The following is a 57671-nucleotide window of genomic DNA, read 5'->3' as shown; positions in this document are numbered from 1 at the left end:
GATGGCGGCAGGTTGGCGATGGCCTCCTCCATGCCTTGGCGATCACGCACGTCCACCACCAGGCCATGCACTTCGGTCTGACGGGAGAGCTCTTCGACCAGCGCGTTCAAGCGCTCGGCACGCCGGCCGGTGAGCACCAGTTTCCAGCCGGCCTCGGCAAAACGGCGGGCGCAGGCTTCACCGAAACCTGAAGTGGCGCCAGTAATAAACAGCGTGTCGGACATGGTGTTCTCCTTGCGGGCAACGAAAAAAGTTGCCAGCAGAATGCCCTTACGCCGCCGTTGCGGCAACCGCTATACGCACACCTTCATGCCGGCCTGATCATTTTTTAACCACACCTGGCAGCGCTATATGAATCGCGGCCTGCAGCCATGTACGCGCAGGTTATCCACAACTGCGCCCACAGTCTTTGGGGGCAAGTGCACAGCGCCTCGGGCCACGGTATACAAGGCTTGCAGGTGTTTGCGGAAAGTTTTTTGCTTGACCAGGACGCAGGGCATATGCAGGCAATTTCACTCGATGGGATACGAACGATGGCTACAGGCCAGTCATTCCGGCCTCTGCGGCGGTCTTTCCAGAGTTTAATCACAGACTTATCCACAGGCTGAACTGACTTGTTTCGGTCATATACCTGTGTCTTTAAACAGGTTGACAAAACCCTCGGATGGCCGTGAAAAAGCCCCTGATCAAAAAACAAACACAAGCCTGCAGGCCACGTATTCAAAGGCTTGCAGCCAGGTACTCCCACGTTACCCACAGCCGGTTCCACAGTGGATGGGGACAAGTCAAAACTGTGACAAAACAGGGATTTGCGGCGGCTATATGTCGCGCTTTGGAGGAGGGCTGGAATTGTTTTCCACAATTTCAAAAGCCACTCGAAATCAAATGTGGGAGGGGGCTTGCCCCCGATGGCGGTGGGTCAGTGTCAGATGTGCTGACTGACGAATCGCTATCGGGGGCAAGCCCCCTCCCACAGGGTATTGCGCAGTCAGTGACCGCCGAGGTAGGCGTTGCGCACTTCCTCGTTCACCAGCAATTCCTTGCCGGTCCCCGTCAGGCGAATTTCACCGTTGACCATCACGTACGCCCGGTCCGACAAGCGCAGGGCGTGGTTGGCGTTCTGCTCCACCAGGAAGATGGTCATCCCGGTGGATGCCAGCTCGCGCAGGGTGGAAAAGATCTGCTTCACCACAATCGGTGCCAGGCCCAGGCTCGGTTCATCGAGCAGCAACAGCTTGGGCCGACTCATCAGCGCGCGGGCGATGGCGAGCATTTGTTGCTCGCCGCCGGACATGGTCATCGCCCGCTGGTTGCGCCGCTCCTTGAGCCGTGGGAACAGCTCGAACATGCGCTGCATATCCTCACCGGCGAACTTGTCGCCAATGGGGATGGTGCCCATCAGCAGGTTTTCCTCGACGGTCATGTCGGGGAATACCCGTCGCCCTTCCGGCGACTGCGCGATGCCGTTGGAGGCAATGTAGTGGGACGACTTGTGGGTGATGTCCACGCCGTTATAGAGAATCTGCCCCGACTCGGCCCGTGGCTGTCCGAAGATCGACATCAGCAGCGTGGATTTGCCCGCGCCGTTGGAGCCGATCAGGCTGACGGTTTCGCCCTCGTTGATATGCAACGAGACTTTTTTCAGGGCCTGGATCGGGCCGTAGAACACGTCCAGGTCCTTCATTTCGAGGATAGGCCCGCTCATACCAGCTCCTCTTCGTCCGCGCCCAGGTAGGCGGCAATCACTTTCGGGTCGTTGCGGATCGCGTCCGGCCCGCCTTCGGCGATCACGTTGCCGTGGTCCAGCACCACGATGTGGTCGGAAATACTCATCACCATGCCCATGTCGTGTTCGATCAGCACTACCGTGAGGTCGTGCTCGTCGCGCAGCAGGCGAATCATCGCACTGAGGGCTTCGGTTTCCTGGGGGTTGAGGCCCGCTGCCGGTTCGTCCAGGCAGATGATCTGCGGTCGCGTGCACATGGCACGGGCGATTTCCAGGCGGCGCTGCTGGCCGTAGGAAAGCTCGCCAGCAAGACGGTTGGCGCAGTCCACCAGGTCGACCACTTCCAGCCAGTAAAAGGCGTGGTCGAGCGCATCGCTTTCAGCCTTGCGGTAGCCCTTGGTATTGAGGATGCCCGCGAGCATATTGCGGTTGACCCACATGTGCTGGGCCACCAGCAGGTTTTCCAGCACCGACATTTCCTTGAACAGGCGAATGTTCTGGAAGGTCCGCGCCAGGCCCGCGCGGTTCACCAAATGAGTACCACCGAACATCTTGTAGTACACGCGGCTGAGGAAGCTTTTCGGCGACACGAAGTCGGTGGCCTTGAAGCGCTCGCCCAGCAGTTGAATCACATTGGTCTGCTTGCCGCGCACGTTGAGTTCGATCTTGCCGCCGCTGGCCTTGTAGAAGCCGGTGAGGCAGTTGAACACGGTGGTCTTGCCAGCCCCATTGGGGCCGATCAGGGCGAAGATCGAGTTGCGTTTGACCTTGAGGCTTACATCACTCAGGGCCTTGATGCCACCGAAGTGCATCATCAGGTGTTCCACGGAAAGGACGACTTCCTTGCTCATGGCGCTACCCCCTTGCGTGGCGTCACACCGGTTCGGCTGATCCGAATCAGGCCGCGTGGCCGCCAGATCATCATCACCACCATCAACACGCCAAACAACAGCACGCGGTATTCAGAGAAGCTGCGCAGCAGTTCCGGCGCAACGGTCAGCACGAACGCCGCGATGACCACACCGACCGTCGAGCCCATGCCGCCCAATACCACGATGGCCAGGATCAACGCCGACTCGAAGAAGGTAAACGACGATGGGTTGACGAAACCCTGGTAGCTGGCGAAAAACACCCCGGCCAAACCTGCGGTGGAGGCACCGATGGTGAATGCCGAGAGCTTGACCAGCACGTGGTTCAGGCCCATGGAGCGGCAGGCGATCTCATCTTCGCGCAAGGCTTCCCAGGCGCGACCGACGGGCATGCGCGTCAGGCGATGCTTGATGTACAGCACGGCCAGCACGACGAGAAACAGCACAATGTAGATGAACATGAACTTGATGTTGGGGTTGTAATCGATGCCGAAGAACTCGTGGAACGGAATCCCGCCATCCTTCGCGCGCTTGCCGAACTCCAGGCCCAGGAACGTCGGCGAAGGCACCGGCATACCGTTCGGCCCGCCGGTAAACGACAGCCAGTTGTTCAGCACCAGGCGGATGATTTCACCAAAGCCCAGGGTCACGATGGCGAGGTAGTCCCCGTGCATTCGCAGCACCGGGAATCCGAGTATGCACCCCGCCAAAGCCGCCGCGATCGCCGCCAGTGGCAGCACGCTCCAGAAGCCCAGGCCGAGGTATTGATAACCCAGCGCCAGGCCGTAGGCACCGATGGCGTAGAACGCCACGTAACCCAGGTCGAGCAGACCGGCCAGGCCCACCACGATGTTCAGCCCCAGGCCGAGCAACACGTAGATCAACCCGAGGATCACCACGGTCAGCAGGTACTTGTTGGCGAAAATCGGGAACACAATGGCGATCACGATCAGTGCCGGAATGATCCAGCGCAGCCGCGACTTGTAGTCCGGCGGCAGCACATGCACGCCCGAGCCGCTGCTTTCGAAGCCCTGCAGGATCTTCACGCCCCTGGGGGTTTGCAGAAACAGGCTCAAGGCAAAGCGCCCGGCCATTACAATGGCGACCAACGTGGCAACCCGCGCAGGCTCCAGGTTGAAGCTGTAGCCGTCGAGCACCACGCCTACGATCGGGCCGAACACGATCAGCGAAATCAGCCCGGCGAGGACCGTATCGACCACGCTTTTCTTGATATCAATGGATTTGGCAGCAGACATGTTTACACCTTCGCCACAAGTGGGCGACCAAGCAGGCCCTGGGGACGGAAAATCAGAATCACCACCAGCAGGGAGAAACTGAACACGTCTTTGTAGTCAGAGTTGATCAACCCCGCGAACAACGACTCGGAGATACCGAGGATGATCCCGCCCAGCATCGCCCCAGGCAGGGAGCCGATGCCGCCGAGCACCGCTGCGGTAAACGCCTTGATGCCGATGATGAAGCCGGCATAGAAGTCGAAGGTGCCGTAATTGAGGGTGATCAGCACGCCGGCCAGGGCAGCCATGGCGGCGCCGATGACAAATACGTAGGAGATTACGCGGTCGGTGTTGATGCCCAGGATCGAGGCCATCTTGCGGTCTTGCTGGGTGGCCCGGCACATGCGACCCAGCTTGGTGTATTTGATGATGTAGGTGAGCAACGCCATGCCGGCGAATGCCGCCACGAGGATGAACACTTTGGTGTAGGTCAGTTGCACGAAACCGGTGCCGATATCGACACGCCACGCGCCGGCCAGCAGCGTCGGGATGCCTTGTTGCTTGGCGCCCTGAGCGATCTGTGCGTAGTTCTGCAGGATCAGGGAGATGCCGATGGCGCTGATCAGCGGTGCCAGTCGCGTGGAGTTGCGCAACGGTTTATAGGCGACACGCTCGATGACCCAACCGTACACGCCGGTGACGACCACGGTGAAGATCAGGGTGCCGAGAATGAGCAGCGGGAAGGATTCGATGCCGAAGTATGCCAGCAGTGCCAGACTGATCGCCGCGAGGTAAGCGGAAATCATATAAACCTCGCCGTGGGCGAAGTTGATCATGCCAATGATGCCATAGACCATTGTGTAGCCGATGGCGATCAGGCCATAGACCGACCCGAGGGTCAGGCCGTTGACCAGTTGCTGCAGGAAAATACCATCCATAACGCAATCTCACGCGGTGAGCACCTGCACACCACAGGGGTGTGCGGCGCTTCTGGAGGAAAAAACAGCTACCCATAACCACACTGTTCCAATGTGGGAGGGGGCTTGCCCCCGATGCGGTGTATCAGTCAACAAATGTGCAGCTGACCCACCGCCATCGGGGGCAAGCCCCCTCCCCCAGGGATTACTTCTGTTTTTCCAGCTGGTGGTATTTGCCGTCTTTATCCCACTGGTAAACCACGTAGTCGGAGATTTTCAGATCGCCCTTGGCATCCCAGGCTTTTTCGCCCATGACGGTTTTAACCGGGTTGGCCTTGAGCCACTTGGCAGCATCCTCGCCCTTGTTGGACTTGGCACCGTTGAAACCGGCGGCCAGGGCCTGGATCGAGGCGTAGGCATACAGGGTGTAGCCTTCCGGCTCGTACCCGCTTTTACGGAAGGCATCCACCACCGCCTTGCTGTCTGGCAACAGACGCGGGTCAGCACCGAAGGTCATGTAGACGCCATCCACGTACTGGTTGCCACCGGCGGTTTTCGCCAGCTCATCGGTCACTACGCCGTCATCGGACATGAACGCGGCCTTGAGGCCCGCCTCACGAATCTGGCGAACCAAAGGACCTGCTTCGGGATGCAGACCACCGAAGTACACAACATCGGCGTCGATGGAACGGATCTTGGTCACCAGCGCGCTGAAGTCTTTCTCGCCACGGGTCAGGCCCTCTTCCAGCACCGGCTTGACGCCGCGCTTGGTCAACTGCGCAGCGGTGGCGTCAGCCAGGCCTTTGCCGTAGGTGTCCTTGTCGTTGATCACTGCGACTTTCTTGCCCTTGAGCACGTCGACAATGTAGTCGCCGGCGACGATGCCCTGCTGGTCGTCACGCCCGCACATGCGGAACATGGCGCCCAGGCCGCGTTCGGTGACCTGTGGGTTGGTGGAGCCTGGGGTGATGGCGATGATGCCCGCTTCGTCGTAGACCTCGGATGCCGGGATGGTATTGGACGAGCAGAAGTGCCCGACCACGCCGATCACTTTATCCTGGTCCGCCAGGCGGTTGGCCACGGCCACGGCTTGTTTTGGCTCGCAGGCGTCATCGCCGGCCACCAGCTTGATCTGCTCGCCGTTAATGCCACCGGCCTTGTTGATAACGTCAGCTGCCGCCTGGGCACCCTTCATGTACTGCTCACCGAAAGCGGCGTTGGCGCCCGTCATCGGGCCTGCCACACCAATTTTCACATCAGCTTGAACAAACGTAGAAACACCCAGCGCCGCTGCAACGGCGAGGGCCAGAAAACCTTTCTTGTAAAACGTCTGGGACATGAGTGGTGCTCCGATATTTTTGATTTTTGGCACGACAACTTGCATTCAAACCTTTCACTGAAAGCTCAGAGCAAGCCGCGTGCCATTACTTTTTTATTCTTCAAAAAGACACGGTGTCATTGTTATTGCACGCGTTTCGCGTCCCCCCGCCAGGACGTGCAACCGTCTAGCCTCGACAGGTGCAACCAGCAAGCCAAAAAAGTGCAACCTTGAACGGTGGCACCTGCAACCGAAGGGATAAACGACAGCTCCAGGCGCTGTAACCCCGTGCGTAACGGAACTGCACATTTACAGTGCGTGATTGCTACGACTTGCACCAATACAGATGGGTAGCCGGCTAAGAAAATACCGGCTAACGAGCGCTGTTACGCGGGTCAGACCACGATCCGCAGGCATTGCCCCGCGTGGTACAGCGAGAACCCCGCTTCATAGAGGCAACTGCGCAGGCCCGCGCCCGCAAGGGGTTGCATCGGTGCGAAGGGAATCGGCAGCGACTGGGGATTGTGGTGACACAAATAGTCGGCAAACGCCTTGCCGACCACGCTGCCGGTGGTCACGCCGCGCCCGTTGTAGCCGGTGACCGCCACCAGCCCGGGCGCCGGCTCGAACAAACGCATCAGGTGATCGGGGGTAAACGCGATGCAGCCGGTCCAGGTGTATTCCCACTGCACCGATTTGAGATAGGGGAAGTAATGCTGCTGCACCCGATCGGCCCACGCCTTGAGGAACCAGGCCGGTTTCTGGTTACCGTTGCCCAGGCTACCGAGCAACAGACGACCATCGGCGTCGCGGCGAATGCTGCTCAGCACCTGGCGCGTGTCCCATGAACCCTGGCCGCCAGGCAGGATGCGCCCGGCGGCGTCATCGGTGAGCGGCGCCGACGCCACCTGATAGTAGTAACCGGGGAAGAAATTACGCCGCAGTTCGGTCCATTCACCTTCGGTATAGGCATTGGAGGCGATCACCACCTGGGCGGCCTGCACCGCGCCCTGGACGGTCTGCACAGACCAGACTGCACCCTGGCGCTCAAGCCGGGTGACGGGGGAATGATCGAACAACTGCCCGCCCAACCCGACGGCCGCATTCGCCAGACCGCTGGTGTAGGCCATCGGGTTCAAGGTGCCGGCGCGGCGGTCCAGCAACGCGGCGGCGATTTTCGTGGTGCCGGTGGCCTGCTCGCAGGCCTGCCCGGTGAGCAACTCGACCGGCGCGCCACGGCGCTTCCATTGTTCTTCACGACTGCGCAGATCCGCCTCGCCACGGGCGTTATGCGCCATGTGCAGGGTGCCCTCGCGACGCAACTGGCAATCGATGTTGTACTTGTCGATCAGGCCGAACACCAGCGCCGGTGCTGCGCCCAGCATGCGGTTGAGCTGGCTGCCTAACGCTGTGCCGAACCCGGCTTCGATCTCGTCCGGCGGGATCCACATACCGGCGTTCACCAGCCCGACGTTGCGCCCCGAACCGCCGTGGCCGGTGCGATGGGCCTCCAGCACCGCAACGCTTTTACCCTGTTCCAGCAAATGAATGGCGGCTGACAAACCGGTGATGCCGGCGCCGATCACGCACACATCCACCTTGACCTCGCCGTTGAGCGCGGCGCGATCCGGCCGGTTGGGGGTGAGGTGTTCCCACAAGCATGTATCGCGTAAAGGCATTGCCAGACTCCGTAGAGGACCTAACAAACAGCTATTTTCAGTTGTGAACCCAATCAACTGTGGGAGGGGGCTTGCCCCCGATAGCAGTGTGTCAGTCAACATATATGCAACTGACCCACCGCAATCGGGGGCAAGCCCCCTCCCACATGGACTCAGTCGAACGTAATGCCCTGCGCCAACGGCAACTCCAGCGAATAGTTCACGGTGTTAGTCTGCCGACGCATATACCCGCGCCACGCATCCGAGCCCGACTCACGCCCACCACCGGTCTCCTTCTCACCGCCAAAGGCGCCACCGATTTCCGCACCGCTCGGGCCGATATTGACGTTGGCAATGCCGCAGTCACTGCCCACCGCCGACATGAACTGCTCGGCTTCGCGCACATCGGTGGTGAAGATGCACGACGACAAGCCTTGTGGCACCGCGTTGTTCAGGCGCAGGGCCTCGGCGAAGTCGGTGTAGCCAATCACGTACAGAATCGGCGCAAAGGTTTCGGTGCACACCACGTCGCTCTGCTCGGGCATTTCCACAATCGCCGGCGCCACGTAGTAAGCGTTGGGGAACTGGTCCTGCAACTGGCGCTTGCCGCCGAACACCTTGCCGCCCTCGCTCAAGGCCTGCTCCAGGGCATCTTGCATGTTGTCGAAGCCATGCTTGTCGATCAGCGGGCCGATCAGGTTGCCTTCCAGCGGGTGGCCGATGCGCACCTTGGCGTAGGCAGCCTTGAGGCGGGTAACGATTTCTGCCTTGACCGACTCATGGGCGATCAGCCGGCGCAGGGTGGTGCAACGTTGGCCGGCGGTGCCGACGGCGCTGAACAGGATCGCACGCACGGCCATGTCCAGATCGGCGCTTGGGCCGAGGATCATCGCGTTGTTGCCGCCCAGTTCCAGAATGCTGCGGGCAAACCGTGCGGCGACTTTCGGCGCCACTTCGCGGCCCATGCGGGTACTGCCGGTGGCGCTGATCAGCGCCACACGCGGGTCATCCACCAGCGCTGCACCGGCATCGCGGCCGCCGATGATCACTTGGCTGAGGTACTGCGGCGCATCCTTGAAATTCTTCAACACACGCTCGAACAGCGCCTGGCAGGCCAGCGCGGTGAGCGGGGTTTTTTCCGACGGTTTCCAGATCACCGCATTGCCGCACACCAGCGCCAGGGTGGTATTCCACGCCCACACCGCGACCGGGAAATTGAACGCGCTGATCACGCCGACCACGCCCAGCGGGTGCCAGGTTTCACGCATATGGTGACCGGGACGCTCGGAGGCGATGGTCAAACCGTACAACTGGCGAGACAAACCGACGGCGAAGTCGCAGATGTCGATCATCTCCTGGACTTCCCCCAGGCCTTCCTGGGTGATCTTGCCGGCTTCCCAGGAGACCAGCTCGCCCAGGTCGGCCTTGTACTCGCGCAACACGTCGCCGAACTGGCGCACCAGCTCGCCGCGACGCGGGGCCGGTACTTTGCGCCAGGCGTCGAATGCATGCTCGGCGCGACTGACCTGCTGCTCCACCTCGGCGGCCCCTTCCCAGTTCACGGCGCCGATGCGGCTGCCATCGATCGGCGAATGCACAGGCTGTGTACCCGCCTGGTACAGCGCCGGGTTTACGCCTAGACGGTCAAGCAATGCAGCAACCATGGGTCACTCCTTCTAATCTGCAAACACAAAATTGCGCCGCCGCAGACGCGGCGATCCAGGCCTCATTTGTAGCTGGCCCAAGACTTGCCAACAAACGACGATTAGGCGAGATATCATTCCGTTTATTCATGCGAAGAATAAAAAGAGGCATGCCGTGCTGAACAAAAGACATTTGCCCTCGATCACCGCCCTGCAGTGTTTCGAAGCCGCCACGCGCCACCTGAGCTTTACCCGCGCCGCCGAGGAACTGAACCTCACGCAAAGCGCGGTGAGCAAACAGGTGGCGCAGTTGGAAGAGCTGCTGCAACACCTGCTGTTTCGCCGCGTGCGGCGCCGCTTGCAGATGACGCCGGCAGGCGACCTGTACCTGGTGGAAGTACGCAAGATCCTCTCCCTGGTGGAGATGTCCACCCACTACCTGCGCTCCTACGGCGGCGAAACCGAGGTGCTGCGCGTCTCCACGCCCTACACCTTCGGCGCGCGCTGGCTGGTGCCGCGCCTCAAGGGCTGGCGCCTGCGCCACCCACAGATTCATCTGGACCTGTGCAACGAACAGGAACCGGATGAACTGCTGCAGGGCAAGGCCGACATGGCGTTCTATTTCGGCCAGGGTTCGCGCCCCGGCACCGACAGCGTGAAGTTGTTCAGCGAAGAGCTTGTACCTGTGTGTTCACCCGAGAGCCTGCCTGCAGAGCCGTTCACCGACCTGACCCAGCTGAGCGAACTGGTGCTGTTGCAAAACGCCTCGCGGCCCCAGGGCTGGCATGATTGGTTCGCCAGCCAGGGTTTGCACACCGAGCACAGTTATCACGGGCCGCGCTTCGACACCTTTTATATGTGCATTCGCGCGGCGCAGGTGGGCTGCGGCGTGGCGCTGTTGCCGAGGTTTCTGGTGGAAGAGGAATTGGCCGAGGGTAAGTTGGTGATTGCCTGGCAGCATGGGATGCCGAGCCAGGATGCTTACTACCTCGCCTATCCAGAGCATGCGGCGGAGGTGCCTAAAGTGAGGGAGTTTGTGAAGTGGATGCTGGAGCAGGTTATTTAGTGCCTGAAATATAGCCATCGGGGGCAAGCCCCCTCCCACACTTGGAATGCATTCCAACCTGTGGGAGGGGGCTTGCCCCCGATGAGGCCAGTAGCCACACCCAAAAAAATCACTGGCAATACCCCACAGGTCTATGCGCCACTAGCCCCCTTCCTCAATTGTGCGTAAAGGCCGGCGCCCAGCGTCGACCCGTCTGGAGATTCCCGTTATGAGCGAGAGTGTGTTTGCCGATCGCATCGTGCAGAACCTGCTCGACACCGACTTCTACAAGCTGACCATGATGCAGGCGGTGCTGCACAACTACCCGAACGTGGAAGTTGAATGGGAGTTCCGTTGCCGCAACAGCGAAGACCTGCGCCCGTACCTGGCGGAGATCCGCTACCAGATCGAGCGTCTCGCCGAGTTGAGCCTGAGCCCGGACCAATTGGGCTTCCTGGAACGTATCAGCTTCATGAAGCCGGACTTTTTGCGCTTCCTCGGGCTGTTCCGCTTCAACCTGCGCTATGTGCAGACCGGCATCGAGAACGGCGAGCTGTTTATCCGCCTGCGCGGGCCGTGGCTGCATGTGATCCTGTTTGAAGTGCCAATGCTGGCCATTGTCAGCGAAGTGCGTAACCGCTACCGCTACCAGACCGTGATCCTGGAACAGGCCCGCGAGCAGCTGTACCGCAAGTTCGACTGGCTGACGGCGAATGCCGCCAGCGATGAACTGTCGGAGCTGCAAGTGGCCGACTTCGGCACGCGTCGGCGCTTTTCGTACCGGGTGCAGGAAGAAGTGGTCAGCGTACTCAAGCACGACTTCCCCGGGCGTTTTGTCGGCACGAGCAATGTGCACCTGGCCCGTGAGTTCGACATGAAACCGCTGGGTACCATGGCCCATGAATGGATCATGGCGCACCAGCAACTGGGCCCGCGCCTGATCGACAGCCAGATCGCCGCCCTTGACTGCTGGGTACGCGAGTACCGTGGCCTGCTGGGTATCGCCCTGACCGACTGCATCACCACTGATGCTTTTCTCGGCGACTTCGATCTGTACTTCGCCAAGCTGTTCGACGGCCTGCGCCACGACTCCGGCGACCCGGTGCAGTGGGCGGAAAAAGCCATCGCCCACTACCATAAGCTGGGTATCGAGCCGATGAGCAAGACCCTGGTGTTCTCCGACAGCCTGACGTTGCCCAAGGCCCTGGAGATTTTCCGCGCCCTGCGTGGTCGCATCAATGTGAGCTTTGGCATCGGCACCAACCTGACCTGCGACATTCCAGGGGTGGAACCGATGAGCATCGTGCTTAAAATGACCGCGTGCAATGGCCAGCCCGTCGCCAAGATTTCCGATGAAGCGGGCAAGACCCACTGCACCGACCCGAATTTTGTCGCCTATTTGCGTCACGTTTTCAAAGTACCTGCCCTATCCAGCAAGGAGTGAAGCATGCAAGCCGTACAGCGTGAGATTGCGCAGCAGCTCAAGGTGCAAGCGCCGTTCAAAGACCAGGCCGCCCTTGAGGCAGAAATCGCCAGGCGCGTGGCTTTTATCCAGGACTGCCTGCGCAATTCCGGGCTCAAGTCGCTGGTACTGGGCATCAGTGGGGGTGTCGATTCCCTGACCGCAGGCCTCCTGGCCCAACGTGCCGTGCAGGATCTGCGCGCCAGCAGCGGCGACGCGGCCTATCGTTTCATCGCCGTGCGCCTGCCCTACGAAACCCAATTCGACGAACTCGATGCCCAGGCTTCGGTGGACTTCATCGAGCCGGACGAGCGCCACACCGTCAACATCGGCCCGGCGGTCAAAGCCCTGGCCAAGGAAGTCGCGGCGTTCGATGACAAACCGGCGGCCTCCCGCGATTTCGTGCTGGGCAACACCAAGGCGCGCATGCGCATGGTCGCGCAGTACACCATCGCAGGCGCGGCCGGTGGGCTGGTGATCGGTACCGACCATGCGGCGGAAGCGGTGATGGGCTTTTTCACCAAGTTCGGGGATGGCGCCTGCGACCTCGCGCCGCTGAGCGGGCTGGTGAAGAACCAGGTGCGCGCGATTGCGCGGCACTTCGGCGCGCCGGAGTCGTTGGTGGAAAAAGTCCCGACCGCCGACCTGGAGGACCTGTCGCCGGGCAAGCCTGACGAAGCGTCACATGGCGTGACCTATGCCGAAATCGATGCATTCCTGCACGGTGAACCGGTGCGTGAAGAGGCGTTCAGGATTATTTGCGAGACGTACCGCAAGACGGAGCACAAGCGGGTGATGCCGTTTGCGCCTTGAGGTGAGGCAGGTAGTTTTGCATTGATTGCCAGAATGCCATCGGGGGCAAGCCCCCTCCCACATTGACTGTATTCACAAATCAAGTGTGGGAGGGGGCTTGCCCCCGATGAACGATAACGCAGTCTTACTTGACGGTCACAGTGCCTTTCATCATCGAGATATGGCCTGGGAACGAGCAGAAGAACATGTAATCGGTGCCCGCCGTCAGCTTGGACACGTCGAACGTCACCGAATCTTTTTCGCCGGCGCCAATGAGCTTGGTGTGGGCGATGATGCGGTCGTCGCCTTCCTTGAGGTAGTTTTTGTCAACACCGGCGGCCATGCCGTCGCTGGCAACCGGCTGCATGTTGGCGGCGCTGGTCAACACCCAGTTATGCCCCATGACGTTTTTTGGCAGGTTGCCCGAGTGCGTCAGCTCGACGGTGAACTGCTTGCAGCTCTTGTCGATGGTGATTTCTTTGGTGTTGAACGACATCTGGTCGGTGGAGTCGACAGTGACCTTGCACTCTGCAGCAAGCAACTGGCCGCTAGCCAGAGTCAGCAGGGAAACAGCAACGAGTTTGGCGAACATGTGAATCTCCAGGGCAGGGTTGGAAAACGCGTATTGCGACAAAGGGTGCCTCAAGCAGGCTTAAGTTCTTATGATCTGCATCAACAGATTGTATACAACTTTAGGCTATCAGGCTGATCAACACAATCTAACATCCGCCTCTACGGCAACCGGATATGATCGGCCCATCCCCCACTGGAGCCCGCGCCATGCCCCTCAATCAACTGTTCAACGGCCTGTTTGCCGCTTACGCCAGCGGTAAGTGAAGGCCAAGCGCGCTGCGAAGCTGCTACCATAGCGACCCAAGGCAGCCGCGCGCCGCCCACCCTCACCTTCGACCCTAGAGGATCGCCCATGGCCAAACCTAATTACTCCTTCGCCAAACGTCAGAGAGACTTGGCCAAGGAACAGAAGAAAGAGGAAAAGCTGCAACGCAAGAAAGCCGCTGCTGATGAAGAAGCGGGCGCACTGAACCCGGACGTCGATGCTGAAGCAACCGGCGACGACACTGAAACACCAAAAGATCCGACTGAATAATTGATCGTTCCCACGCCCTGCGTGGGAATGCAGCTTGGGACGCTCCGCGTCCCGGCGCACCTGAAGCACGATCATTCCAGCGGCATCACCGTCACCCGCACCTCCGGGTCATGGTTCCCTCCCCCCAATATCACCCCGCGCAACGGCGACACATCGGAAAAGTCCCGGCCCCAGGCCAGGGTGATGTGCTCCAGTGCCGGCCGCACGTTATTCGTCGGATCGAAATCCACCCAACCCGACACCGGACAATACACCGACACCCAGGCATGAGACGCATCGGCGCCGATCAGCCGTGGCTGGCCGGGCGGCGGCTGGGTGAGCAGGTAGCCGCTGATATAGCGCGCCGCCAGGCCCCGCGAGCGCAGGCAGGCGAGCATCAGGTGGGCGAAGTCCTGGCATACGCCGCGACGGCGCTCCAGCACTTCCACCAGCGGCGTGGCGACCTGAGTGGCTTCGGCATCGAAGGTGAATTCGCTGAAGATTTTCTGCATCAGCGCCTGCACGCCTATCAACAGGGGTGCGCCGGGCGGGAAGCAGCTTTCGGAGAACTCGACGAAGGTTCTTTTCAAATGCACGTAAGGCGATTCGAAACGATAACGGCAGGCTTCGATGATTTGCGGCGACAGCGGCTGGCTGCTGTAGGTAAAGCTGTCACGGGTGCGGTCCCAGGCCGGCGACTGGCGCAAATCCAACGGCGGCCGCGCCAGCACTTCCACGGTCAGGCCGGCATTGATCAGCAATTCGTCATGGGGCCGTTCGAACGCCAGGCGGGTGATCGGGTTGCCGAACACGTCCAGCTCATCGCGGCGTGAAGAGGGCTGCGGGCTGATATCCAGGGTCTGCCAGGTGCACCGTTGCCACGCACAGGGGCGCGGCCATAAATGCGCCAGCTGCTGGGCCAGGGACACCGGGCTGTCGTAGTGATAATGGGTGTCATGGAAAATCTGATAGCGCGCACTCATCACACCGACACCGTTTGCTGGCTGACATCATCCACATGGGCAAAGTGGCGCAGGGCCAGGCGGTCCGACACTTGCCCGCTTTCATCGGCGACCGCTTGCAGCAGGTCGGCCAGGCCGTCCAACGCGGCGCGCACGCCGGATTCGCCGAACAGCGGGTTCTCCAGGCATCCCAGATCGAAACGCGCCAACTGTTCCACCAACGCTCCCAGGCCGGTTTCCCGTGGCACGCCGAAATCATCGTTCAAGCGACGCAAGGTGCGGCTCACCAGCTTGAGCTGGAACAGCACCGCATGGGGGTTCTGCTCGTCAAGCAACAACAGGTCGAGCACCGGAATCAGTTGCGGCACCGCCAGGTAGCGCGAGCGGTAGGTGATGTTGCTGTTGCCCAGTTCCAGCAACCATTCCAGCCCGGCCTGCTCGAATACCGCCACCCCGCGCAGGAACGCGGCAAGGCTGCTGCTCAGGAACTGCAGGCGCTCGACACGCCGGCCCATCATCAAGAAGCGCCAGCCCTCGTCGCGGGTCATATCGTCCAGGGCAAACCCAGACAGTGCCGCCAAGGACATCACCAGACGGTTGAGGAAGTCCAGCAACTCGCCGAAGTCCGGGGTTTCACGCTCCAATTCCATGGCTTCGCGTTGCAGCTCCACCAGGGCCTGCCAGTTTTCCCGGGACAACTTGCCGCGTACCTGGGACGCCGCCCACTGCAAGCGCTGCAAATTGGCGCGCAGGCTCGAGGGCCAGTCATCGCCGAGCAAGGCGGCCAGCAAGCGTTCGGGCAACTCGCCCTCTTCCGGCAACAGCCGCAGGCTCTCGCCCAGCTCGACCGCCGCCTGCAAGGCCAGCGGGTCGTCGCCGTCGACATAGCGCGCCAGCACGATACGCAGCCAGCGCGCGCTATCATCGCAACGCTCGCAATAACGGCCAAACCAGAACAGGTTCTCCACCACCCGCGACGGCAGATACGGATCGCGGCGCACCAGGTCGTGCGCGCCAATCACGCGCTGGGCGCGCCATTGCTCGCCACCGGGCGCACGTTCGCCGAGTACCCAGGTGTCCTTGCTCGCTCCACCGCGTTGCATCGACACCACTTCGGCATCGGCTTCGGCGGCTACGCGGGTCAGGCCGCCGGGCAGCACACGGTAGCCGTCGTCACTGGCCACGGCGTACACGCGCATGCCGATGGCGCGGTGTTGCAAATGGTCTTCCACGGTGTGCCACACCGGCGCCTGAGACAGCTGCGCCAGCTCCTGGGCAACATAGGCGTAGGGCCTGGCGCGCATGCGGTCGGCCAGGGCCTGGCGTTGTTCGGCGTTCAGGTCGCGACCGAACACCGGGGCGAAACTCTGCGAAGGGAACGCCGGTTTGATCAACAACTGCGGCAGCTTCTCCAACGCCTCGGCCAGCACCGGCGCCTCGCCGCACCACCAGGTGGCGATGGACGGCAGGATCAGCGCTTCGCCAAATAAAAACTCATTGATCTTCGGCAGGAAGCCAAGCAGGCCCGGGGACTCCAGCACGCCGCTGCCCAAGGCATTGGCCACCAGCACATTGCCCTGGCGCACGGCATCGAGCAGGCCGGGGACGCCGAGGGCCGAATCGGTGCGCAGCTCCAGGGGGTCGCAGAAGTCGTCATCCAGGCGCCGCATGATTGCGTGAACGCGGCGCAGGCCACTGAGGGTCTTGAGAAACACGGTGCTGTCGCGCACGGTGAGGTCGCCGCCTTCCACCAGGGGGTAGCCGAGCTGACGCGCGAGGTAGAGGTGTTCGAAATAGCTTTCGTTGAAGCGCCCCGGCGTCAGCAGCACGATCAGCGGTGGCTGGTTATCGCCGGGCGCCTGGCGGGCCAGGGTTTCCTGGAGTGTGCGAAAGAATCCGGTGAGGTGTTGCACCTGCAAGTCACGGTAAAGATCCGGGAAGGCGCGGGACACGATGGTGCGGTTTTCCAGGGCATAGCCGGCGCCCGACGGGGCCTGGGTTCGATCGGCCGTCACCCACCAGCGTCCATCCGGCGTGCGGGCCAGGTCCACGGCGTACAGGTGCAGGAAAGCTCCGTCCGGTGGCTGGATACCCTGGCACGGCCACAGGAAGTTGTTGTGACCGAATACCAGCTCGGCGGGCAGCAGGCCTTCCTTGATCAGGCGCTGCGGGCCATAGAGGTCGGCGAGCACGGCATTGAGCAGGCGCGCCCGCTGGGCAATGCCGGCCGACAGGTGCTGCCACTCGTCAGCGGCCAGCACGTGGGGCAACAGGTCCAGTTCCCATGGGCGATCGGCGCCTTTGGGGTCGGCGTAGACGTTGTAGGTCACGCCGTTTTCCTGGATCTGCCGGGTCAGCAATGCCTGGCGCTGGGCCAGTTGGGCTGGCGTGCTGCGTTGCAGGTGGTCGAGCAGGCGCTGCCAATGGGCACGCACTGCGCCGCTGTCATCCAGCAGTTCGTGATAGGTGCCCGGAGTCAGCGGGTAACGGTCGAGCAAATCGGACATGGAACGCTCGGCAGAGGCAAGGGGGGCTCAGGTTAACTCAACAAACACTGCAAATCCCCTGTGGGAGGGGGCTTGCTCCCGATAGCGGTCTGTCAGTCAGAAATTCTGTTACTGATACACCGCCATCGGGGGCAAGCCCCCTCCCACATTTGGATTGTGATTCAGTCATTTTTATTGGGGAAACGCCGCAGGTCGAGGGTCATTGGTAACTCATCGTTAACGACGACAGGCGCCACGTCCAGCTTGCCCGGACTATGTCCCAAGCGGAAAAACCGCGCCATCCGCCGGCTCTCGGCTTCATTGGCATTCACCGGCAAGCTGTCGTAATTGCGCCCGCCCGGATGGGCGACATGGTACTGGCAACCGCCCAGCGAGCGCTGCATCCAGGTGTCCACCAGGTCAAATACCAGTGGCGCATGCACCGCGATGGTCGGCTGCAGGCAGTTGGCCGGTTGCCAGGCGCGGTAACGCACGCCGGCGACAAACTCGCCGACGCGGCCGGTCGGCTGCAGCGGCACCGGGATGCCATTGCAGGTCAGTACATAACGTTGCGGTGCCAAGCCGCTCAACTTCACTTGCAGACGTTCCAAGGATGAGTCCACATAGCGCACCGTACCGCCGACCGCGCCCTCCTCGCCCAGCACATGCCAGGGTTCCAGGGCCTGGCGCAGTTCCAGCTCGATACCGCTGACGGCATAGTCACCGACCTTGGGAAAACGAAACTCCAGGTGCGCAGCAAACCACTCGGCGCGCAGCGGATAACCGGCGGCATTGAGCTCGACGATCACATCGGCGAAGTCCTGCTCGATAAAGTGCGGCAACAGGAAGCGATCATGCAGTTCGGTGCCCCAGCGCGCCAACTTCGGTGGCGCGTAAGGTTCACGCCAGAACCGCGCGACCAGCGCCCGCAACAGCAACTGCTGGGTCAGACTCATGCGCGCATGGGGCGGCATTTCAAAGGCGCGCAGTTCCAGCAGGCCCAGGCGGCCGGTGGCGCCATCGGGGGAATAGAGTTTGTCGATGCAGAACTCGGCGCGATGGGTATTGCCCGTGACGTCGATCAGCAGGTTACGCAGCAAACGGTCGACCAACCAGGGCGGGCATTCTTCGCCCGGCTCGGGCATTTGCGCAAAGGCAATTTCCAGCTCATACAGCGCGTCGTTGCGCGCCTCATCCACTCTCGGCGCCTGGGACGTGGGGCCGATAAACAGGCCGGAAAACAGATAGGACAGCGAGGGGTGGTTGTGCCAATAACTGATCAAGCTGCGCAGCAGGTCGGGCCGGCGCAGAAACGGTGAATCCTTGGGCGTGGCGCCGCCCAGCACAAAATGGTTGCCGCCGCCGGTGCCGGTATGACGACCGTCGATCATGAACTTTTCCGTGGTCAGGCGGGTTTGCCGCGCCTCTTCGTAGAGGAATTCGGTGCGCTCCACCAACTCGTCCCAGGTGGCGGACGGCTGCACGTTGACTTCGATCACGCCGGGGTCCGGCGTCACTCGGAAATTGCTCAGGCGTGTATCCGAAGGCGGCTCGTAGCCTTCCAGCAGCACCGGGCAATGCAGTTCTTCGGCGGTCGCCTCGATGGCGGTCACCAGTTCCAGGTAATCCTCGACACGCTCCAGCGGCGGCATAAACAGGTACAGGCGCCCTTCCCGCGCTTCGGCGCACAGCGCAGTGCGGGTCAGCCAGTCGGCGGATTCATCGACCTGCGGCACGCGCTCATCACTCGGGGCCGGTTCGTCATGACTATGCAGTTGGGCGGTGGTCGGCAGCGGCGGTTGCTCCTGATTCGGGTCGGTCGGATGCACAAACGGATATTGCGCCGCTGTCACCCACGGCTGTGAGGCCAACGGCAGTCGATAACCCAACGGCGAGTCGCCCGGCACCAGGCGGCAATGGTTGTCGCGCAGGTACCAGCGCCCGCTCTGCCAGCGATCATTGGCGGCGGTGCGCGCCAGCGGCAGCACTTGGCCAATGACTTTATCCAGGCCCTGGTTGAAGACTTTGCGCAGGCGCTCGCGCTCCAGGTCATCGCTCAGGCGCGGGTCCTGGGCGGTGACGTTCTGCGGTAGCGCGCCCTCGCGCCACAGATAGTAAAAATTGTCTTCAAACGCCGGGAACACGAAACGGGCCGGCAGCTTGAGACGCTCGGCGACACTGGCCAGGAAGCGCCCGGCCAGTACGCCATCCGCACCGTAGTCGGCTTGCTCATCGGCGATCAACGCGCTGTTGTGCCAGATCGGCACGCCGTCGCGACGCCAGTAGCAATTGAGCGACCAGCGCGGCAACTGCTCGCCGGGGTACCACTTGCCCTGGCCGAAATGCACCAGGCCGTGCGGCGCGTAGTGCCTGCGCAGGCGCTGGAACAGCTCGGCGGACAGCCGGCGCTTGTCCGGGCCCAGGGCGGCGGTATTCCATTCGGCGCCGTCGGGGTCATCGATAGAGACGAACGTCGGTTCGCCACCCATGGTCAGGCGCACATCGTCCCTGTGCAGGTCAGCATCAATCTGCCGGCCCAGGGCCTGGATCGCCAGCCATTGCTCTTCGGTGTAGGGCTTGGTCACCCGTGGCGCTTCCCAGAGGCGCTCCACCGACATCTCGTGGCTGAACTCGCACTCGCACGGTTCAACCAAGCCACTGATCGGTGCCGCAGAAGACGGATCGGGGCTGCAGGCCAACGGGATATGGCCTTCACCGGCGAACAAGCCCGAGGTGGCGTCCAGGCCGATCCAGCCGGCGCCGGGCAGATACACCTCGCACCAGGCGTGCAGGTCGGTGAAATCCACGTCGGTGCCGGAGGGGCCATCCAGGGCTTTGACATCGGCGGTAAGCTGGATCAGATAGCCGGAGACAAACCGCGCCGCCAGCCCCAGGTTGCGCAGCAGCTGCACCAGCAGCCAGGCCGAATCGCGGCATGAGCCCGAGGCATTTTCCAGGGTGAACTCCGGGTTTTGCACCCCCGGCTCCATGCGGATCAGGTAGCCGATATCGGCGGCCAGGCGCTGGTTGAGTCCGACCAGAAAATCCACGGCCGGCAGCGGCGTGCGGTCGATACCGGCCAGGTAGGCGGCAAACTTCGGCGTCAGCGGCAACGTTTCCAGGTAGGGCGCCAGTTCGCGCTGCTCATCGGCGGCATAGCTGAAAGGGATGTTTTCGGCGTAGGGCTCGAGGAAAAAATCGAATGGATTGAATACCGCCATCTCGGCGACCAGATCGACCTCTACGCGCAGCTCGTCAGTCTTTTCCGGGAATACCAGGCGCGCCAGGTAATTACCCTGGGGGTCCTGCTGCCAGTTGATAAAGTGCTGCTCGGGCAGCACCTTCAGCGCATAGGACAGTATCCGCGTGCGGCTATGGGCGGCCGGGCGCAATCGCACAATTTGCGGGCCGAGTTCGACAGCACGGTCGTAGCGGTAATGCGTAACGTGGTGCAACGCGACATGAATCGACACGGCGGCCTCCTGCGAGCCAGGGCATGGGCACAACGCGCGCAAGACTTATGCCAGAGCGGCGGTCATTGCGCTTTATCGTAAGACCCGGTGCAGTACAGCACCAAAACGACGCCAACGGTGGGATCATGGTGCAGGCGCTGCACATATTTGTGGCGCGAGTGGGTGCAGCGGTAGCGATTGGGTGTGCGATGAGGTGGGGAATCACCTCGGTTTTTTTATTCTGATGATGGCGTGCTCGTGTTGGCGGCGCTTGTTGATGGCGGCTTGGACTTTTGCGCGCAGGTGGCGGAGTTCTACGGCTTTTGCACGAAATTCTTGGTGGCGTTTGCTGCAAAGCAGCAGTAGGCCGACCAGCGGCCAAACGATACTTTCTGCGAAAATGAATGGATGCGGTGAAAAACGCAAAGCCGGCAAAGCAACCAACAGACAGGCAATGAAAAAGCCATACATACCCCAAACCCACTTGGGACGCCCATAGCCGATCATGACATTGCAGAGGGTGGTAAAAAGGGCCAAGACTACACAGGCTTCCTCCGCAGAAGACGCCGATAAAGCCCACGGGGCTGTACGCGGATAATAATGTTCCAGCAGCGCCACAACGGCGGTCCCCCCCAAAATGCTCATAAAAATCGCACCGATGAAGACGGGAAAGTAACGCAAAAGAAATGGGCGTACCGGCATGAGATATGTCCGTCTGAAAAATCTCATTCTGAAATTTCCTCATACAACCCAACTGCGATGATCCGGATGTTCCCGGCCCGTACACTGCCGGCAACGGCCGATACGGCACCAAGAGCATCCAGCATCTGCAAGACGGTTCCATGCTTTACTTCTGCCGAGGTATAGCGCTTGGGTATCTCTCCAGCCATTTGTTTCAGCTTGATCATTTTCCGGGTCATGTCCGGATGGTTGATACTCAGTAGCTCCTTGGTGAGCTTGACCCGCTCCTGCCGATTTAACCCCTTGAGTACCTGATGCGTATTTTTCCCCGTTGCCTTTTTAAGCGTACTGACCATTCGAATCGTAGACATTGCTGTGTTGCCAGCACCTAATAACGAAGCGGCGTCTAGCCCAATCGTTATGGCTTGGTACCATTCATTGCGGTCCAGTTCGTCATTCAGCGCTGGGTCTACAAATTCATTTCGCGTTCGTCGAATACCCAGGGCGCATTGAAACGTGCTGGCTGACGCGCCTACAACGCTTATCGCAGCCGCGACCCCAGAGCCCCCAAAAGTAAAAGGACTCAATGCTAATCCTCCGGCGATCACCAACCAGCTGATCAGCGCAGGAGTACACGCCAACGCTGTATTCACCGCCTCAAACGCCACCTGCGACTCACGCGGCTCATTCGCCAAGCGCCGAGCAAACTCCACCCGCCCGACATAGCCCGGCGCCTCACGCAAAAGCACCTTCTTCGGCGCCACACTGCAAATCGGCTGAAACTCGCGCAGCACAATCGCCCGCATCTGCGCATCCAGATACACCACCCCCGCACCGACGATGGCGGGATCGGCATCAATCGCCGCAAACAATTTTCGTAGATCAATGCTGCTTTCAATCCACTCCCGCGTCGCGAGGTGCGCACTGGGAAACCCGTCTTTCAACACGCTGGAAGTCATCCCTTTACTCCGGTTTTTCACAAGAGCGCAGAGGTTAAAGAGTGGCTATCTACAAAAAATGTCAGAAGCTTCGCTTTATCAAGACAGGCACTTCCTGATCATGATGCAGCGTCTTGTAGGCCATATCCCGAATAGGAAAAAGTACGCCCCGCGCCACTACCGGCGAACACTCAAACAGGGAGCGACCATGGCAACTGATATGTTTTTAAAGCTCGCAGACATCAAGGGTGAGTCCAAAGACCAGGGGCATCGCGATGAAATCGAAATCAGCAAATGGGGTTGGGGCATGTCCCAGACAGGCTCCATGCACACCGGCAGCGGCGGCGGTGCCGGCAAGGTCAATATTGAAAATCTGTCTATCTCCAAGGTCATGGACAAGTCTTCACCCAACCTGATGATGGCCTGCTCCACCGGCAAGCATTACCCCGAGGCCAGGCTGGTGGTGCGCAAGGCCGGCGGCAGCAGCGCCGTGGAGTATCTGGTAATCACGATGAAGGAGGTCATGGTCACCTCCTACCAAACCGACGCAGTAACGACGAGCGACGTACTGACTGAAGTAATCGGCCTGAATTTCGCCACCATCGAAGTCAGCTATCAGCCGCAGAAGGCCGACGGAGGCAAAGACGGTGGCGCGGTCAAATACGGCTGGAACATTCGCCAAAACGTCAAAATCTGACACCGCAAGCCGGAACTGCCCTCCAGCCTCGGCCGGCTCACGTTTGTGCCAAGGAAGGTTGGAGCGCAAGCCAGGTGACGACTCTACTCAGTCAACGAGCTTTTCGCTGCGCGATAACGACTTGCCGCAGGTGGCGAATTTTCACCAATTTGGCTCGCATCTCTCGCTGCCCCTTGCTGTTGAGTATCAGCAGCCCGAACAGTGGAAAAACCAGCGCCAACCCATAAAGAACAGGATGAGGGGCGTATTGGAACATCGGCAACACAAACAGCAGGCAGGCCACGTAGATACCGACCATCAACCATGTCCAGGAGGGTTTGCCGCGCAAAATCATAAAGTTGCTGTGCACCGTCAGCAGCGTGAACACGGCCCCGGCCAGCATGATCTTGCGCCCGACTTGCGCAAGGGGCGCATCGTCAAAATAGGTGACGAACGCCAGCGCCATGGCCAACGCCAATGAAAAATACGCCGCAAATACGCCGCCCAGAAATGTCAGAAAGTAATGCCTGAAAAAGTCCCGGAGCGTCATCAGTTCGCCCATTCTTTTACTTCCTCGTACAACCCGATCGCGATGGTATTGACGTTTCCGGAGTAGGCACTGCCGCCGAACCCTACGACTGCGCTCAGGGCATCCTTGATCTGAGTCGTTGTGCCGTGCTTGAGCTGCGTAGGGGTGAAACGCTTGGTGAGTTCGCCCGACGCCTGCTTCAACTTGAGCATCTTCGCGGTCAGGCTGGGATGGTTGATGCTCAGCAGCTCTTTGGTCAGCCTGGCTCTTTCCTGGCGATTCAAACCGCGAAGCACATCACGCAGGCTCTTGCCCGTCGAGGCTTTGGCGGCCCTGACCAGCTTGACCGTCGTCAGGGCCGAAGCGCCCACGCCGACCAGCGACGTTGCGTCGAGCACAATGGATGCATTCTGGTACCAGCCTTCACTGTCGAGCCAATCGTTGACCTCGGGCTTGGCCACCTCAAGCGTCGTGCGGGCAAGGCCATTGATGCATTGCAGCGAACTCGCGCCCGCCGCCGCGTACCCGATCACCACCACGACGGAACTGGCGCCGGCGCTGAACGGCACCAGCAGGGTACCGCTGGCAATTGCAGCCCAACTGATGACAGCGCCCAGACAAGAGATTCCGGTGTTCACGGCCTCGCCGATCAGCCTGGACTCTCTAGGGTTGCTCGTCACATGTTGAGCAAATTGTGTCGGGGCAACGTACTTCTGCGCCTCCCGCAGGATGATGCGCTTGGGCTGGATGCTGCAAATGGGCTTGAATTCGCGCAGGGTAATGACGTTGAAGTCGGCATCGATGTAGACGACGCCTGCGCCAACGATGCCGGGGTCAGCATCGATAGCTGCGAACAGGCGCGGCAGGTTGATCTGACTTTCAATACGCTGGCGCGCCATGAACTGGGAGCGGTTGGAGTCCATGCCGATGCTGAGCAGGGGGTTGCTCATGGGGGTGCTCTTCCTTGAAGGGGGTGACGGAACTGACGCTATCGGGGGCAAGCCCCCTCCCACATTTTGAGTGTATTCACACATCAAAGTGTGGGAGGGGGCTTGCCCCCGATAGCAATCTGATAGGCGCTACCATACCAAACAGGCTCAGCACCTACCACAAAGCGAAACGCCAACCCGAGACTGGCGTTTTAAAGGCCTGCGCGGCCGCCTGGTTTAGCGCGAGATCGTAACGCGGGCCAGACTTCCTGGTGAAGGTGCGAACACAGGTGGTGAATCTACCCAATCAACGGGCTCTACGCTGGGCAACGACGGCCTGTCGCAAGCGCCGTATTTCATGTAGCCGCTGACGCATTTCGCGGTGGCGCTTGCTGTTGAGCAACAGTAAGCCCAGCAGTGGGAACAAAACCGCCGAGCCGTACACCAGCCGGTTGAGGTCGTATTGAATCATCGGCAAGACGAACAACAGGCATGCGCCGACGTATCCCGCCACCAGCCTGGCCGCCCAGGGATAGCCACGCGCGATCATCACGTTGCCAAACACCAGCACCACCACCAGCAGCAGAATCGCAGCCCCCGAATAGCTGGACTTGAGCGCTGGCTCTACCCCACGCAAATAGGTCACGCCCGCAGTGGAAACTGCGACTGAGCCGGAGAAGATCGCCATGAAGACGGTGCCCATGAACACCGGAAAATAACGGGCGAGAAAACTGCGCATATCGGGGAAACCGCTCATTCGGTCAAATCCTCGTACAAGCCGATCGCAATGGTGCTGGCCGTACCGACATGCCCGGTTCGATAGCTACCGGCGATGCCCAATAGGCCGCCCAGCGCATCTTTCAATTGGGTCAGAGTCCATGCCGATGCTGAGCAGGGGGTTGCTCATGGGGGTGCTCTTCCTTGAACGGGGTGACGGAACTGACGCTATCGGGGGCAAGCCCCCTCCCACATTTTGGGTGTATTCACACATCAACGTGTGGGAGGGGGCTTGCCCCCGATAGCAATCTGATAGGCGCCACCATACCAAACAGGCTCACCACCGACTAGAAAGCAAAACGCCAGCACGAGGCTGGCGTTTGGCATGTCAGGCTGCGATCAACGCGGCACCACCGGCTTGCGCACAGGCTTGCCGCCTTTGCCCTTGGCCGCATCGGTACGTTCCTTCGCCGCCTGTTTGTTGCGCGCCTGCGCCGCCGCCTTGGCTTGCTCGCGCTTGTCCCACGGGTTGCTGCCGTCGCTGCCACGCGGTGGCAGGCCGGTGTGCTGGGTGAGGATTTTGGTGGTGGTTTCCCTGGCGACCTTGTGGCTGCCGGCCGGCGTCGAGTTCTTGCGACGCGCGCTCTGGTAGCTGTCGGTGCTCGGCTGGTGCAGCGGAATCAGTTGGTCCTTGCCCGGCCCGATCAGGTCGGCGCGGCCCATGCGGGTCAGCGCTTCACGCAGCATCGGCCAGCCTTTCGGATCGTGGTAGCGCAGGAACGCCTTGTGCAGACGGCGCTGCTCTTCACTCTTGACGATGGTCACCGCATCGCTCTTGTAGGTGACCTTGCGCAGCGGGTTCTTGCCCGAGTGGTACATCGCAGTGGCGGTGGCCATTGGCGAGGGGTAGAACGCCTGCACCTGGTCGGCGCGGAAGCCGTTGCCCTTGAGCCACAGGGCCAGGTTCATCATGTCTTCATCGGTGGTGCCCGGGTGGGCGGCGATGAAGTACGGGATCAGGTACTGCTCCTTGCCCGCTTCCTTGGTGTACTTCTCGAACATGCGCTTGAACTTGTCATAGCTGCCGATGCCCGGTTTCATCATCTGGTTGAGCGGACCTTCCTCGGTATGCTCCGGGGCGATCTTGAGGTAACCACCGACGTGGTGGGTCACCAGCTCCTTGACGTATTCCGGCGACTCGACAGCGAGGTCGTAGCGCAGGCCGGAGGCGATCAGGATCTTCTTCACACCCGGCAACGCACGGGCGCTGCGGTACAGCTGGATCAGCGACGAGTGGTCGGTGTTCAGGTTCGGGCAGATGCCCGGGAACACGCACGACGGCTTGCGGCACGCAGATTCGATTTCCGGGCTCTTGCAGGCAATGCGGTACATGTTTGCGGTCGGCCCGCCGAGGTCGGAGATCACGCCGGTAAAGCCGGGCACCTTGTCGCGGATCTCTTCGATCTCGCGAATGATCGACTCTTCGGAACGGTTCTGGATGATGCGGCCTTCGTGCTCGGTGATCGAGCAGAAAGTGCAGCCGCCGAAGCAGCCACGCATGATGTTCACCGAGAAGCGAATCATGTCGTAGGCCGGGATCTTCTCCTTGCCGTACGCCGGGTGCGGGACACGGGCGTAAGGCATGCCGAACACGTAGTCCATTTCTTCGGTGGTCATCGGAATGGGCGGCGGGTTGAACCACACGTCCACTTCACCATGCTTCTGCACCAGGGCGCGGGCGTTGCCTGGGTTGGTTTCCAGGTGCAACACGCGGTTGGCGTGGGCGTAGAGCACCGCGTCGCCACGGACCTTTTCCACCGACGGCAGGCGGATCACGGTCTTGTCGCGGGTCATGCGCGGGCTGGCCAGGATCTGTACGACCTTGGCTTCTTCCGGATCATCAACCGGCCCTTTCTCCTGCTCGATGGCGCAGGCCTGGGTGTCCTGGGTGTTGACGTAGGGGTTGATGATCTTGTCGACCTTGCCCGGGCGGTCGATGCGCGTGGAGTCCACTTCGTACCAGCCCGCCGGGGTGTCACGGCGAATGAACGCGGTGCCGCGCACGTCGGTGATGTCTTCGATCTTGTGGCCCCACGACAGGCGCTGAGCAACTTCGACGATGGCCCGCTCGGCGTTGCCGTAGAGCAGGATATCGGCGGTGGCGTCGATCAGGATCGAGTTGCGCACGCGGTCCTGCCAGTAATCGTAGTGGGCGATGCGGCGCAGGGAGGCTTCGATACCGCCGAGTACGATCGGCACGTTCTTGTAGGCTTCCTTGCAGCGCTGGCTGTACACCAGGCTCGCACGGTCCGGGCGTTTGCCGGCCATGCCGCCTGGGGTGTAGGCGTCGTCGGAGCGGATTTTCTTGTCGGCGGTGTAACGGTTGATCATCGAGTCCATGTTGCCGGCCGCGACGCCGAAGAACAGGTTCGGCTCGCCGAGCTTCATGAAGTCGTCTTTGGACTGCCAGTTCGGCTGGGCGATGATCCCGACGCGAAAGCCCTGGGACTCCAGCAGCCGGCCGATGATCGCCATGCCGAACGACGGATGGTCAACGTAGGCATCACCAGTGACGATGATGATGTCGCAGGAATCCCAGCCAAGCTGATCCATCTCCTCCCTGCTCATCGGCAGGAATGGCGCAGGACCGAAACATTCGGCCCAGTACTTGGGATAGTCAAATAACGGCTTGGCTGTTTGCATGACGGTGACCGGTGTTGAGATGAAAAATCGCGGTCGCGGAATATAGCACAAATTTTGACCAATTCCGACGGCAATGGTCGGCTTTTAGCCACGCCGCGCCCGACGGCGCTTAATAGCCTGGTTTTGCTGGGGGCGAGGCCCACATAGGCGCGCTGATCACGCGTAGTCACTGGGGGTGCACTACGCAGGCGTTTTCAGCGCACAGCTTTATGCACCTCTTCTTCTGGTACTGCCCGCCCTAAGGTCGCTCAATCTTTTCAACAGAGCGCCTGCCACGCTGCTGTGCCAAGCGCTCTCTTCCCGAGCACACACCATGACCAACTCAGTCACCTTTGACGCAGAGCAACCTGCATTACTCACCAACGAAAGCTGGGCCGAACAACAGATCTTTCAACTGATACAGGAAAACGTAAATGCCTTCATGGGCAAAATGGGCGTGGACGAGCAAAAAGAATATCTGCGCCTGAGCAAGGATCTGGTGGAGCGCGAGCAAACCCTCGGCAACGCCCTCACAGATCTTTACAACGACTTGAGCCAGCAAGTGGTCGACGCTCTGGAGCGAGAGCTGAAGAGCAAAACCGGCACGGCCATCAATTCGCGTACCACCTACCTGAAGACGCGGATCCGGCAGTTGCCGGTCTCCCAGGATGACCTCCCCGCCAACGATCGCCTGGGCAACAACGTGCGTATCTACAAAGAGGATCTGGGCGTACGTGAGTACGAACGCTCGATCACCTTGCTGGAGGCCGCGTATCGCAACTTCGGGTTTACTGCGTATTTCTCCACCGAAGAACAACGCGCCAGCTCTATCAGCGGCAACGTCATCAGCGTCAAAGCGTTTGTGGGCGTGGCAAGGAGCGTGGACATCGGCACGCGCATCAGCGACTACATCGAAAAAGAGTTCAAGAAGCGTCTGTCCAATCCGCTATTCGGCCTGCAAAGCACCAAGCTGCTGGTCGCATTGAGGGACGCCTACCGTACCAATGAGTCCTGGAGTATCAGCGAATGGGAATTCAATGAACTTAAAGACTGGCTGTTCGACACCAGCGTGTATTGGGACCTCTACCAACTGGACGCCGGCGGCGACAAAATTGCCCTGCCGTTCTTCACTCGTCGCTTTGACACGCCCGACGGCTCTTGCGTCTACAGCTACTTCCCGGACCGCCCCAATGGCGCGTTACGCCGACATGCCTCCAGGCAAGAAGCCGTGGACTCGCTGCAGGACCAGATCCGAAACGACGTGGGGCTGACACACTTCAGTTGGTTCATGAAGGCCATCTCCCTGAACAATCAGGAAAAACTGCGAGCCTTTATCAAACCGCTGAAGGTCAACCGGGACGAGCTCGCCTGGCATGCCAGAATTCTGTATGACCTGTTCGCCAGCAAGACCCCAAACAGGCAAAAACTGGCGGTGGAAAAAATCGGCACGGACATCCGCTGCCTCGCCCACACCTTGCCGATCCACCAGGCGTGGCCGATACAATCGGACCTTATCCGACTGGCCCGCACCAATAAATTGGCGGACCAGGAGGCCGCCATTGCGTTGGCCACCTATCTGGTCAGCGAAACCTTGTCGATGCTGCTGATCCCCCTTCCCGGTGGCGTGACAGGTTTGGGCAAAATCATGTTGGTCGCAATGCTGGGCACCCTCGTCTATCAGACCTGGTCTGCCATTGCGGCGCTGCGCCGAGGTCAACAGGCCGAGCTGGTGCAAGCCGTCGGTGACATTCTTGACCTGCTGGTGGGGCTGCGCTTGCAGGGTGCAGCGGCAAAGTTATCTGCACGCCGCACCCGCCAGTTGATGAACGCACTGGGCAACCCCAACTACGCTACTGCCAAAGACGGCAAGCCAGGGTTGTGGTTCATCAATGACTACACAAAAATCGACCCGAACTACCTGACAGGACTTGAACAAAACCCTCAAGGACTGTTTGAAAAGGACAACCGAAGCTACATCAAACTGCAGGTCGACAACCAAACAAAATTCGCCAAGGTCACTCTCGAAAAAAGCTCCGGGCGCTATCAACTGGACATGCCGGGCTCTTCAAGCATTCACCCCTATGTCACTTACTCAGCCAAACATGACCGCTGGACACTCGACCCCATCGATACCCGTGCGCTGAACGAAGCCCAACTGCTGCAGCACATGATCTCGCCCAGCGAGTTGCCGCTGAGCCCGACAGCTTGCAAGCGCGCCCTGGATGTCGCGGCCGTCGATCGCCAGGAGCTGCTGGATATATGGTTTGATCGCCGGCCCACCCCTGTCGCATTGACGCAGGCTATCGAGAATCAGCAACTGCGCGATGGGCTCACCCAGTTACAAACGGCGCTCGGGCAGAACGATGGTCCGCTGCCGCCCATCGCCGATCAGGTCATGCCTGCACTACTGGCCGACCTGGGCACCTGCACGATCAAGCTGTACACCCCTGACGGCAAGACCTTGCTGTCCAGCCACGCACCCGTGCTCGGGGCCAACACACAGCCCTTGGCCACAATCGAGCTACGCAAGGACGGGCGCGATCACTACCTGGCCCTGGCATTTGGCTCGTCGATTGCCTCACTCATGCAACAGGTCCTGCAGGAACATGAACGGCTCGTCCCGGATAGCACATTGGGTAAGACAGGTCACGGCAGTGAAGAGCAACCCCTGGCGAGCCGACTGCTTGGGCTGAGGAAAAAACTCGCAGCACACCTTCAGACACATCAAGCAGCAGTGTATGAGGCGTTACGCGATGGCCGACTGCGCGACCACCTGAATGCAAAACATCGAGCCACTCGGTTTGCACCCACGGCGCAGTTCGAGCAGACGCCCGGTGGAGAACTCGCAATCGGCCTGTTGCGGCGTCGCTTTCCGGACCTTTCACGGGCAATGGCCGCGGACTTGCTACAGCATCATCCCTCGTTGCGTGACATCGGCCTGTATTCGCGCCTGGAGGCTCCGGTGCGCGAAGCCATTCACAAAAGTATTCAACAAAGCACCATCATTGAGGCGCTCAACGCACTGTCGGACCCGAGCGGCCTCGGTCTCAACGCGCAAAGCCAAGCCCTGTTCTGCAACCTGCTGACGCTCTTGCCGGGCTGGCCGAGCGACGTCGGAGTGCAGGTTTATCAAGGCTCCACCGATCAGACCGGGCGGATCACCCAGCGAGGTTCACTGCTGGACACCTATGGGAGCGAAGACGCAGACAGTTTCGTCATGTTGGTCAAGTCCGGCACTGAATATGCCGGTTACCTACAGGGCAGTGGCGACCTGAAAACGGCAGTCGCCGGGGAGAACAGCCTACTCGGCGCCACCTTGCGCGCCCTCACCGAAACCCAACGCAATGAGCTGGGCCTTGAACCCCACGACATCGCCGTGCTGGCTCAGGACGTGCTTGAACAGGCGCGCGTACAGCAGGCGCACCTGCCGGAATTTCTCACACCTTCGCGGGAGGCGCCGCTGTCGAACCCAAGCATCAGTGCTTTCCGGATACCCCACAAGCAGGTGCCAGACAATGCCGACGCAGACGGCGTTCATGCCCTGGGCGGGCGTCAATACGTGAACATCGACGACGGCCCCTATCAGGTCATGCTCGACCGCGACGCCTCCTCGGCGACAGGCAAAGTCTGGCGCATCGTAAAACCGGGCGATCCGGTGGCGATGGACGCAGATAACATCTACAACGGCAGCCGCTTCGGCGAAAGCCATGCCATCCGGCGCAATGCCGCCAATGTGTGGGTCAGCGCCATCGTCGGCGCACCGGGGGGTGTACGCGGCGAGGGACATGACTGGTCGTTCTTTCGGCAATTGGCCGACCGTGCCAGCGCACTCTTGAATCAACTGCGCAGCCCGCAGCGGAGGGTGCACACACTGTTCCCGTCTTTTGACCAGGGACAGATCAACGCCTTTATCCAGTCTCTGGGCAGCGACATTGCTGGCGGGCTGACGCGACGGGAAGCCGAGTACAAAACCCTCAGCACGGAGTTGAAGGCATGGCGGCGTGCGAACACATCCGAATCTGCAAGCTGGGCCAAGCTCGCTACCGATGAGGTCAAGCGCTGCTGGCGTCGTGAGACCGGGACATCATTCACAATGCCGCCGGGTACATCTGCGCTTCCAGGACTGAGAGCCGACTTCAGCCATGTGCGCCAGTTGGATCTTGTGTCGATTAACTGGTCGGACGCGGCCGATACGTTCATGGACAATTTCTCCAACCTGGAGCGACTGAGCATCACACACTCCAAACTCGACAAGCTCCCCACAGCAGTCGGCAATATGAGCCAATTGATCTCGTTGAACTTGAATTCGAACCAGATCAGGCTGGATGTACCCGGTGCTGAAAAATTGGCCGGTCTGAGCCAACTTGAACATATCGACCTGTCGGAAAACCCGCTGGGGATAACACCCGACTTCGGTGCAATGCCAAAACTGCAGACACTTGACCTCAGCAGTACAAAGATCGATCAGTGGCCAACAGGCCTGCTGAGCCAGACCAACCTGAAAAGCCTCAAATTGCTCAATAACAAACTGCGCTCAGTTCCCGAAATCTACCTGAAACCACCGGCCGATCAATTAGAAACCATCGTCCGGATCAATAACGTCACACAACTCCTAGGCAATGACTTCCCCTCTCAATACTGGAGAAAATTCGACAGTTACTGGCGCAACCTGCATGAAAACCATCCGGACCTGATCAAAGACGCAATTGACGGCGTGTTTGACTTGGATAACCCGAGGATTGAAAGGTATCAGCAGCTCTATCCGGGCAAGACCTTCAAGCAGGCTCGGGCGTTTCTTTGGAACTTACCCAAAGGAACAGTGGCGGCAGAGTTGGACAGGCTCGAACTTGAGCTTCATAAGCTCCAAGACCAGTTGAACGCCTGGGCGTTTTCAGGAGGTGTTCGACGCCAGGGTTACGTTCGCTCTGGCCAACTGGCAACCAATGCAGTGACTCGGGACCATCGTGACATTGCCCTTGAACGCATTTTGAGTTGCTGGAGACAGGAAACACCGCAGATGCTGGCCAATGACGGCACGCCGATTGGCCTGCAACTCGATCTCAGTGAGCTGATACTGCCGAGCCTGCCGGACCTAGACGTGGACTTCAGCCACGTAGGCTCACTCAAACTGAACAATATGCACCTAAGCGTTTCTCCAGAAAGCTTCCTGACTCGATTCCGACACGTACGCTGGCTCAACCTGGCAGACAATCAGCTCAGGGAGCTTCCTCCGGCCTTGGGCCAGATGCATGGACTCACCCGCTTGTATTTGCAGAAAAACCGGATTCGCCTGACACCGGACACCGCCCGCATCCTGGCGGAACGCGTCACGCTCAGAGGCCTCTTATTACAGGGAAACCAACAACTAGGCGTGACACCCGACTTCAGCCAGATGCCCGACATCCGCTCGATTGATCTGTCGGGTACAGGCATTGAGACATGGCCGACCGGCCTGGCAGAGCAACCGCTACTGGACACGATAGACCTGAGTGCCAATCAGATAACAGAGATTCCTGACTCCGTCATCGCGCCTACTGACGAGCTCCTGGCCCGTTCGGCACGGCTTAATAACCTGACCTCTGTTACCGGTAATCCATTGTCCGATCAAACGTTGACACGGATCAGGCGTTACGCAAACCGGTTGATCAGAGCCGGGCTCGCCGAAGTGGGGCAGCCAAACCGTTTAGTGGTCACATCCACGCTGAACAGACCGCCAGCACCCTTTAGAAATCGGGGCGACGAGTCGTTTCGACGCTTGACCAAGGGATTGGACTCAGCTCAGGTTTCGGCCAGGCGATCGCAATGGACTACGCTACGCGAACAGCAGGGGGCGGACCCCTTCTTCGACCTGCTCAAGCGTCTAGAGCAACTGGGTACGGGCCAGGAGGATCATCGGCGAAGAGTCTGGGAGTTGATCGACGCTATTACCGAAAACAGTTCGGAGTCCGAACAGTTGCGCAAAGAAATCTTCGATCGAGCCGGCGAACCTGCGTGCTGCGACCGAGCGGCCTTCTCGTTCGGCAACCTGGAAACCGCAGTCTTGGTATACAGGGCCCAAAGTCAGGCGATGGATCAGTCACAAGGCAAGCCGTTATCGGCATTGTCCAGAAGCCTGTTCCGATTGCATGAAGTGGACAAAATCGCCTCAGCCGACATCCTGCGCAGCGAAACAATTGTCAACGATCCGACGGTATCGGAAGAAGCGAAGCGCCCGCATCGCCTGCGCCTGGGCGAGGAGGTCGAGATCAGACTGGCTTATCGCTACGGCCTTAAAGACCGCCTCCAACTGCCCGGGCAGCCTCAGCAGACGGCATACACCCATATGGGTGGAGTCACACAGGGCATGCTAGACAGCGCCTATGAAAAAATAGTGGCACTGGATAATTCACCCGAGGAATTCCAGGCGCTGCTTTCCAGAGAGTTCTGGCAGGTCTATATAACCAACAAATACCAGGCGCAATTCGAAGCGCAGCGTCAGCCCTTTCAGGAACGACTTGAGGCACTACGCGATAGTCTTACCGCCGGTTTACTGTCGAAAGCGGCCTACAAGGAGCAAACCGATAGCCAGCAGGCCCTGCTTGCGATTGAAGAAGCCGAGCTGATCCAGACACTGACTCGACAAATCCTGGCCGAGTGACCTCGCCCAATGGTTACTCGTCGTCGTCGAAGTTGTAACTGCCCGGCGCCAGGTTCTCGAAGCGCGTGTACTTACCGATGAACGCCAGGCGGATAAAGCCGATCGGGCCGTTCCGCTGCTTGCCGATGATGATCTCGGCAATGCCCTTGTGTTCCGTTTCGGGGTGGTACACCTCATCGCGGTACACGAACATGATCACGTCGGCGTCCTGCTCGATCGCTCCAGATTCGCGCAAGTCGGAGTTCACCGGACGCTTGTTGGGGCGTTGTTCCAGGGAACGGTTGAGCTGGGACAGCGCCACCACCGGGCAGTTGAATTCCTTGGCCAGGGCCTTGAGGGAGCGGGAGATTTCGGAAATCTCGTTGGTGCGGTTGTCACCGCTGGAGCCCGGGATCTGCATCAACTGCAGGTAGTCGATCATGATCAGGGCGATGTCACCGTGTTCACGCACCAGGCGGCGAGTACGCGCCCGCATCTCTGAAGGGCTGATACCGGCGGTGTCATCGATGAACAGCTTGCGGTCGTTGAGCAGGTTGACCGCCGAGGTCAGGCGTGGCCAGTCGTCGTCTTCCAATTGGCCGGAACGCACCTTGGTCTGGTCGATACGGCCGAGCGACGACAGCATACGCATGATCAGCGATTCGCCTGGCATCTCGAGGGAATACACCAGCACCGCCTTGTCGCTGCGCAGTACGGCGTTTTCCACCAGGTTCATTGCGAAGGTGGTCTTACCCATCGAAGGACGGCCGGCGACGATGATCAAGTCGGACGGCTGCAGGCCGCTGGTCTTTTCGTCGAGGTCGGTGTAGCCGGTGGAAATGCCGGTAATCGCCGCATCCGTGTTGAACAGGGTATCGATGCGGTCGATGGCTTTGGTCAGCAGGTCGTTGACGCTGACCGGCCCGCCGGTTTTCGGACGGGCTTCGGCGATCTGGAAGATCTGGCGCTCGGCTTCGTCGAGGATCTCGGCGGCGGTGCGGCCTTCGGGGTTGAAGGCGCTGTCGGCGATTTCGGTGCTGATGCCGATCAACTGGCGCAGGGTGGCGCGCTCGCGGACGATCTGCGCATACGCCTTGATGTTGGCGACGGACGGCGTGTTCTTCGCCAGCTCACCGAGGTAGCCCAGGCCGCCGACCTGGGAGGTCTGGCCTTCCTTGTCCAGTTGCTCGGCCAGGGTCACCACGTCGATCGGTGAGTTCTGGTCGGCCAGCTTGGCGATGGCGCGGAAAATCAGGCGGTGGTCATGGCGATAGAAGTCACCGTCCGAGACTTGATCCAGCACGCGTTCCCAGGCGTTGTTGTCCAGCATCAAGCCACCGAGCACGGCCTGTTCGGCCTCGATGGAATGCGGCGGCACCTTCAGGGCAGCGGTTTGCAGATCGTATTGCTCAGGAGCGGAGATTTCGTTCATGGCCACTTGAAATTCGGGGTGTGTAAAAAAACAAAAGGCACGACCTGTAAACAGGATCGTGCCCGATGTTAACCGGCTGGCACACGAGGTGCCAGTCAGTTAGGTGCGACTTAAGCTGCTACCACGACAACGCGTACGGTGGCTTCAACTTCGGCGTGCAGGTGCACGGCTACGTCGAATTCGCCTACGTTGCGGATGGTGCCGTTCGGCAGACGAACTTCGCTCTTCTGCACTTCAACGCCGGAGGCGGTCAGTGCATCAGCGATGTCGTGAGTGCCGATCGAACCGAACAGCTTGCCTTCGTCACCGGCAGTGGCAGTGATAGTCACTTCCAGCTCAGCCAGTTGGGCAGCGCGAGTTTCGGCCGACGCTTTTTTGTCTGCTGCGGCTTTTTCCAGCTCAGCGCGACGCTCTTCAAACGCAGCCAGGTTGGCAGCGGTTGCAGCGGTGGCTTTGCCGTATGGCAGCAGGTAGTTACGACCGTAGCCGGCCTTAACGTTCACTTTGTCGCCCAGGTTGCCCAGGTTGGCGACTTTTTCCAGAAGGATCAGTTGCATGTGAAAATCCTCTAACTTTTAACCTTCACCGTTCGCGCTATCGGCATCTTTCGACGCCAGACGTCCGCGAAAATCAATCAGGCCGTCGACAATGGCCAGGACCACGAGTAACGGATAGATCAGCTGCATGAACAGCAACAGCGTGACGTACAACCCCACCAGCCAGAACCTGGCCAGGCGCTTTCGCGCCACCAGCCCATGAATCAGGGCCAGCCCGGCAAACACCAGCGGTACGCTGCAAATCGGCGCCAGCAAGGCCATCTGTGGACCGAAGTTCGGTCCGACAACCATGCACGCCAGCAGCAACATCGCCGGTCCCGCGGGAATCCTGATACTGCGAAACTCGCGACCAAAACCACCCGGGTTATACAACAACGCCTGCCAATAACGCCCAAGAATCAGGCTCAGCACGCTGACAACCTGCAGCAAAGCCGCAATCAGGCCGGTCAGGACCGGCGCAATCAGTGACGCAAACCGCGCTCGCTCATCTACCGACAACTGCTGGTAGAGATCCCCGAGGGCCAGCGGCAGGATCTTGACGATCTCCTGCGCCAGCGCCTCGATTTGCGGGCGGAAAGCCGCGCCAAGCATCACTGAGTACACCAACCCCAATGCCACGCTGACCAGCAGCGTACGGACCCAGGACTCACTTGCGCGCAGAACCAACGCAAGGCTCGATGACCCCAGCAGTACCAGAAGTACCCGTGGATCACCCATTTGCAGCCACCAGATCAAGGCCGGCAACAAACCCAGGGCAAGAACGCCCCGGGCGTCCTTCAAACCGCGCCGCAGGAGCACAAGGCATCCAGCGGCAGCACCCAACCAATAAAGCAACGGCAATGCCGCACAGCCAGCCACTACCAGAGTGGCCTGCACACGACCGCGCATGATGAACTCAGCTAAGGCGCGCATGCATTCAATCCCTTACTACTTGTCGACTGCCCGGTCTCAGCGGCCGTGGCTGTCGGTGTAGGCCAGCAGGGCCAGGAAGCGGGCGCGCTTGATAGCGGTGGCCAGCTGACGCTGATAACGTGCTTTGGTACCGGTGATACGGCTTGGAACGATTTTGCCGGTCTCGGATACGTAGGCTTTCAGAGTGTTGAGATCTTTGTAATCGATCTCTTTCACGTCTTCAGCGGTGAAGCGGCAGAATTTACGACGACGGAAGAAACGTGCCATTTGATAGGCTCCTTAAAAGGTCCGTGGATTACTCGTCAGCGTTATCGCTGTTGTCGCTGTCATCACTATCAGCGCTATCAGCGCCTTCGTGCTCAGGACGGTCGCGACGCTCACGGCGCTCACTGCGGTTTTCTTCAGCCTTGAGCATCTCGGATTGACCGGTAACGGCTTCTTCGCGACGGATGACCAGGTTACGGATCACTGCATCGTTGTAGCGGAAGTTGTCTTCCAGCTCGGCCAGGGCCTTGCCGGTGCACTCAACGTTCAGCATCACGTAGTGAGCCTTGTGAACATTGTTGATTGCGTAGGCCAGTTGACGACGGCCCCAATCTTCCAGACGGTGGATTTTGCCGCCGTCTTCTTCGATCAGCTTGGTGTAACGCTCAACCATGCCGCCGACTTGCTCGCTTTGATCCGGGTGGACCAAAAAGATGATTTCGTAATGACGCATGAATGCTCCTTACGGGTTGTAGCCTGCCGCTCAAAAACGGTCAGACAAGGAGTGAATGACACTTATGGATCTTGCCGCAGGGGAGGCACATGCGTGCCTGCCAGGTGGGCAAGGGGCGCAATTGTAGAGAAGGGGGAGAAAGCGCGCAAGGTGATTGGTGATTATTTGAACAATCGCCCAAACACCACAAAAACAACTGTGGGAGGGGGCTTGCTCCCGATTGCAGTGGGTCAGTCACAACATCTGTAAATGAAATACCGCTATCGGGGGCAAGCCCCCTCCCACATTTTGATCCAGGCCAGGCCCGGCTTACTTCTTGGTCTTGGCCTTGGCACCGCGCTGACGCCGCGCTTCGAACAGGCATACGCCCGTCGCCACCGACACGTTCAAGCTGCTGACGCTGCCGGCCATCGGCAAGTGCACCAGGTAATCGCAATGCTCGCGGGTCAGGCGACGCATGCCCTTGCCTTCGGCGCCCATGATCAGGATGGTCGGGCCGGTGAGGTCCTGGTCGTAGATGCTGACTTCGGCCTCGCCTGCCGTGCCGACAATCCACAAGCCGCGCTGCTGAAGCTTCTCCAGGGTGCGCGCCAGGTTGGTCACGGCCACCAGCGGAATCACTTCCGCCGCGCCGCAGGCCACTTTACGCACGACCGGCGTGAGGGTGGCCGACTTGTCTTTAGGCACGATCACTGCCAGCGCGCCGGCCGCATCCGCCGAACGCAGGCAGGCGCCGAGGTTGTGCGGATCGGTCACGCCGTCCAGTACCAGCAGCAAGGGTGCGCCTTCGGTACGGTCGAGCAGCTCGTCGAGCATGGCTTCGCCCCACACCTGACTCGGGCTGACGTCGGCCACTACGCCCTGGTGAACGCCTTCTACCCATACGTCCATTTCACGGCGTTCGGCCTGGCCGATGGCAACCTTGTTCTGGGTGGCCAGCTCGACCAGCGTCTGCACGCGTGGCTCGCTGCGACCTTCCGCCAGCCACACCTGCTTGACGCGCTTGGGGTGGTGACGCAGCAGTGCTTCTACGGCGTGCACGCCGTAGATTTTTTCCAGACTCATGACTTGGCCTTAGGTTTGCGCGACCCGCCGCTTTTCGCGGGGGCCGAACCCGCTTTAGGCGGGCCTTTACGGTGTTTACTCGGTTTGCTCGACGGTTTTTCCGCCCCTTGGGACTTTCCCCCAGACGCCGCTTTACCACCGCTTTTGGCTTCGTTGAGCAACTGCTGCTTCAACTCGCGGCTCTTGCGCAGCTCGGCATTTTTCGCCGCGGCATCGCTTGGACGGTAGGCTTCAGGGGCCTTGTCCTTGGCCGAAGAACGACGCCCGGTCTTGGCAGGTGCAGGCTCGGCAGCCGTCTTCGCGCTGGAAGCCTTGCCCTTGGACGCCGGCGCTGCGGTTTCGCTGCCACGCTTTTTGCGGCCAGCCGGCTCTGCGGGCTTGTCAGGCATGCCGAAGTCGATCTTGCGCTCGTCCAGATCGACACGCATGACCTGCACTTCCACGGTATCGCCCAGGCGGAAGCTGCGACCGGTGCGCTCGCCTGCCAGGCGATGGTGCACAGGATCGAAGTGGTAGTAGTCACCCGGCAAGGCGGTGACGTGCACCAGACCCTCGACGTAGATGTCGGTCAGCTCGACGAACAGGCCGAAACCGGTCACGGCGGTGATCACACCCGGGAACGATTCGCCCACGCGGTCCTTCATGAACTCGCACTTGAGCCAGTTCACCACGTCGCGGGTGGCTTCGTCGGCGCGACGCTCGCTCATGGAGCACTGCTCGCCCAACTGCTCAAGCGCCGCTTCGTCGTACGGATAGATCCGTGCCTTCGGAATGGTCATGGCACCGGCGCGCTTGACGTGCGGGGTGTTCTGCTTGGAATGGATCACGCTGCGGATCGCGCGGTGCGTGAGCAAGTCCGGGTAACGGCGGATCGGCGAAGTGAAGTGGGTGTACGCCTCGTAATTCAGGCCGAAGTGGCCCTGGTTATCGGCGCTGTACACCGCCTGGCTCAACGAGCGCAGCATCACGGTCTGGATCACGTGGTAATCCGGACGGTCCTTGATGCTGGCCAGCAGGGCCTGGTAATCCTTCGGCGTCGGGCCATCCTTGCCTTTGTGCAGGGACAGGCCGAGCTCGCCAAGGAACGCGCGCAGTTTTTCCAAGCGCTCCGGCGGCGGACCGTCGTGGACGCGGTACAACGCAGGAATCTCGTGCTTCTTCAGGAATTCAGCGGTGGCCACGTTGGCCGCCAGCATGCATTCCTCGATCAGCTTGTGCGCGTCGTTACGGGTGGTCGGCGTGATGGCAGCGATCTTGCGCTCGGAACCGAAGACAATCCGGGTTTCCTGGGTTTCAAAATCGATCGCGCCACGGGTGTGGCGGGCGCCCAGCAACACCTTGTACAGCGAGTACAGCTGCTTGAGGTGCGGCACCACGTCGGCGTATTCGCTGCGCAGGGCCTTGGCTTCACTGGTCTTCGGCGCTTCCAGGATGGTGCTGACCTTGTTGTAGGTCAGGCGCGCCTGGGAGTGAATCACCGCTTCGTAGAACTGGTAGTCGGTCATTTCGCCGGTTTTGGAGATGGTCATCTCGCACACCATGGCCAAACGGTCGACTTTCGGGTTCAGCGAGCACAGGCCGTTGGACAGCTGCTCCGGCAACATCGGGATCACGCGCTCAGGGAAGTACACGGAGTTGCCGCGCACCTGGGCTTCGTTATCCAGGGCCGAACCGATCTTCACGTAGCTGGACACGTCGGCAATCGCGACGTACAGCTTCCAGCCGCCGGAGAACAGGCGCAGCTTGCCCGGCTTGGCTTCACAGTAGACCGCGTCATCGAAGTCGCGCGCATCTTCGCCGTCGATGGTGACGAACGGCAGATGGCGCAGGTCGATGCGTTTTTCTTTGTCTTTGTCTTCAACTTCCGGCTTGAGCTTGGCGGCTTCCTTGAGCACGGCATCCGGCCAGACGTGAGGAATATCGTAGGTGCGCAGCGCCACGTCGATTTCCATGCCCGGCGCCATGTAGTTGCCGACCACCTCAACGATATCGCCCTGGGGCTGGAACCGCGCAGTCGGCCAGTGGGTGATTTTCACCTCGACGAACTGGCCGACCTTGGCGGCGCCATTGCGGCCCGGGGTGATCAGCACTTCCTGCTGGACCTTCGGGTTGTCCGGCACCACAAAGCCGATGCCGCCTTCTTCGAAGTAACGGCCGACGATGGACTCGTGGGCACGGGACACCACTTCGACGATCACGCCCTCACGACGCCCACGACGGTCCAGGCCGGACACACGCGCCAGCGCACGGTCGCCATCGAACACCAGGCGCATCTGCGCAGGGCTCATGAACAGGTCGTCACTGCCGTCATCCGGGATCAGGAAACCGAAGCCGTCCCGATGGCCGGCGATGCGGCCCAGGATCAGGTCGAGCTTGTCGACCGGCGCGTAAGTGCCACGGCGGGTGTAGATCAACTGAGCATCGCGCTCCATCGCACGCAGACGGCGGCGCAGGGCTTCGAGCTGGTCTTCGGTGGTCAGACCGAATTCTTCAACCAACTGCTCGCGGCTAGCAGGCGAACCACGATCGGCGAGGTGCGCCAGGATCAGTTCACGGCTAGGAATAGGGTTTTCATATTTTTCCGCTTCACGAGCGGCCTCGGGATCGAGGGACTGCCAATCGGCCATTAGAGAGTTTTCACCTTGTCTATATGCGGGTTAGTTTGGCATACGCGTATTGAAACGGGAAATTTCAGACGTCATCAAGCCTTTTAAAGCCCTTTGCAACCCCCGGCGCGCACCTTGCACGACCATTGGCGAAATTTTCCAGGCTTTTTTCATGGCAGGGGTTTACAGGGTAAATATCGCTCCGTATAGTGCGCGCCATCGACGACGGCAACGTTGTCAGATAATGCCCAGGTGGTGAAATTGGTAGACACGCCAGCTTCAGGTGCTGGTGATCGCAAGGTCGTGGAAGTTCGAGTCTTCTCCTGGGCACCAAATTCAGATCAAACCCGCGAAAGCGGGTTTTTTCGTTTCAGACCTTTGATTTTTAACGGAAAAATTGATTTATATTTTTCGAATCAGGGGTTTACAGATCAAAAAGCCCGCCGTATAGTTCGCCCCATCAACAGCGGCAACGTTGCTTGATAATGCCCAGGTGGTGAAATTGGTAGACACGCCAGCTTCAGGTGCTGGTGATCGCAAGGTCGTGGAAGTTCGAGTCTTCTCCTGGGCACCAAATTCAGATCAAACCCGCGAAAGCGGGTTTTTTCGTTTCCGGGGTTTGAAAAATCCGGCTTGAAAACGTTCCCCGCGATTACCCTCAAGCCCGCACTTGAGAAGCTTTATCGTTTATCCTTGTAGTGATTTGTTGCACATAAGCGAGGAACACTTCGGATGATGATCCGCGATACCCGATTCAAGACATCCCTTCTGCGTGGCCTGTCTCTTACTCTGCTCGGCCTGACCCTGCTCTCACCCGCCGCCTATTCTGCCGACAAGGTCTCCCTGACCCTTTACAACGGCCAACACAAAGAAGTCGGCGATGAACTCGCCAAAGCCTTCGAAGCCAAGACCGGCATTCACGTCAACGTGCGCAAAGGCAGCAGCAACCAGCTGGCCAGCCAGGTCGTCGAAGAAAGTGACCGCTCCCCTGCCGACGTGATCTACACCGAAGAATCGCCGCCGCTGAACAAACTCGGCGAGCAAGGCTTGTTGGCGAAGATCGATGCCAGCACCCTCGACGTGCTGCCCAAGGATTACGTCGGCAGCAATGGCGACTGGATGGGCGTGACTGCACGCACCCGCGTCGTCGCCTTCAACCCCAAGCTGATTGCCGAAAAAGACCTGCCCAAATCGGTGCTGGATTTCGCCGGCCCCGAGTGGCAAGGCAAGGTTGGCTTCGTGCCCACCAGCGGTGCGTTCCAGGAACAGGCGGTGGCGATCATCAAGCTGCACGGGCGTGAAGCGGCCGAAGAATGGCTGACCGGCCTGCGCGCCTTCGGCAAGGTGTACAGCAACAACATGGTGGCCCTCAAGGCCGTTGAAAATGGCGAAGTGGCCACCGTGCTGGTGAACAATTATTACTGGTTCGCCTTGAAGAAAGAAAAAACCAACCTCGACTCTCAACTGCACTATTTCACCGACGGCGATGCCGGCGGCCTGATTACGGTGTCTTCGGCTGCCGCGCTGAAGTCCAGTAAACATCCCAAGGAAGCCCAGCAACTGCTGGCCTTCATGGCCAGTGAAGAAGGCCAGCGTGTGATCACCAACACCTCGGCGGAATACCCGCTGCGCAAAGGCATGGAGTCCAACCGTGGCCTCAAGCCTTTCAGCGAACTGCAGCCGCCGAGAGTCACCCCTGCCGACCTGGGCAATGCCGAGGAAGCGCTGGAACTTGAACGTGACGTTGGCTTGAACTGATGACCCCGTCGCTCAGCGCCGCAGGCTTTCGCCCCCGGCGCAAACGCCCTTCAATCTGGCTGCTGCTGCCGGTGCTGTTCCTGGTCGGCCTGAGCCTGCTGCCGCTGGTGTATGTCGGGCTCAAGGCCTGGCAGGCCGGCTGGGCACAGGCGGTGCATCTGCTGTGGCGGCCTTATGTGTTCGGGCTGCTGCGCAATACCCTGTCGCTGATGGTCGGCGTGACGGTCGTGTGCGGCGTGGTCGGCCTGTCCCTGGCCTGGTTGCTGGAACGCAGCAACCTGCCGGGGCGACGCCTCTGGGGCGTGATCCTGTGCCTGCCGTTTGCGGTGCCGGCGTTTGTCAGCAGCTTTACCTGGGTGTCGCTGAGCGCCAACTTCGAAGGTCTCGGCGGCGCGATCCTGGTGATGAGCCTGTCCAAGTATCCGCTGGTCTTTCTGCCGGTGGCTGCCACACTGCGCAATCTGGACCCGGCCCTGGAAGAGTCGGCGCGCACCCTGGGGCTGAATCGCTGGGGCGTGTTCCGGCGCATTACCCTGCCGCTGCTGTGGCCATCTCTGGTGGCGGGAGCACTGCTGATTGCATTGCACATGCTGGTGGAGTTCGGCGCCCTCTCGATCATCGGCCTGCAGACCTTCACCACGGCGATCTACCAGCAGTTCGAACTGGAGTTCAGCAACGCCAACGCCGCGATGCTCTCGGCGGTGCTGCTGGCGATGTGCCTGACCTTGTTGTGGCTGGAGCTGCGCGTGCGCGGCAAGGGTCGTCATGTGCGGATCGGCCAGGGCGCGGCGCGACATGCCGAGCAGGTGAAACTGGGCAAATGGGCGCTGCTTGGCCAACTCTATTGCCTGGCGCTGGCGATCATTGGCAGCGGCATTCCCCTGGGGATGCTTGGTTATTGGCTGGCCGTGGGCTCATCGGCGGCGTTTCCGGTCGCCGCCATCAGTGAGGCGCTGTTATCGTCCCTGGCACTTTCCCTGGGTGGCGCGGCGTTGTGCCTGGCGCTGGCGGTGCCGGTAGGCCTGCTGGTGGTGCGCTACAAAGGCCAGCTGGCGATCTGGGCCGAACGCCTGCCGTACCTGCTGCACGCCCTGCCCGGCCTAGTGATTGCATTGACCCTGGTGTATTTCGCACTGCATTACGTGCCGGCGCTGTATCAGACGTCGGCACTGTTGCTGATCGCCTATGCGCTGTTGTTCCTGCCCCTGGCCCAGGCGCCGATTCGCACGGCGCTGAACAAGGCTGCACCACAGCTGGAAGAGGCGGCGCGCACGCTCGGCGCATCGTCGTTCAGTGCGTTTTGCCGGGTGACGCTGCCGATTATTTTCCCGGCATTGGGTGCGGCGTTTGCGCTGGTGTTTCTGGATGCGATGAAGGAATTGACCGCGACCTTGCTGCTTAGTCCGACCGGGCTGAACACCTTGGCCACCGCCGTGTGGGCGCATACCTCGAATGTGGAGTTTGCGGCGGCGGCGCCTTATGCGGCGTTGTTGATTCTGGTGTCGGGGTTGCCGGTGTACCTGCTTACGACGCGGATGTATTTGAGCCGCTGAGATGGCTATCGGGGGCAAGCCCCCTCCCACATTTGGAATGCGTTTCAACCTGTGGGAGGGGGCTTGCCCCCGATGAGGCCGGCACAGACAACCCTAAGCCCGGAACTGCCCCAGACTCGCCTTCAACTGCGCCGCCAAGCCATCCAGCACCTTACCACTGGCCGTGGTCTCGACCACCGCCTGCGCAGCCCGCTCAGCCTGGGCATGAATCACCTCAACCCGGCCACGCACCGCATGCGCACCCTGGGCCTGATGCTCGGCCGCGCGTGTCGCCAGGCCGATCGCCGCATGCACCTGCTCCACCGAGGCCTGCACGGTCTGCTGCAAGCGCACGCTGTCGCGCAATACCAGCAAGCCCTCATTGGCCTGGCGACCAGCCTTGCCAATGGTTTCCACCGCCTCACGCGCGCCCTGCTGCAACGCCACGATATGCGCCTGGATGTCACCGGTGGAGCTTTGGGTCTTGCTCGCCAACGCACGCACCTCGTCCGCGACCACCGCGAAACCACGCCCGGTTTCGCCGGCACGAGCCGCCTCGATGGCCGCATTGAGCGCCAGCAGGTTGGTTTGCTCGGCGATGCCGTGAATCACCGTCAGCACCACTTCAATCTGCTCGCTTTGCTGGGCCAACCGCTCGATCACCTGGGAGCCAGCCTGCACCTGCCCCGCCAATGCCTCGATCAAGCTGCCGACTTCGGCAGAAGTGCGCGAGTTTTCATCCGTGGCCTGGCGAATCTCCACCACCTGCTGCAAGGCCGCCTGCATGGCATGGCTTTCGGCCTGGGCCTCGTCGGCCATTTGCGACAGTGCGCGCAGGCTTTCTGCAACCTCGTCGCGCTGCAGGCCGGCCGCCGCATCGGCACCGGCATTGCGCAAGGTCATCGCGCCGATTTCCATGCCGGTGCGCTGGGCCACATCGCCCGCCTCGCGCACGATGGGCTGCAACTTATCCACAAAACGATTGACCGCCGAAGCCATGTCACCAATTTCGTCCTTGCTGCTGATCTGTACACGCTTGGTGAGGTCACCCTCGCCTGCCGCCAGGTCATCCATGGCCGCGATCAACAGCTTCAGGCGGTTGACGACGCGGCGGCCGAGCACAATGGCGATCAGCAGCAATACACCGAGACCGACCAGCGCCAGGCCCATGCCGATACGCCAGCGCAAGGTGCCGGCAGCCTCTTGAACCGCACTGGTGGTATTGGCCGCCATCTGCGTGGCCGTGACTTGCGCCGATTGCAGGCGCGCGCCCATGGCGGCGGCGCTATCGGCCGCGGCGCCTTTGAGGCTGTCGCCGACCAGTTGATCACCGCTGGCGATCAGCGCGGCGAAGCGGCTGTCCAGTGCTTGCAGGTCAGCCTCGACCGATGCGGTCGACACCCCCATGCGGACTTTGCCGATCTCAACACCGTTGGGGCTGATCGAGGCCTCGACGTAATACACCGAAGGATCAGCCTTGGCCGCGTCCAGGACTTTATCCAGGGCACGCTCCCCCGCGCCTTTGGCCAACAAGGCCTGGTTGATCGGATTTTCACGGTTCAGGTAACGGGTCAGATGCTCGCCCGCCGCGTCGTCATACACCACGAACAACACGTTGGGATTACGCTGCGCACGCCGGGCAAATTCCGATAATGTCGGCACGTCGCTGTCCCACATGGCACGCGGCGCCACCGAAGCCAGCAACTGGGCCATGTCATTGGCGGAGTCCTGCAGGTCTTTTTCCAGGGTCGCCCGCAATTGCTTCTGCTCTTGCTGAAGACGCGTGGAGAGCCCTGCAGTCAGACGCTGGCGAGTGCTGGTGGACAGGCTGTCCAGGCTGGAGGTGACTTCCTTGCCGGCCTGGGCCAATTCGCCGGACAGCTTCTGGCTATCGATGCCCAGGCGATTATCCAAATCGGCCTCCAGGGCCGTGACCGTGCTCCGCGTCAGCGCGACGGCCACCAGCACTTGCACCAAAAGAGCGATACCTAGGGTAACGAACACCGGCCGCAGCAGACGGCTTTGTAACAACGAGAGAACGGCAGACACTGGAAATCCCTCCACCACGGGTGCCATTAAATTGATAGCACCACGAAAAAGAGAAACACAGCAAGGGTCGTGCCGCTTGCCAGGGAGAAACGACAAAGGGCTCCCGAAGGAGCCCTTTACTTTTTACATCAACAGCTTATTAAGCGAACGGGTGACGCAGAACGATGGTCTCGTTGCGGTCCGGGCCCGTCGAAATAATGTCGATCGGGGCGCCGATCAGCTCTTCGACGCGCTTGATGTAGGCGCGGGCGTTGGCTGGCAGCTCTTCCAGGGTCTTGGCGCCCACGGTCGATTCGGTCCAGCCCGGCACTTCTTCGTACACAGGCTGCAGGCCCACGTAGCTGTCAGCGTCGGTCGGGGCAACATCGTTGCCTTGCGCGTCTTTGTAGCCGATACAGATGTTGATGGCTTCCAGGCCGTCGAGCACGTCCAGCTTGGTCAGGCAGATGCCCGAGATGCTGTTCACGTCGATAGCGCGACGCAGGATAACGGCGTCGAACCAGCCACAACGACGAGCACGGCCGGTGGTGGCGCCGAATTCGTGACCTTGCTTGGCCAGGTGTGCGCCAACGTCGTCGAACAGCTCAGTCGGGAATGGACCGGAACCTACACGGGTGGTGTAAGCCTTGGTGATGCCCAGGATGTAGTCGAGGAACATCGGGCCAACGCCCGAACCGGTGGCAACGCCGCCGGCGGTGGTGTTGGAGCTGGTCACGTACGGGTAGGTACCGTGGTCGATGTCGAGCAACGAACCCTGGGCGCCTTCGAACATGATGTCTTTGCCGGCGCGACGCAGGTCGTGCAGCTCGGCCGTCACGTCGAGCATCAGCGGCTTGAGCAGCTCAGCGTATTCCTTGCACTCGGCCAGGGTCTTTTCGAACTCGATGGCCGGCTCTTTGTAGTAACCCACCAGCATGAAGTTGTGGTAATCCACCAGTTCACGCAGCTTGTCTTCAAAGCGTGGCATGTTGAGCAGGTCGCCCACACGCAGGCCACGGCGCGCCACCTTGTCTTCGTAGGCCGGGCCAATGCCGCGACCGGTGGTGCCGATCTTCAGCTCGCCACGAGCCTTTTCACGGGCCTGGTCCAGCGCCACGTGGAAGGACAGGATCAGCGGGCAGGATGGGCTGATACGCAGGCGCTCGCGCACCGGCACGCCCTTCTCTTCCAGCTTGATGATCTCGCGCAGCAGGGCGTCCGGCGCAACCACTACGCCGTTGCCGATCAGGCACTGCACGCCTTCGCGCAGCACGCCCGACGGGATCAGGTGCAAGACGGTTTTTTCGCCATCGATGACCAGGGTGTGGCCCGCGTTGTGGCCACCCTGGTAGCGCACTACGGCGGCAGCATGTTCGGTCAGCAGATCAACGATCTTGCCTTTGCCCTCATCACCCCATTGGGTGCCCAGGACTACGACATTCTTACCCATAACACTTGTCCTCATTCGCGCAAACTTGGTGCCGGCGATGGCCGGCAGGAAAACTCAAGAAGCCAGTGGCGATACTTGCCAAAGCCCGTTCTGCTGAATCAATTGCCGGTCGCAGTCCGCTTCACGGGCGGCGGCCAATGGCTGCCCAGGCAAAGCCTGGACGACACGCTGACCCTCACTGCGCAACTGGCAGACCTGCTGCCAGAGTGCCGCGTCCGTACTGTCGGGCATCCAGATGCCACCAGACGGCAGCTCGACCTCAGCACGCCCCAGGGTCACCAGGGTTTTCAAATCGGTGGAAAAGCCGGTGGCCGGACGGGCGCGACCGAAGTCGGCGCCGATATCGTCATAACGACCACCCTGGGCGATGGCCTGGCCAACACCCGGAACGAACACCGCGAACACCACACCGGTGTGGTAGTGGTAGCCGCGCAACTCGCCCAGGTCAAAATACAAAGGCAGCTGCGGGAAGCGCGCCGACAGTTGCTCGGCAATCGCCAGCACATCGTTCAGGGCGGCCAGCACCGGCGCCGGCGCGTTGGCCAGGCGCTCACGTGCAGTGACCAGCACTTCACGCCCGCCGCACAGGTCAACCAGCGCACGCAGCATGTCGGCCAGTTCAGCCGGCACGCCGGCGGTCAGGGCGATGACTTCATCGATGGCCTTGCGTTGCAGCGCATCGAACAACTGTTGCTCAACTTCACCGGACAAGCCGGCCGCACGGGCCAGGCCGCGGTAGATCCCCACGTGGCCCAGGTCCATGTGCACGTCCGGCACATCAGCCAGTTGCAGCATGGCCAGCATCAGGCTGATCACTTCAACGTCGCTGCTCGGGCTCGCATCGCCATACAACTCGGCGCCCAGCTGGATCGGGCTGCGTGAAGATGACAAGGCACGCGGCTGGGCATGCAGCACGCTGCCGGCGTAGCACAGGCGGCTGGGGCCTTCGCGGCGCAGGGTGTGCGCATCGATACGCGCCACCTGCGGCGTGATGTCGGCGCGGAAACCCATTTGCCGGCCCGATTGCGGGTCGATGACCTTGAAGGTGCGCAGATCCAGGTCCTGGCCCGCGCCGGTCAGCAGGGATTCCAGGTACTCGATATGCGGGGTCACGACAAATTCGTAGCCCCAGCTCTGGAACAGATCCAACACCTGGCGACGCGCTATTTCAATACGCGCAGCTTCTGGTGGCAGTACTTCTTCGATGCCATCTGGCAGCAGCCAGCGGTCTACCGTTGCCATTACGCCATTCCCCTTTGATCCGGGCGGCCAGCCCTCGGCCGAGCCTTGAGTAGAGCAGAAAATACCCGCCGCCTGCATAAACCACGCGCAAGAGCGACGTGACGAACGGCCTGCAAACGGCCTCGTCGGGCACTTTCCTCGAAAAACCTGTCACGCCTGCCGAATCGAACACGCAGACGCAAAAAAGCCGGGAATTTCCCGGCTGCCGCATCATACACCCGTTTTCTGAAAGGATCACCCCGCCAGGCATTTTAGCCGCCCGACGGAGTGGTCCTACAGAATTACAGGCCTGTTACTTGGACTTTTCCAGGTAGCGGAAGAAATCGCTGCTTGGGTCCAGCACCAGCACGTCGGTCTTGTTCGCGAAGCTTTCACGGTAGGCGCGCAGGCTACGGTAGAACGCGTAGAACTCCTGGTCCTGGCCGTAAGCCTTGGCGTAGATCGCCGCGGCTTGAGCATCACCATCACCACGAGCCTCTTCAGACTCGCGATAGGCCTCTGCCAACAGTACACGGCGCTGACGGTCGGCATCCGCACGGATACCCTCGGCCAGCTCGTTACCCTTGGCGCGGTGCTCACGGGCTTCACGCTCACGCTCGGTGCTCATGCGCTCGAACACGCTGCGGTTCACTTCCTTGGGCAGGTCAATAGCCTTGACCCGGACATCGACCACTTCGATACCCAGTTCTTTCTCCGCCATGGTGTTCAGCGAACGAGTGATGTCAGCCATCAGCGCATCGCGTTCACCGGATACCACCTCGTGCAGGGTGCGCTTACCAAACTGGTCACGCAGGCCCGACTCCAGACGGCGCGACAAACGCTCGTCGGCAATCTGCTTGAGGCCGGAAGTCGCGGTGTAGAAACGCTCGGCATCCTTGACGCGCCACTTTGCGTAGGCGTCAACCATCACGGCTTTCTTTTCCAGGGTCAGGAAGCGCTGTGTCGGTGCATCCAGAGTCATCAGGCGCGCGTCGAACTTGCGCACCTGATTGACGTAGGGGACTTTCACATGCAGGCCCGGCTGGACATCCGCCTGGACCACGCGACCGAATTGCAGCAGCACCGCGCGCTCGGTCTGAGCGACGATGTAGAAGCAGTTCCAGGCAGCGATGACCACGACGACGCCCACAATCAGGGCGGTCAGCGATTTATTGCTCATCAACGGCTCTCCCTGGTACGTGTTTGCTGTTGCAGCAAGTCAGCGGCCGCACGGGCGCTCGCTTCGTTGGCAGCAGCATTCGAACCGGTGGACGGCGCGCTGGTGCCGCTACGCCCACCTTCGATCATCTTGTCCAGCGGCAGGTACAGCAGGTTGTTCTGCCCGCCCTTGCTGCCGGTCACGAGAACCTTGCTGGTGTTGCTGAAGACTTCCTGCATGGTGTCCAGGTACAGACGCTCACGAGTAACCTCGGGCGCCTTGCGGTACTCGGCAACCAGCTTGGTGAAGCGGTCCGCCTCACCCTTGGCGCGGGAGACCACTTCGTCGCGGTAACCGTTGGCATCCTCGAGGATGCGCTGGGCCTGACCACGAGCTTCCGGCACCACGCCGTTGGCGTAGGTCTCAGCCTGGTTGCGCGAACGCTGCTCGTCTTCACGGGCGCGGATCACGTCGTCAAAGGCTTCCTGCACTTCACGCGGTGCGGCTGCGCTCTGTACGTTGACCTGGGTGACGGTGATACCGGTGCGATAGGTATCGAGGAAACGTTGGAGGCGCTCCTTGATTTCGCTGGCCATCAATTCACGCCCTTCGGTCAGTACCTGGTCCATGGCGGTAGAACCGACCACGTGGCGCAGGGCGCTTTCGGTTGCGTGTTGCAGGCTGATTTCCGGCTGATCGACGTTCAGCACGAAGTCCTGCAGGTTGGTGATCTTGTACTGCACGGTCAGCGGCACTTCGACGATGTTCTCGTCTTCAGTCAGCATCTGGCCCTGCTTGGTGTAGGCACGCTCACGCGTGACGTTCTCCATGTACTTCTTGTCGATCGGCGGGAAATAGATGTTCAGGCCTGGCCCGACCGTCTCGTAATACTTGCCGAAGCGCAGCACGACGGCTTGCTCCTGCTCGTCCACCACGTAGACCGCGCTGTACAGCCAGACGGCCGCGAGCACGACAAGACCCAGGCCCAGCAGGCCATAGCCGCCGCCCTTGCTTGTGCGACCACCCTCGTCACCACCGCGTTTTTTCCCACCACCGAACAACCCATTCAGGCTTTCCTGCAGCTTTCGGAAGGCCTCGTCGAGATCCGGTGGCCCCTTGCGGTCGCCATTATTGCGGCGCTTACCACCCCAAGGATCCTGATTATTCGAGTTGCCACCCGGCTCATTCCAAGCCATAGCGCTCTCCATCTGATAAAGCAAAGACGCACCCACGGCGCGCCGACCAATGCTACAGAATGCCTGCTACTGCGGCACAACCGCTTTCTCAGGCTTTTATTGCAAAGTGTGTTGTTCGATGAACTCCGCCGGTACAACACCCTCGCGACTGACCAGTCGATTGAGCTCCGCGCGTGGCAATCGAACGGCCAGCAAGCTGACACCTTCTTCGTCGTGTTCTTCTTTCTGTACCGCGCCCAGCTCGAAAAACTGTGCACGCAGTCGAGCAAAACGCTGCGGCAAGCGCAAGGTGCCCACGAACAAATCGCCGCCGAGCAACTCGGCGATGGCTTGCTCAAGCAATTCAAGGCCACTGCCATCACGCGCCGACAGCCAGACCCGCTGGGGTCTGCCATTCTCATCGCGCTGGATTTGCGGCTCGACGCCTTCAAGCAAATCGAGTTTGTTATACACCTCGAGGATCGGCAAGTCCTGGGCACCAATCTCGCCCAGCACCAGCATCACCTGCTCGATCTGCAGCATGCGATCCGGCTCGGCCGCATCGATCACGTGCAACAGCAGGTCGGAATTGCTCGACTCTTCGAGCGTAGACCGAAATGCCTCGACCAGCTTGTGCGGCAAATGACGAATGAAACCTACCGTATCGGCCAGGACAATCGGCCCCAGGTCGTCAAGATCCAGGCGGCGCAGGGTCGGGTCGAGCGTCGCGAACAGTTGGTCGGCCGCGTACACGTCCGACTTGGTGACGTTATTGAACAGCGTGGACTTGCCCGCGTTGGTATAGCCCACCAGGGACACGGTGGGGATATCGGCACGGGAACGGCCACGGCGCGATTGCTCGCGCTGGCTGCGGACTTTCTCCAGGCGGCCCTTGATCTGGCGCAGGCGAACCCGCAACAGACGTCGGTCGGTTTCCAGCTGGGTTTCACCCGGGCCACGCATGCCGATGCCGCCGCCCTGGCGCTCAAGGTGCGTCCAGCCGCGAACCAGCCGGGTGCTCATGTGGTCAAGCTGGGCCAGTTCGACCTGGAGCTTGCCTTCATGGGTACGCGCGCGTTGGGCGAAGATATCGAGAATCAGGCCGGTGCGGTCGATCACGCGACACTCGAAGACACGTTCGAGGTTACGCTCCTGACTCGGCGTGAGGACGTGATTGAAGATCACCAGATCGGCTTCTTCGGCATGGACCAGGTCGCGCAATTCTTCGACCTTGCCGCTGCCAATCAGGTATTTGGCGGTTGGCCGATGACGCGGCACGTTAAAAAACGCAACGGTCTCGGCGCCGGCCGAATTTGCCAACTCCTGAAACTCCTGCGGATCTTCGCGCGCCTCAGGGTCCTGTCCATCCAAGTGAACGAGGATTACTCGCTCACCACCACCGTGGCGCTCAAAGAACAAAGGAGACTCCTATCAGGCGTTACCTGGCTCAGCGTCAGCTGCTTCATCACCGGCTGCGCTAGGCAGACGGATTGGACGAACAGGGACGACTGTCGAGATAGCGTGTTTGTAAACCATCTGGCTGACGGTGTTTTTCAGCAGGATCACGAACTGGTCGAACGACTCGATCGTACCTTGCAACTTGATACCGTTGACCAGATAAATGGAAACCCCCACTTTCTCTTTACGTAAGGTATTCAAGTAAGGGTCTTGTAGCGAATGCCCTTTTGACATGTGCCGCACTCCTTTAAGGATCAATAATAAAAAATCGGAAAAATAAATAGCTCATGGCCGCCACACCCCCAAGGATAGACGGCAATTGCAAGGACTCAGCTCAATATGGAGACCGTTCCCAGGTATTTCAAGGCGCGTGACAGATTGTCGCTGTCCAGGCTGTCCAGCCAGTGCAAATCGCTCCAGCTGCGCAGCCAGGTGAACTGGCGCTTCGCCAATTGGCGCGTGGCAATGATGCCGCGCTCCTGCATTTCGGCTGACGTCAGCTTGCCATCCAGATGATCCCAGACTTGGCGGTAGCCTACAGCACGTATCGAAGGCAACCCCGGATGCAGATTACCTCTTGAACGCAGTGCTACGACCTCCTCCACAAACCCCTGTTCCAACATATTTGTGAATCTTTGTGCAATTCGTTCATGCAGCACCTGGCGATTTGCCGGAGCGATGGCCAGGTTCGCCACAGTATAGGGCAATTGTGACCGGCCAGATGCGCCTGCATCAGCACTTTGCGCAGTTTGTTTCAGCCTGTGTTCAGTCATGGTCTGGCCACTGACACGCCAGACTTCCAGGGCACGGGAGAGACGCTGGGGGTCATTGGGGTGAATGCGCGCCGCCGACACCGGATCCACCGCCGCCAACTGATCGTGCAGGGCTTGCCAGCCAAGGCGTGCGGCCTCTTCTTCGAGTTCGGCGCGCACCTGGGCATCGGCCGGCGGCATATCCGCCAGGCCTTCCTGCAAAGCCTTGTAGTAGAGCATCGTGCCGCCGACCAGCAACGGGATGTTACCCCGCGCGGTGATCTCTGCCATGGCGGCCAGGGCGTCGGTACGGAAGTCCGCAGCCGAATAGCTCTGGGCCGGGTCGATAATGTCGATCAACCGATGCGGATGCTGCGCCAGCACCTCTTTCGAAGGCTTGGCCGTGCCGATGTCCATGTCCCGGTAAACCAGGGCAGAGTCCACACTGATCAGCTCGCACGGCAGGACCCTGGTCAGTTCGATGGCCAGGTCGGTCTTGCCGGCGGCCGTGGGGCCCATCAGGAAGATCGCGGGGGGTAAGGCACTCATCAGCGACCGCGCAGGAACAGTTTGTCCAGATCATCCAGGCCCATCTGGGTCCAGGTCGGTCGGCCATGGTTGCATTGGCCGCTGCGCTCGGTGTTTTCCATGTCGCGCAGCAGGCCGTTCATTTCCGGCAGGGCCAGGCGACGGTTGGCGCGGATGGCGCCGTGGCAGGCCATGGTGCCGAGCAGTTCATTGATATGCGCCTGGATACGGTCGCTGGTGCCGTACTCCATCAGGTCCGCCAGTACGTCGGCCACCAGACGGTTGGCTTCGGCTTGCTTGAGCAGCGCAGGAATCTGGCGGATCGCCAGGGTTTCCGGGCCCAGGCGTTGCAGTTCGAAGCCCAGCTTCTGGAACACACCGTGGTGCTCTTCGGCGCAATCGGCTTCACGCTGGCTGACCGCCAGGGATTCGGGCACCAGCAGTGGCTGGCCACTGAGCCCTTCACTGGCCATGGCGATCTTCAGGCGCTCGTACATAATCCGCTCGTGAGCCGCATGCATGTCCACCAGCACCAGGCCGTGGGCATTTTCCGCAAGGATGTAGATGCCCTTGAGTTGTGCCAGCGCGTAGCCCAACGGTGGAATATCACCGCCACCCTCCGGCAGGGCAACTGTGCCTGGCTCGGCCCCGGGCAGCGGCGCGAAGAACTCACGGTACGCCGCCTGGGCCTCGGCCACCGGCACGGTCGATTGCGGACGCGGGGTGTATTGATACTGATAACCGGCGCCGGCGCCCGCGTTGGGTGCCGTGTAATTGGGCTGCTGCGGAGATTGCAGCAAGTTGGCGGCCAGGCTCATTTCGCCCTGGGGGCCGAACTCACCGGCCTCAGGGCCGCTTGGGCGAACGACCGCCGTCACGATGGGCGCCGACAACTGATCATCCGGACGCACATCGCCCAAGGCGCGGTGCAAGGTGCCGTACAGGAAGTCATGCACCATGCGCCCATCACGGAAGCGCACTTCATGCTTGGTCGGGTGCACATTGACATCGACGACCGAGGGGTCGACCTCAAAAAACAGCACAAAGGTCGGATGCCGCCCGTTGAACAACACGTCGCGGTAGGCCTGGCGCACCGCATGGGCCACCAGCTTGTCGCGCACTGCCCGGCCATTCACGAAGAAATACTGCAAGTCCGCCTGGCTGCGGGAGAAGGTCGGCAAACCGACCCAACCCCACAGGCGCAAACCATTGCGTTCAATCTCTATGGGCAGCGCCTGCTCCAGAAAGCCGGCTCCGCAGACTGCCGCCACACGCCGCGCACGCGCGGCGTCGTCATTGGCTTCGTGCAGGCTGAGGATGGTCTTGCCGTTGTGGCGCAGATGGAACGCCACATCGAAACGCGCCAGGGCCAGGCGCTTGATGACTTCCTGCAGGTGGTCGAATTCGGTTTTTTCGGCCTTGAGGAATTTGCGCCGCGCCGGGGTGTTGAAGAACAGGTCGCGCACTTCCACCGAGGTGCCCACCGGATGAGCTGCCGGCTGGACCCGGGGCGCCATGTCGCGGCCTTCGGTTTCTACTTGCCAGGCCTGCTCGGCGCCACGTGTGCGCGAGGTCAGGGTCAAGCGCGCCACCGAGCTGATAGAGGCCAGGGCCTCACCGCGAAAGCCCAGGCTCATCACCCGCTCAAGGTCTTCGAGGTCGCGGATCTTGCTGGTGGCGTGACGGGCCAGGGCCAGCGGCAGGTCATCGGACGAGATGCCGCTGCCATCGTCCCGCACCCGCAGCAGCTTGACGCCGCCCTGCTCCACGTCCACGTCGATGCGCTTGGCGCCGGAGTCGATGCTGTTTTCCAGCAGCTCCTTGATCACCGAGGCCGGACGCTCAACCACCTCGCCCGCAGCGATCTGGTTCGCCAGACGCGGGCTGAGCAATTCGATACGCGAGCCGCTATTCAAGACAGATTCGCTCATTACTGCGCCGCCAATTCGGTGCCCGGGATGGTCAACACCTGGCCGATTTTCAGCTCATCGGTTTTCAGGTTGTTGGCGCTGCGCAAAGCGGCGGGCGTGACTTGGAAACGTACGGCCAGCATGGCCACGGTGTCGCCGGGCTGCACGCGGTGGTCGCGCGGGCCTTGGGCAATTTTGCCGGAATCACGCAACCAGGCGATGTAAGTGCCCGGTGGCGGGTTCTGTTGGAAGAACTGACGCACACCGGCGCTGATCGAGCGCGCCAAGGCCTGCTGGTGGCTGGCACTGGCGAGTTTGGATGCCTCGTTGGCGTTGGAAATGAATCCGGTCTCGACCAGGATCGACGGGATATCCGGCGACTTCAACACCATGAACCCGGCTTGTTCCACGCGCTGTTTGTGCAGCGACGTGACCCGGCCGATGTTGCTGAGGACTTTCTGGCCGACGTTCAGGCTGGACGTCAGCGAGGCGGTCATCGACAGGTCGAGCAATACGCCGGCGAGCATTTTGTCCTTGTCGTCGAGGGACACGTTGCCGGCCCCGCCGATCAGGTCGGAACGGTTTTCGCTGTCGGCCAGCCAACGGGCAGTCTCGGAGGTGGCGCCACGATCCGACAGGGCAAACACCGACGCACCGAAAGCGGCACTGGAAGGTGCTGCGTCGGCGTGAATCGAGACGAACAGGTCCGCACCCTTCTTGCGGGCGATTTCAGTACGCCCACGCAATGGAATGAAGTAGTCGCCGGTACGGGTCAGTTCGGCTCGATAGCCTTTCATGCCGTTGACCTGGCGCTGCAGTTCGCGGGCGATGGCCAGCACCACGTCTTTTTCATGCTGGCCGCGCGAACCGGAGGCGCCCGGGTCTTCGCCACCGTGACCGGCGTCGATCACCACGATAATGTCGCGCTTGCCTGCCGGAGCGGGCGGCGGCGGCGGCAGCTTGACCTGCGGTTGCGAGGGGTTGACCGGC

General features: G+C 60.7%; 42 protein-coding genes, 2 tRNA genes and 2 pseudogenes (2 of these 46 running past the window's edge). 10 read left to right on the top strand and 36 right to left on the bottom strand.

What is annotated here, in order from left to right; all coding sequences use genetic code 11:
- From BOP93_RS02725 to amaB, 8 genes are all read right to left on the bottom strand, one after another.
- Positions 1 to 224: the beginning of an SDR family oxidoreductase gene (locus BOP93_RS02725; protein ID WP_104501464.1), read on the bottom strand. The gene continues 541 nt to the left of window position 1, outside the view; only the first 224 of its 765 coding nucleotides appear in the window; it begins with the start codon at positions 222 to 224; the stop codon falls past the left edge of the window.
- A gap of 764 nt (positions 225 to 988) precedes the next feature.
- Positions 989 to 1705 carry an ABC transporter ATP-binding protein gene (locus tag BOP93_RS02715; RefSeq protein ID WP_057724218.1) on the bottom strand — a complete coding sequence of 239 codons (717 nt, stop codon included), beginning with the start codon at positions 1703 to 1705 and terminating at the stop codon, positions 989 to 991.
- Positions 1702 to 2577 carry an ABC transporter ATP-binding protein gene (locus BOP93_RS02710; RefSeq protein WP_104501463.1) on the bottom strand — a complete coding sequence of 292 codons (876 nt, stop codon included), beginning with the start codon at positions 2575 to 2577 and terminating at the stop codon, positions 1702 to 1704. Before BOP93_RS02710 ends, BOP93_RS02715 begins: the two co-directional genes overlap by 4 nt.
- A complete protein-coding gene (gene livM / locus BOP93_RS02705) occupies positions 2574 to 3851 on the bottom strand; it encodes a high-affinity branched-chain amino acid ABC transporter permease LivM (protein ID WP_104501462.1) in 1278 nt (425 codons plus the stop codon). The genes BOP93_RS02710 and livM overlap by 4 nt, the downstream gene beginning before the upstream one ends.
- A gap of 2 nt (positions 3852 to 3853) precedes the next feature.
- Entirely contained in the window at positions 3854 to 4768 is a 915-nt protein-coding gene (locus BOP93_RS02700; protein WP_034125666.1) for an ABC transporter permease subunit, read from the bottom strand.
- 184 nt (positions 4769 to 4952) lie between these two features.
- A complete protein-coding gene (locus BOP93_RS02695) occupies positions 4953 to 6086 on the bottom strand; it encodes a branched-chain amino acid ABC transporter substrate-binding protein (RefSeq protein ID WP_104501461.1) in 1134 nt (377 codons plus the stop codon).
- Between the two features lie 374 nt (positions 6087 to 6460).
- Positions 6461 to 7744 carry an L-pipecolate oxidase gene (gene amaA, locus BOP93_RS02690; RefSeq protein WP_104501460.1) on the bottom strand — a complete coding sequence of 428 codons (1284 nt, stop codon included), beginning with the start codon at positions 7742 to 7744 and terminating at the stop codon, positions 6461 to 6463.
- A 152-nt stretch (positions 7745 to 7896) separates the two neighbouring features.
- The gene (gene amaB / locus BOP93_RS02685; protein WP_104501459.1) at positions 7897 to 9387 is read right to left on the bottom strand and encodes an L-piperidine-6-carboxylate dehydrogenase; all 1491 of its coding nucleotides are present in this window, start codon (positions 9385 to 9387) and stop codon (positions 7897 to 7899) included.
- A gap of 154 nt (positions 9388 to 9541) precedes the next feature.
- Here amaB and BOP93_RS02680 point away from each other — a divergent pair, with 154 nt between their 5' ends.
- The 3 genes from BOP93_RS02680 to nadE all read left to right on the top strand — a co-directional run bounded on the left by BOP93_RS02680 (position 9542) and on the right by nadE (position 12686).
- Positions 9542 to 10432 carry a LysR family transcriptional regulator gene (locus BOP93_RS02680; protein ID WP_104501458.1) on the top strand — a complete coding sequence of 297 codons (891 nt, stop codon included), beginning with the start codon at positions 9542 to 9544 and terminating at the stop codon, positions 10430 to 10432.
- A gap of 208 nt (positions 10433 to 10640) precedes the next feature.
- A complete protein-coding gene (gene pncB / locus BOP93_RS02675) occupies positions 10641 to 11855 on the top strand; it encodes a nicotinate phosphoribosyltransferase (RefSeq protein ID WP_065883346.1) in 1215 nt (404 codons plus the stop codon).
- Positions 11856 to 11858: 3 nt separating this feature from the next.
- Entirely contained in the window at positions 11859 to 12686 is an 828-nt protein-coding gene (gene nadE, locus BOP93_RS02670) for an ammonia-dependent NAD(+) synthetase (RefSeq protein WP_104501457.1), read from the top strand.
- Positions 12687 to 12810: 124 nt separating this feature from the next.
- Here nadE and azu read toward each other — a convergent pair whose 3' ends face one another.
- The gene (gene azu, locus BOP93_RS02665) at positions 12811 to 13257 is read right to left on the bottom strand and encodes an azurin (RefSeq protein WP_065883471.1); all 447 of its coding nucleotides are present in this window, start codon (positions 13255 to 13257) and stop codon (positions 12811 to 12813) included.
- 333 nt (positions 13258 to 13590) lie between these two features.
- Here azu and BOP93_RS02655 point away from each other — a divergent pair, with 333 nt between their 5' ends.
- A complete protein-coding gene (locus tag BOP93_RS02655) occupies positions 13591 to 13773 on the top strand; it encodes a hypothetical protein (RefSeq protein WP_104501455.1) in 183 nt (60 codons plus the stop codon).
- A gap of 71 nt (positions 13774 to 13844) precedes the next feature.
- Here the strand turns inward: BOP93_RS02655 and BOP93_RS02650 are convergent, their stop codons facing one another.
- The 5 genes from BOP93_RS02650 to BOP93_RS02630 all read right to left on the bottom strand — a co-directional run bounded on the left by BOP93_RS02650 (position 13845) and on the right by BOP93_RS02630 (position 22292).
- Positions 13845 to 14735: a transglutaminase family protein gene (locus BOP93_RS02650; protein WP_104501454.1), complete on the bottom strand. Its 891-nt coding sequence runs from the start codon at positions 14733 to 14735 to the stop codon at positions 13845 to 13847.
- Positions 14735 to 17221, bottom strand: a complete 2487-nt coding sequence (locus tag BOP93_RS02645) for a circularly permuted type 2 ATP-grasp protein (protein WP_104501453.1) — start codon at positions 17219 to 17221, stop codon at positions 14735 to 14737. The genes BOP93_RS02650 and BOP93_RS02645 overlap by 1 nt, the downstream gene beginning before the upstream one ends.
- Positions 17222 to 17382: 161 nt before the next feature.
- Positions 17383 to 20673: a DUF2126 domain-containing protein gene (locus BOP93_RS02640; RefSeq protein WP_104501452.1), complete on the bottom strand. Its 3291-nt coding sequence runs from the start codon at positions 20671 to 20673 to the stop codon at positions 17383 to 17385.
- Positions 20674 to 20874: 201 nt separating this feature from the next.
- Positions 20875 to 21354, bottom strand: a complete 480-nt coding sequence (locus BOP93_RS02635; protein WP_237140391.1) for a hypothetical protein — start codon at positions 21352 to 21354, stop codon at positions 20875 to 20877.
- A 23-nt stretch (positions 21355 to 21377) separates the two neighbouring features.
- A complete protein-coding gene (locus BOP93_RS02630) occupies positions 21378 to 22292 on the bottom strand; it encodes an NAD synthetase (RefSeq protein ID WP_104501450.1) in 915 nt (304 codons plus the stop codon).
- Between the two features lie 187 nt (positions 22293 to 22479).
- Between BOP93_RS02630 and BOP93_RS02625 the strand changes: the two genes are divergently transcribed.
- Positions 22480 to 22968 carry an Hcp family type VI secretion system effector gene (locus BOP93_RS02625; protein WP_104501449.1) on the top strand — a complete coding sequence of 163 codons (489 nt, stop codon included), beginning with the start codon at positions 22480 to 22482 and terminating at the stop codon, positions 22966 to 22968.
- A 91-nt stretch (positions 22969 to 23059) separates the two neighbouring features.
- Here BOP93_RS02625 and BOP93_RS02620 read toward each other — a convergent pair whose 3' ends face one another.
- From BOP93_RS02620 to BOP93_RS02600, 4 genes are all read right to left on the bottom strand, one after another.
- The gene (locus BOP93_RS02620; protein WP_104501448.1) at positions 23060 to 23509 is read right to left on the bottom strand and encodes a hypothetical protein; all 450 of its coding nucleotides are present in this window, start codon (positions 23507 to 23509) and stop codon (positions 23060 to 23062) included.
- The gene (locus tag BOP93_RS02615) at positions 23497 to 24426 is read right to left on the bottom strand and encodes an NAD synthetase (RefSeq protein ID WP_104501447.1); all 930 of its coding nucleotides are present in this window, start codon (positions 24424 to 24426) and stop codon (positions 23497 to 23499) included. Before BOP93_RS02615 ends, BOP93_RS02620 begins: the two co-directional genes overlap by 13 nt.
- 286 nt (positions 24427 to 24712) lie before the next feature.
- Entirely contained in the window at positions 24713 to 25162 is a 450-nt protein-coding gene (locus tag BOP93_RS02610; protein WP_104501446.1) for a hypothetical protein, read from the bottom strand.
- Between the two features lie 359 nt (positions 25163 to 25521).
- Entirely contained in the window at positions 25522 to 27825 is a 2304-nt protein-coding gene (locus BOP93_RS02600; protein ID WP_104501445.1) for a YgiQ family radical SAM protein, read from the bottom strand.
- Positions 27826 to 28138: 313 nt separating this feature from the next.
- On the opposite strand from BOP93_RS02600, the gene BOP93_RS02595 reads away from it, so the two are divergent.
- The gene (locus BOP93_RS02595; RefSeq protein ID WP_104501444.1) at positions 28139 to 34441 is read left to right on the top strand and encodes an NEL-type E3 ubiquitin ligase domain-containing protein; all 6303 of its coding nucleotides are present in this window, start codon (positions 28139 to 28141) and stop codon (positions 34439 to 34441) included.
- Between the two features lie 13 nt (positions 34442 to 34454).
- On the opposite strand, the gene dnaB is transcribed toward BOP93_RS02595, so the two are convergent.
- From dnaB to rnr, 7 genes are all read right to left on the bottom strand, one after another.
- On the bottom strand, positions 34455 to 35852 hold the full coding sequence (gene dnaB, locus BOP93_RS02590; RefSeq protein ID WP_003188079.1) for a replicative DNA helicase: 1398 nt from the start codon (positions 35850 to 35852) through the stop codon (positions 34455 to 34457).
- Between the two features lie 110 nt (positions 35853 to 35962).
- Positions 35963 to 36409, bottom strand: a complete 447-nt coding sequence (gene rplI / locus BOP93_RS02585; protein ID WP_003171376.1) for a 50S ribosomal protein L9 — start codon at positions 36407 to 36409, stop codon at positions 35963 to 35965.
- An 18-nt stretch (positions 36410 to 36427) separates the two neighbouring features.
- Positions 36428 to 37321 (bottom strand): hypothetical protein, encoded by an 894-nt coding sequence (locus BOP93_RS02580; RefSeq protein WP_104501443.1) that lies wholly within the window; start codon positions 37319 to 37321, stop codon positions 36428 to 36430.
- A gap of 36 nt (positions 37322 to 37357) precedes the next feature.
- Positions 37358 to 37588 (bottom strand): 30S ribosomal protein S18, encoded by a 231-nt coding sequence (rpsR, locus tag BOP93_RS02575; RefSeq protein WP_002551829.1) that lies wholly within the window; start codon positions 37586 to 37588, stop codon positions 37358 to 37360.
- A gap of 28 nt (positions 37589 to 37616) precedes the next feature.
- A complete protein-coding gene (gene rpsF / locus BOP93_RS02570; protein ID WP_003236224.1) occupies positions 37617 to 38039 on the bottom strand; it encodes a 30S ribosomal protein S6 in 423 nt (140 codons plus the stop codon).
- A 309-nt stretch (positions 38040 to 38348) separates the two neighbouring features.
- Positions 38349 to 39104, bottom strand: coding sequence for a 23S rRNA (guanosine(2251)-2'-O)-methyltransferase RlmB (gene rlmB / locus BOP93_RS02565; RefSeq protein ID WP_104501442.1), 756 nt, complete (start codon positions 39102 to 39104; stop codon positions 38349 to 38351).
- A complete protein-coding gene (rnr, locus tag BOP93_RS02560; RefSeq protein WP_104501441.1) occupies positions 39101 to 41731 on the bottom strand; it encodes a ribonuclease R in 2631 nt (876 codons plus the stop codon). The genes rlmB and rnr overlap by 4 nt, the downstream gene beginning before the upstream one ends.
- Positions 41732 to 41956: 225 nt before the next feature.
- Here rnr and BOP93_RS02555 point away from each other — a divergent pair.
- The 4 genes from BOP93_RS02555 (at position 41957) to BOP93_RS02540 (ending at position 45021) form a co-directional block, all read left to right on the top strand.
- Positions 41957 to 42043 (top strand) — tRNA-Leu (locus tag BOP93_RS02555).
- A 154-nt stretch (positions 42044 to 42197) separates the two neighbouring features.
- Positions 42198 to 42284 (top strand) — tRNA-Leu (locus BOP93_RS02550).
- A 158-nt stretch (positions 42285 to 42442) separates the two neighbouring features.
- Complete coding sequence (locus BOP93_RS02545; RefSeq protein ID WP_104501440.1) at positions 42443 to 43468, top strand: extracellular solute-binding protein; 1026 nt, start codon at positions 42443 to 42445, stop codon at positions 43466 to 43468.
- Positions 43468 to 45021, top strand: coding sequence for an ABC transporter permease (locus BOP93_RS02540; RefSeq protein ID WP_104501439.1), 1554 nt, complete (start codon positions 43468 to 43470; stop codon positions 45019 to 45021). The genes BOP93_RS02545 and BOP93_RS02540 overlap by 1 nt, the downstream gene beginning before the upstream one ends.
- 93 nt (positions 45022 to 45114) lie before the next feature.
- On the opposite strand, the pseudogene BOP93_RS28085 reads toward BOP93_RS02540, so the two are convergent.
- The 11 genes and pseudogenes from BOP93_RS28085 to BOP93_RS02490 form a co-directional block, all read right to left on the bottom strand.
- A pseudogene (locus BOP93_RS28085) lies at positions 45115 to 45630 on the bottom strand (methyl-accepting chemotaxis protein); the annotation flags it as partial.
- 390 nt (positions 45631 to 46020) lie between these two features.
- A pseudogene (locus tag BOP93_RS28080) lies at positions 46021 to 46074 on the bottom strand (hypothetical protein); the annotation flags it as partial.
- 1114 nt (positions 46075 to 47188) lie between these two features.
- The gene (locus tag BOP93_RS02530) at positions 47189 to 48478 is read right to left on the bottom strand and encodes an adenylosuccinate synthase (protein ID WP_104501438.1); all 1290 of its coding nucleotides are present in this window, start codon (positions 48476 to 48478) and stop codon (positions 47189 to 47191) included.
- Between the two features lie 54 nt (positions 48479 to 48532).
- Positions 48533 to 49720: an ATP phosphoribosyltransferase regulatory subunit gene (locus BOP93_RS02525; RefSeq protein WP_065886518.1), complete on the bottom strand. Its 1188-nt coding sequence runs from the start codon at positions 49718 to 49720 to the stop codon at positions 48533 to 48535.
- A 292-nt stretch (positions 49721 to 50012) separates the two neighbouring features.
- Complete coding sequence (gene hflC, locus BOP93_RS02520; protein ID WP_003188064.1) at positions 50013 to 50879, bottom strand: protease modulator HflC; 867 nt, start codon at positions 50877 to 50879, stop codon at positions 50013 to 50015.
- Positions 50879 to 52054: an FtsH protease activity modulator HflK gene (gene hflK, locus BOP93_RS02515; protein WP_104501437.1), complete on the bottom strand. Its 1176-nt coding sequence runs from the start codon at positions 52052 to 52054 to the stop codon at positions 50879 to 50881. Before hflK ends, hflC begins: the two co-directional genes overlap by 1 nt.
- Positions 52055 to 52150: 96 nt before the next feature.
- Positions 52151 to 53452 (bottom strand): ribosome rescue GTPase HflX, encoded by a 1302-nt coding sequence (gene hflX / locus BOP93_RS02510; protein WP_065886521.1) that lies wholly within the window; start codon positions 53450 to 53452, stop codon positions 52151 to 52153.
- Between the two features lie 12 nt (positions 53453 to 53464).
- Complete coding sequence (gene hfq, locus BOP93_RS02505; RefSeq protein WP_016976904.1) at positions 53465 to 53725, bottom strand: RNA chaperone Hfq; 261 nt, start codon at positions 53723 to 53725, stop codon at positions 53465 to 53467.
- A 95-nt stretch (positions 53726 to 53820) separates the two neighbouring features.
- Positions 53821 to 54792, bottom strand: a complete 972-nt coding sequence (gene miaA / locus BOP93_RS02500; protein ID WP_104501436.1) for a tRNA (adenosine(37)-N6)-dimethylallyltransferase MiaA — start codon at positions 54790 to 54792, stop codon at positions 53821 to 53823.
- The gene (mutL, locus tag BOP93_RS02495) at positions 54792 to 56702 is read right to left on the bottom strand and encodes a DNA mismatch repair endonuclease MutL (RefSeq protein WP_065894500.1); all 1911 of its coding nucleotides are present in this window, start codon (positions 56700 to 56702) and stop codon (positions 54792 to 54794) included. The genes miaA and mutL overlap by 1 nt, the downstream gene beginning before the upstream one ends.
- On the bottom strand, positions 56702 to 57671 hold the 3' portion of the coding sequence (locus tag BOP93_RS02490; RefSeq protein WP_065886524.1) for an N-acetylmuramoyl-L-alanine amidase. It continues 452 nt past the right edge of the window; the window shows 970 of its 1422 coding nt (coding positions 453-1422); the start codon falls outside the window, past its right edge — the gene reads right to left on this strand; its stop codon occupies positions 56702 to 56704. The genes mutL and BOP93_RS02490 overlap by 1 nt, the downstream gene beginning before the upstream one ends.

It is taken from the genome of Pseudomonas orientalis (assembly GCF_002934065.1).
In the GTDB taxonomy this organism is placed as follows: Bacteria; Pseudomonadota; Gammaproteobacteria; order Pseudomonadales; family Pseudomonadaceae; genus Aquipseudomonas; species Aquipseudomonas orientalis_A.
Note: the sequence above shows the minus strand (reverse complement) of the source record. Positions and strands in the feature narration are given on the sequence as shown.

Excerpts from the sequence above, each read along its gene's own strand:
- rlmB (WP_104501442.1), bottom strand. The coding sequence starts at position 39,104 with ATGAGTCTGGAAAAAATCTACGGCGTGCACGCCGTAGAAGCACTGCTG.
- amaA (WP_104501460.1), bottom strand. The coding sequence starts at position 7,744 with ATGCCTTTACGCGATACATGCTTGTGGGAACACCTCACCCCCAACCGG.
- BOP93_RS02700 (WP_034125666.1), bottom strand. The coding sequence starts at position 4,768 with ATGGATGGTATTTTCCTGCAGCAACTGGTCAACGGCCTGACCCTCGGG.
- BOP93_RS02610 (WP_104501446.1), bottom strand. The coding sequence starts at position 25,162 with ATGAGCGGTTTCCCCGATATGCGCAGTTTTCTCGCCCGTTATTTTCCG.
- BOP93_RS02600 (WP_104501445.1), bottom strand. The coding sequence starts at position 27,825 with ATGCAAACAGCCAAGCCGTTATTTGACTATCCCAAGTACTGGGCCGAA.
- BOP93_RS02525 (WP_065886518.1), bottom strand. The coding sequence starts at position 49,720 with ATGGCAACGGTAGACCGCTGGCTGCTGCCAGATGGCATCGAAGAAGTA.
- azu (WP_065883471.1), bottom strand. The coding sequence starts at position 13,257 with ATGTTCGCCAAACTCGTTGCTGTTTCCCTGCTGACTCTGGCTAGCGGC.
- livM (WP_104501462.1), bottom strand. The coding sequence starts at position 3,851 with ATGTCTGCTGCCAAATCCATTGATATCAAGAAAAGCGTGGTCGATACG.
- BOP93_RS02695 (WP_104501461.1), bottom strand. The coding sequence starts at position 6,086 with ATGTCCCAGACGTTTTACAAGAAAGGTTTTCTGGCCCTCGCCGTTGCA.
- BOP93_RS02655 (WP_104501455.1), top strand. The coding sequence starts at position 13,591 with ATGGCCAAACCTAATTACTCCTTCGCCAAACGTCAGAGAGACTTGGCC.
- BOP93_RS02650 (WP_104501454.1), bottom strand. The coding sequence starts at position 14,735 with ATGAGTGCGCGCTATCAGATTTTCCATGACACCCATTATCACTACGAC.
- nadE (WP_104501457.1), top strand. The coding sequence starts at position 11,859 with ATGCAAGCCGTACAGCGTGAGATTGCGCAGCAGCTCAAGGTGCAAGCG.
- hfq (WP_016976904.1), bottom strand. The coding sequence starts at position 53,725 with ATGTCAAAAGGGCATTCGCTACAAGACCCTTACTTGAATACCTTACGT.
- amaB (WP_104501459.1), bottom strand. The coding sequence starts at position 9,387 with ATGGTTGCTGCATTGCTTGACCGTCTAGGCGTAAACCCGGCGCTGTAC.
- mutL (WP_065894500.1), bottom strand. The coding sequence starts at position 56,702 with ATGAGCGAATCTGTCTTGAATAGCGGCTCGCGTATCGAATTGCTCAGC.
- rpsF (WP_003236224.1), bottom strand. The coding sequence starts at position 38,039 with ATGCGTCATTACGAAATCATCTTTTTGGTCCACCCGGATCAAAGCGAG.
- BOP93_RS02595 (WP_104501444.1), top strand. The coding sequence starts at position 28,139 with ATGACCAACTCAGTCACCTTTGACGCAGAGCAACCTGCATTACTCACC.
- rpsR (WP_002551829.1), bottom strand. The coding sequence starts at position 37,588 with ATGGCACGTTTCTTCCGTCGTCGTAAATTCTGCCGCTTCACCGCTGAA.
- dnaB (WP_003188079.1), bottom strand. The coding sequence starts at position 35,852 with ATGAACGAAATCTCCGCTCCTGAGCAATACGATCTGCAAACCGCTGCC.
- BOP93_RS02630 (WP_104501450.1), bottom strand. The coding sequence starts at position 22,292 with ATGACTTCCAGCGTGTTGAAAGACGGGTTTCCCAGTGCGCACCTCGCG.
- BOP93_RS02710 (WP_104501463.1), bottom strand. The coding sequence starts at position 2,577 with ATGAGCAAGGAAGTCGTCCTTTCCGTGGAACACCTGATGATGCACTTC.
- miaA (WP_104501436.1), bottom strand. The coding sequence starts at position 54,792 with ATGAGTGCCTTACCCCCCGCGATCTTCCTGATGGGCCCCACGGCCGCC.
- BOP93_RS02580 (WP_104501443.1), bottom strand. The coding sequence starts at position 37,321 with ATGCGCGCCTTAGCTGAGTTCATCATGCGCGGTCGTGTGCAGGCCACT.
- BOP93_RS02635 (WP_237140391.1), bottom strand. The coding sequence starts at position 21,354 with ATGCCGGTACGCCCATTTCTTTTGCGTTACTTTCCCGTCTTCATCGGT.
- pncB (WP_065883346.1), top strand. The coding sequence starts at position 10,641 with ATGAGCGAGAGTGTGTTTGCCGATCGCATCGTGCAGAACCTGCTCGAC.
- hflC (WP_003188064.1), bottom strand. The coding sequence starts at position 50,879 with ATGAGCAATAAATCGCTGACCGCCCTGATTGTGGGCGTCGTCGTGGTC.
- BOP93_RS02625 (WP_104501449.1), top strand. The coding sequence starts at position 22,480 with ATGGCAACTGATATGTTTTTAAAGCTCGCAGACATCAAGGGTGAGTCC.
- BOP93_RS02715 (WP_057724218.1), bottom strand. The coding sequence starts at position 1,705 with ATGAGCGGGCCTATCCTCGAAATGAAGGACCTGGACGTGTTCTACGGC.
- rplI (WP_003171376.1), bottom strand. The coding sequence starts at position 36,409 with ATGCAACTGATCCTTCTGGAAAAAGTCGCCAACCTGGGCAACCTGGGC.
- hflK (WP_104501437.1), bottom strand. The coding sequence starts at position 52,054 with ATGGCTTGGAATGAGCCGGGTGGCAACTCGAATAATCAGGATCCTTGG.
- BOP93_RS02615 (WP_104501447.1), bottom strand. The coding sequence starts at position 24,426 with ATGAGCAACCCCCTGCTCAGCATCGGCATGGACTCCAACCGCTCCCAG.
- BOP93_RS02540 (WP_104501439.1), top strand. The coding sequence starts at position 43,468 with ATGACCCCGTCGCTCAGCGCCGCAGGCTTTCGCCCCCGGCGCAAACGC.
- BOP93_RS02530 (WP_104501438.1), bottom strand. The coding sequence starts at position 48,478 with ATGGGTAAGAATGTCGTAGTCCTGGGCACCCAATGGGGTGATGAGGGC.
- BOP93_RS02545 (WP_104501440.1), top strand. The coding sequence starts at position 42,443 with ATGATGATCCGCGATACCCGATTCAAGACATCCCTTCTGCGTGGCCTG.
- rnr (WP_104501441.1), bottom strand. The coding sequence starts at position 41,731 with ATGGCCGATTGGCAGTCCCTCGATCCCGAGGCCGCTCGTGAAGCGGAA.
- BOP93_RS02645 (WP_104501453.1), bottom strand. The coding sequence starts at position 17,221 with ATGTCCGATTTGCTCGACCGTTACCCGCTGACTCCGGGCACCTATCAC.
- BOP93_RS02620 (WP_104501448.1), bottom strand. The coding sequence starts at position 23,509 with ATGGGCGAACTGATGACGCTCCGGGACTTTTTCAGGCATTACTTTCTG.